The organism is Sphingobacterium sp. NGMCC 1.201703 (assembly GCF_047784615.1).
Taxonomy (GTDB): Bacteria; Bacteroidota; Bacteroidia; order Sphingobacteriales; family Sphingobacteriaceae; genus Sphingobacterium.
Window position 1 is genome coordinate 1 of the sequence record NZ_JBLOHD010000004.1, and the last position, 57,671, is coordinate 57,671.

Below are 57,671 nucleotides of genomic sequence, written 5' to 3' on the forward strand. Positions count from 1 at the left end.
TTCAATCATGATGTACGTGACGAGCACCGATCCGCGATACTCTAGAAAGGAGGTATTCCAGCCGCACCTTCCGGTACGGCTACCTTGTTACGACTTAGCCCCAATTATCGGTTTTACCCTGACACGCTCCTTGCGGTCACATGCTTTAGGTACCCCCAACTTTCATGGCTTGACGGGCGGTGTGTACAAGGCCCGGGAACGTATTCACCGCGTCATTGCTGATACGCGATTACTAGCGAATCCAACTTCATGGGGTCGAGTTGCAGACCCCAATCCGAACTGTGAATGGCTTTTAGAGATTAGCATGCCGTTGCCGGCTAGCTGCCCGCTGTACCATCCATTGTAGCACGTGTGTAGCCCCGGACGTAAGGGCCATGATGACTTGACGTCGTCCCCACCTTCCTCTCTGTTTGCACAGGCAGTCTGTTTAGAGTCCCCACCATCACATGCTGGCAACTAAACATAGGGGTTGCGCTCGTTGCGGGACTTAACCCAACACCTCACGGCACGAGCTGACGACAGCCATGCAGCACCTAGTTTCGTGTCCCGAAGGACGGATGCGTCTCTGCATCCTTCACTAACTTTCAAGCCCGGGTAAGGTTCCTCGCGTATCATCGAATTAAACCACATGCTCCTCCGCTTGTGCGGGCCCCCGTCAATTCCTTTGAGTTTCACCCTTGCGGGCGTACTCCCCAGGTGGATAACTTAACGCTTTCGCTAAGACGCTGGCTGTCTATCGCCAACATCGAGTTATCATCGTTTAGGGCGTGGACTACCAGGGTATCTAATCCTGTTCGATCCCCACGCTTTCGTGCATCAGCGTCAATACCAGCTTAGTGAGCTGCCTTCGCAATCGGAGTTCTAAGACATATCTATGCATTTCACCGCTACTTGTCTTATTCCGCCCACTTCAAATGGATTCAAGCCCATCAGTATCAAAGGCACTGCGATGGTTGAGCCACCGTATTTCACCCCTGACTTAATAGGCCGCCTACGCACCCTTTAAACCCAATAAATCCGGATAACGCTCGGATCCTCCGTATTACCGCGGCTGCTGGCACGGAGTTAGCCGATCCTTATTCTTCCAGTACATTCAGCTAAATACACGTATTTAGGTTTATTCCTGGACAAAAGCAGTTTACAACCCATAGGGCAGTCGTCCTGCACGCGGCATGGCTGGTTCAGGCTTCCGCCCATTGACCAATATTCCTTACTGCTGCCTCCCGTAGGAGTCTGGTCCGTGTCTCAGTACCAGTGTGGGGGATTCTCCTCTCAGAGCCCCTAGACATCGTCGCCTTGGTAAGCCGTTACCCTACCAACTAGCTAATGTCACGCGAGCCCATCTCTATCCTATAAATATTTAATCAACAGAACATGCGAACTGTTGATGTTATGCGGTGTTAATCTCTCTTTCGAGAGGCTATCCCCCTGATAGAGGTAGGTTGCTCACGCGTTACGCACCCGTGCGCCACTCTCACCAGTGGTAGCAAGCTACCACTGGATCCCGTCCGACTTGCATGTATTAGGCCTGCCGCTAGCGTTCATCCTGAGCCAGGATCAAACTCTCCATTGTAAAATGAAGTTTTTGATTCTAACTATTTACATAATCAGAATTCTTTTTTTATATCTCTGATCTTGGATCGAATTGAACTAATTCTTGAATTTTGTTCATGACTTTCGTCTGTCTACTCGTCACGCTACATGATTGTGTTTTCTTAAAGAACTTTTTGCGCTTCAACTTCCGTATCCGCTTTATTCCGATGGACATTGCGTCCGTCTTTATCTTTTTCTGTTTCCCTCCGTTTCCGTTGGGACTGCAAAGGTAGAAATCTTTTTTGAACTTCCAAAAAACTTTTGAAGTTTTTTTTTCTTTTTCTCTTTTCTGATTTCCGCGTTTAAAATAAGCTGAACGGGATTTTAAATCCTGCCAGGCTCTCTTAAACCTTTCTTTTTTCATGGCTGCCTGCTCTGGCGGCAACCGTCCCTCCCTTGCGGAGTGGTGCAAAGATAGGGAGTTTTTATAATCACTTCCAAGACTTTTGTTCTTATTTCTTTTGTTTTTCTGCTAACTGGCTGGAACGGTGGGGGATTGTTTTTCCCAGCAGGGGGTCTAGTGGGGCCCGGGAGGCTTCGGTGGGGGCCGACAGCGGCGAAGGGAGTACCGGTAAAGACAGGTGGTGGGTTAGTACCGGATCTGCGGCGGGATTGGAGACGGCGCTCCGGAGGAAAGGCTCCGGAAGCGGGGATGGTACCGGGAATACGGTACGGGCAGGGATACCAGGGACCGCAAAGGGGCTTTCGCCGGGTCCCCTAGCGCAATGGCGAACCGAAGGGCGGCTGGTCCGGCCTTTCTCCGTCACCTGTCCGTACCTGCTTCGCCCTCCCTTCGGCTTCCGTCTATCGTTTACCTATCGTTTCCCTATCCATTCCCTATCATTTAGATAGGTGGACGATAGGGAACGGATAGAGAATGGATAGGGAATTTCCGAACAGGGGGCGAAGCGGGGGCGAACGAGACCCGGGCACTCTCCCTTCCGAGCTGCTTCCATGCATCAGCCGGGGCTGCTTCACACCTCAGTTAGGACAGCTTCGGGATGAAGCCGTGGTGCGTCCATGCTGAGTCCGTGTTGAGTCCGTGTTTAGCATGCTAAAACAGCTGTAGCAGTACGGCTGCAGCATGCACACATCTGCACTCAGGCTGGTTTAAAGCCCGGTTCGGTCCCGGACAGTACCCGAATCACAGCCGAAAAATAATCCAAAATAGACCAAACACTCGGACTCACTGGCTGGAAATGCCGTTTTTGTAAAGTAAAAGCATTCAAAAACTTATGCAAATCTTAAATACTAAACTGGATAATATGATAATATATTGTTACAAGACAAACGTTTGATAAATATCAAAAAGAGCCGGATTATCTTTTTTTTTATGTAGATTTATCTTCTTTATAACAACTTCCAAAGTGATGAGCAGAACTACCCTGAAAGATATAGCCTTAGAACTCAATATTTCTGTTTCCACAGTTTCCAAAGCCTTATCAGACAGCTACGAAATCAGTGAAGCAACGAAAAAATTGGTTCAGGAGTACGCGAAAAAGCATAACTTCCATCCCAATAAATTGGCACGGAGTTTAAAGATCGGGAAATCAAATACCATTGGAGTCATTGTTTCCAATATCTCCAATACCTTCGTGTCACAAATTCTCGACGGAATTCAGATCGCTTCCCAGCAAACCATCTACGATGTTATCTTTATGCAAAGTAGAGAGGATGAACGTGTAGAAAAGAATTGTATAGATGTATTAAGAATGCGAGGAATAGATGGGCTAATGATTGCCCCCGTATCTTCCGGATCAAATATTGAGGAGCTTAAAGACCTCATAAAAGCTAAAATACCTGTTGTTATTTTTGACCGCATCAACCACAAATTGGATACATTCAAAGTTGGCGTCAATAATTTTCAAGGAGCATACAATGCAACCCAACACCTTATTCAACAGGGGAAGCAGAATATACTACATATCACAGGAAAAAACCTAGGTGTTGCTGAAGAACGTTTAAGTGGCTTTAAAGCAGCCCTCGCTGATGCAGGCATACCTTTTAATGAAAAGCATTATATTGAATGTAACTTTAACAGCACAGTTGACTTAGACAACAGCATCAAAGAAATTATCATCAAAGAATATATTGACAACAAAAACATTGATGCAGTTTTCGGCGCAACTGATGTCATCACAACAAGGACATTGGGCATATTGGCGGAACTTCAGATTAAAGTCCCGGCAGAGGTTGCCGTCATTGGATTTTCCAATACACAAATCGCAGCTTCATTAAACCCTGCACTGTCAACTGTCGTACAACCTGCAACTGAAATCGGCGAAATAGCAACAAAAAAGCTGATTGATACCATCCATCAGACAAGACCGATTCACGAATTTGAAACCATAGAACTACCAACGCAGCTTGTCGTAAGAAAATCTTCATTATAAGCCCCTCCCCTTTGGGGCGAGGGGAAAAAAAATACAGTCAGATAATATCGCTTGCGCTATTATCTCCTGACTGTATTTTTATATGATAATCTTATCACCGGCCAGAGTAACCACAGTGATTATTACCAAAGGTTACTCGCCAACAATTCCATATTCCAAACCTCGTAATTCAGCTAAACCTCTTAATCTGCCAATAGCAGAGTAACCGGGGTTTGTCACTTTGTTAAGATCATCCAGCATCTGATGTCCGTGATCAGGTCTGAAAGGGATAGCAATAGAGCGCAATTGGTTCTCTGCGACTAAAATTCGCATAATTTTATACATGTTCACATCGCCATCCAAATGGTCCGCCTCATAGAAACTACCTAAGACATCTTTCTTTACATTCCGCAAATGAACAAAGTTCACGCGGCCTTTAACTTGTTCCAATATCTCAGGCAAATCGTTCGTCTGACTAGCTCCTAAAGAGCCTGTGCAAAAACAAATACCATTGAATTGCTGAGGAACTTCATTCAATATATAGTTGAGATCTTCACCATTGCTCGCAATACGCGGCAATCCCAAAATCGGGTATGGTGGATCGTCCGGATGGATCGTCATCTTGATACCATTTGTCTCACATACCGCAGCAATTCCATTTAAAAAGTAGACTAGATTTTTACGTAAGCCCTCTCTTCCGATATGTTTATACGTATCAATACTGGCTTTTAAAGCATCTAGTTCCACATTTTTTTCTCCCGGAATTCCCATAAGGACAACATTTGCCAAACTATCTTTCTGTTGTTCGGAAATCTCAGCAAAACGTTCCGTTGCTCTTTTGACAATACTTTCTGAGTAGTCTTTTTCCGCAGATTCCCGTTTTAGAATGAAGATATCAAAAAGCGCCAGATCAATCCAGTCAAAATAGAGCGCCTTTGAGCCATCTGCCATCAATAGGTCTAGCTGCGTTCTAGTCCAATCAAGTACGGGCATAAAATTGTAACAGACTGTTTTAATACCGCATTCAGCAAGATTAGCGAGTGTCTGGTTATACTTAGCAATGTATTCATCAACCCGGGGTCCTTTGGTCTTAATTTCTTCATGAACCGTCACGCTCTCCACCACCGACCAAACCAGACCCGCATCTTCGATAATACGTTTTCGTTCCTGAATATCAGCGAGAGGCCACACCTCGCCATGAGGAATATGATGCAATGCTGTGACGATGCCTGTTGCCCCCGCCTGTTTAACATCCTGCAAGGATACTGGATCGTTGGGTCCATACCAACGCCATGTTTGTTCTAATTTATTCATCTCAAAGTTTCGTTATACACCACTCCATGCATTAAAACCACCGTCCACAAAGACCGTCTCACCAGTAACAAAGGCAGAGGCATCACTCAATAGATAGATTAAAGTTCCCTTCAGTTCCCGTGGATCCCCTAGTCGGTTATAAGGTGTTCCGCTCAGTATACGCTTGGTACGTTCGCTATAACTACCGTCAGGATTGATCAATAGATTTTTATTTTGCTTCGTCAGGAAGACACCCGGAGCAATAGCATTGACGCGAACCTGATCACCGTAACGTTGGGCAAGTTCGGTTGCCATCCATTTTGTATAACCATCAATACCGTGCTTGGCTACAGTATATCCTAATACGCGTGTAAAAGGCTGCCTTGCAGTCAAAGAAGAAATATTTACGATGACTCCTTTTCCGCTTTCCGCTATTACGCGGCCAATAATATGTGTTGGGATAATTGTACCATAGAGGTTTAACTCGATCGCTTTAATGGTATCCTGAATATTACTTGCAAATAGATCTTGGTCAGCACCTATGGTCGCGCCCGGAATATTTCCGCCCACAGCATTCACCAGACCATCTATTCGGCCCCACTTACCAAGGATTTCATCCTTTGCTCTGCTGACATCCTGTTCGTCCATGATATCTACTTCGACAAACATAGCCTCCCCGCCTAGGGATTCCACCTGCTGCACGCGTTCCGCTCCGATCTGCTCATTGCGTCCAAGGATAGCAACTTTTGCACTTGCTTCAGCTAGCGCTTCCACAAACGCTTCCCCCAGGATCCCTGTGCCACCTGTGATTACGACAACCTTATCTTTTAATGAAAATGGATTATTACTCATGTATTTCTATTTCAAATTGGTATTTATTCCCAATTTTATTGATAATAACCTTAATTACAAAAAAAAGTAATTGATTTAATTACGATAACGTTTTAGTTATTACAATTTATTTTTCAACTTCTTCCGTTGGATCATCATCAAACAGAATCCTTACTGAGGGAGTATAGGTATCATCATGCTGTCCTGACTTATTCGCCCAAAAGAAAGCGCATAAAAACACCAAAGCTAATAAGACACTACAACCGATTAGAATATACATGATTTCCATAACAACTATAGTTTATGACGTTTTGCATACCATCTTGTCATTAAGCTGGTAAATGAGATAATTGTAACTGTACTTATCGGCATCAGGATTGCGGCAAATAAAGGCGACATAATCCCCTGAATGGCAAAACTCAACCCGATTATATTATAGAGCAATGATATGCCAAAGCTCATATGGATTACCTTTACAGCATCTTTGCTGAAAGCAAAGAAATCCGATAATTTTGAAAATGATTCACCGTCTAAAATAGCATCACATCCAGGTGAAAAGTTATTGATATCATCACTGACAGCAATCCCCAGATCTGCTTTACGCAATGCTCCGGCGTCATTCAATCCGTCCCCGATCATACAGACATATTTACCCTCCTGCTGAAATTTCTGAATACGCCCCAATTTTTCCATTGGAGATTGGTTAAACATCAAGCATGCTTTCGAAGGAAAGATCAATTTTAATGCATCCAGGCGTCGGTCATTATCTCCGGATATCAGATGCAGGTCGTAGTTAGGTTTGAAATCTTCGATCAAAGCCGACAGTCCCGCTCTCCATGCCTGTTCCATCGTAAAATATCCTTTCAGCTCATCGTCGATACGTATGAATACGACAGACCCGTCAGTCTTGATATTTCCTATATTCAAAAAACTGGCGCTACCGACTTTGACGACCAGCCCTTCAATGACTGCTTCCATCCCTTTTCCCGGAAACTCTTTAAAATTTCGTACGGGGATATCTGAGCATACATCCAGCCATTTTACAATCTCTCGGCTCAAAGGATGACTAGAATTTCGACATACCGCATTGACCAGCTTTCTTTCATTTATGGTAAGTGTCCCCTCGAAATAAATGGAATTTGCTTTGGGCGAAGAAATAGTCCCTGTTTTGTCGAAAACGAGGGTATCTATTGTCGCCATCTGCTCGATTGCAGCAGTATTTTTCACATAGAATTTGTTTCGATCAAAAATACTTAATGCCGCAGAAAGGGTAAATGGAGAGCTCAACGCCAATGCGCAAGGACATGCGATAATCAGCACTGCCGTAAAAGCTCCCCAAGCCCTATTGGCACTTCCATCCACAACCCAATATAGGGCTGCTAAAAAAGCAATTGCCAATAAAACAACAGTAAAATATTTACTTATAAAGTTCACAAAAGTCTGAAAGTTCTTATCGTAATCTTTATAGTTTTCATTGTTCCATAATTTGGTCAGATAGGATTGTGATATTGGCTTTACCACCTCCAGTTCAATTGCCTCTCCTGTCTGACGGCCGCCAGCATAAATAATCTCGCCCAGGGTTTTACTGACCGGACTTGATTCGCCGGTCACAAAACTAAAGTCGATTGCCGCATCGCCTTTTAATAATATGGCGTCTGCCGGGATAATCTCATTGTTGCGCACAAGGATACGGTCTCCGATATGAATATCGGCCAGCTGCACAGGTTTGTCCCCCACTTCTGTAAGCACAGTAACAGCAACGGGGAAATAACTCCGATAATCCCGTTCGAAAGAAATATGGTAATAGGTCCGCTGCTGCACCCATTTTCCGATCAGGATAAAAAATACCAGACTACATAAAGTATCTGTAAAACCAGCGCCAGTCTGCGTTATTACTTCGAATGCCGAACGAAGAAATAGGACCAATATACCTAAGGCTAAAGGTACATCTAGGTTCAACCTTTTTTGTTTCAAACTGACGTAAGCAGACTTGAAGTAATCTGAAGCACAGTACAACAACACTGGAAGCCCGAAAGCTAAATTGATATAACCAAAAAAACTCGCATAGGCCTTTTCAAATGCACCCATCCCAAAGTAGTCCGGAAAACTAAATAACATCGAATTTCCGAAACAGAATCCTGCTACCGCAATCTTGGCAACCAAGGGGTTCAAGTTATTCTTATTCCCCTCCTTAACGACGTCCTGCAGTGTAATTTTGGGATCATAACCAATATTAACTAATAGATGCACCAAATCTTTGAGCGGAAGTAAAGTATGATTAAAAGTGATACTAGCCTGTTTTTTCATAAAGTCCACGCGGGACTGAAGCACGTTTGGGTTTAATTTATAGAGATTTTCCAACAGCCAAATACATGAGCTACAATGGATCGCAGGAATATAGAAAGTGATGACAGTCATCTTATCATCCTTAAAATCAACTAATTTTGCTGCAATCTGAGGTTCATCCAAATAAGAAAGATCCGCTTGCTTTTCTTTATTGGACTTTCCGGGATGCTGATTATAACGGTAGTATTGTTGCATTCCTCCATTCTGCAAAACCTGGTAAACCGTTTGGCATCCGAGGCAGCAAAAATCATGTTCATCGAGATGATAGCCCGTTACTTCGATTTTGTCTCCACAATGGAAACATTTCTCAATTTGTCGTACCTCTTCCTTTATTACCGCCATATTCCCAATTTAAATTGCTTCACTAAATAATTGTTTTTCTGTACGCAACTTGAGAAAACGTTGATCAAAAGCCATGCAGATATTTCGTAGAAAAGAGCGTCCAATAGCGGTACACCGAACCAGATCCCCCTCTATGCTGACCATGCCATCTTGGACCAAGGAAACCAGTTCTCCCTTAATTTCTTCATTTAGACACGCAGTTGGATCCAACCGCACTTCGCCTTTACACATCATATCCAGGATATAACGTCTTATGGCCAGATCTTCCGTATTGAGTATATGTCCTTTCACAACAGGCAATACTCCGGATGCGATCAGCTTATGATATTCTTCCACTGTTTTCACATTTTGTGCAAAACCGCCCCATGCATCGCTGATTGAAGATACGCCGATACCAATTAGCAGCGGAGTAAACCTGTCAGCATAGCCCATAAAATTTCGATGTAACCGTCGCTCCCGGAAAGCTAAATAAAGTTCATCTTCTTTTTTCGCAAAATGGTCCATCCCAATATCTGCATAACCTTGAGCCAGGATCAGCTTTTTCCCGAGATTATAAAGTGCTAGTTTGGCGGTACCTTTCGGCAGATCCGCCTCCGTATAATGCCGCTGTCCGGGTTTTAACCAAGGGACATGGGCATAGCTATAAAAAGATATCCGATCTGGCTTGAGCAGCATGGATTTTTCAATGGTATCTTGTACGGAGTCTTGGGTCTGCTTGGGCAATCCATAGATCAGATCGAAATTAATGGATTCAAAACCTATCTCTCGGGCATTCAGCATCACCGCTTCCACTTCTTCAAACGTCTGCTGTCTATTGATCATAAACTGCACCAAAGGATCAAAATCCTGTATCCCTAAGCTGAGACGACGAAATCCTAGATCGAAAAGAACCTGTAGGTGTTCGGTTGTGGTATTTGCAGGATGTGCCTCAAATGAAAAAGAATGATCTGCTGCCACATCGACATGCTCAAGAATCCCCTCTATCAATAATTTCAGGTTCTCGGGCTGAAAAAATGTCGGTGTACCACCGCCGAGGTGTATTTCAGCTACCGTGGGCCTTTCGCCTTTGAAAACAGCCCGATACATCCCCCACTCTTTCAGTAAAGCCTCGATATAGGGTCGTTCCACCTGATGATTTTTTGTGATCCGCGTATTACAGCCACAGTAGGTACAGAGACTTTCACAAAAAGGGAGGTGTATGTACAGGCTCAGCCCTTTATCTTTTGACTGAATAAAAGTATTGTACACCTGATCGACCCAAGCATCCGTGGAAAATGTTTTTTCGTCCCAAAATGGAACCGTTGGATAACTGGTGTAACGTGGTGCGGCAACATTATATTTTTGCACCAATTTCTCCATTGTGCTATCTTGTATACTCATTGAACATTATTTTTTGCACAGTCATTTAAACAACAGCATGCACTACCGACACATTTTCCCATACCCCAGAGATTGAGGTTTCGAACAGTCTGTTCTGCCAATCCTTTTGGGCTTTGATCCTCGAAAGGTGCATTTGCGATCTGAATGCTCAGATCTCCTGCCTTAACCAGATCGATATGGGATGTTTCTTTACTTCTTGTCATGATCTTATTGATCCCCAATTCCTTCAAATTAAGTAGCATTTTATCATCCAGAATATCTCCTCCGGAGATGACAACAGCATCCTTTCCGCGCGCATAATTTTGCGTTTCGGCATTTAATCCGTTTGAAATCAAAGTCAGATCATGCTGCTTGGCATTGGCCAATGCCCAAAACTCCTTTTCAAATGACCTCACATTATATACAACTACTTTCATTTTTGAATCCTACAATCAACCCTATATAGGTATAAGTTTATCCTAAAAACAAAAGTAAATCATAGCGTTGCCCAAAAACATGACACAAAACCATATTTGAAAATGATATCCATCACAATGATAAAAATGGGGCCTGCCCGATTACCCGGACAGGCCCCATTATGTATGAATACAAAGCATTACAAGCGTAAAGCCTAAAGACTATTCAGTTTATCCCCGTTACTGTTTCACATCTCGTAGATTTTTGATGGAGTTGATGTAAATCTTTCCCTTTTCCTTCGAGATCAGCTTTTCTTCTTTAAAGTCGGAAAGCATACGTGAAACCGTTTCATTTGCTGTCCCGGCTATGGAAGCAATTCCATCTCTGGTAATGTCGATTGAGCAGGTATTGACCTCATTGATATTAATTCCACTTTTTTCGGCGACACTGAGCAATGCATTGGCCACACGTTTGCGTACGGAATGGTACGCAAATCCCAACAATTGCTCTTCTTTTTCGCGGAGGTCCACAGAAAGCAATTTAATAAATTTACTCGCTATGGCAGGCTTTTTCCATAGGAGTTCCAAAAAGGCATCTTTAGGAACTAAAACGACTTCACTGGCTTCCACCGCTTCGGCATAATCTTCATAGTTTTCATTCAACAACACAGAAGCATAGCCAAAATAATTTCCTTCTATAAAAATCCCTGTTGATAATTCTCGTCCATCTTTATAGGATTTGTAACTGCGGATCTGTCCTGATTTGACATAATAGACATAAGTAGGTGAATCGTCCTTCTCAAAGATTGACTGTTTCTTTTTCACCGTTTTCACACGTGAATTAGCCAGCAATTCCTGTAATAATAAAACCTGCTCTTCTTCACTGAGGTTTAGCTCATGATCTTCGGTCGTATCAGCAGATAACTGCTCATGCTTTTTCAGGCGAACCTCAATCGCATTCATCAGTTCCACGTCATCAAAGGGTTTGGTCAGGTAATCATCGGCCCCCATCTCCATTGCTTTACGCATATCTGCACGTTCGGCTTTGGCGGTTAGAAAAATAAAAGGAATTTTTGAAGTGCTTTCTATTTTGCTCAGCATAAACAGTACTCCATAACCATCCAATTCAGGCATCATGATATCACATAAGATCAAATCAGGAATATGTCTGGTGGCCAAATCAACACCCATCCGCCCATTCTCCGCCACGATTACATCATACCGTCCGGTCAACTCCAAAATTTCTGTTGTCCCCTCTCTAATGTCAATATTATCTTCAATGATTAGAATTGTCTTTTTATTTTTCATTCCTAACATAATTATTCATTCCTGTTTATCTTCAATGGCTTCCCTAATGCCTTGCATTTATTTCATAAGTTCATTCGTAAAGATTTTCTCTACGGGCAAGCCGAAGCTTACACCTATTCAAAACTAACCTTGAATGATGTTCCTTTATGCACCTCAGATACAAACTCCATTTTTCCCTGCATAAGTTCAATATATCTTTTCACAATATTCAGCCCCAGTCCGGTACCTGGGATATTTCCGGTATTATGTGCTCTGAAAAAAGGCTCGAACAAATGCACCTGGTCCTCTTCAGGAATACCAATACCGTTATCCTTGACAGAAATTGAACAGCCATTCTCATCGATGCAGGTCGTAAATTCAATTAAAGTATCTTCCCCTGAATATTTTATGGCATTGGAAATCAAATTCACCAACGCATTTTTCAACAGATTCTGATCCAGAGAAAAATGTCCAATCTCACCTGTATGCTGATAGACAATATGCTGATTTTTCTTGCATATCAATTGCATTTCCTCCGTAATTTCCTCTGCCAGTTCAACCAGGTTGATATACTGTTTATTCATGACCACGATACCTGCTTCTAATTTTTCTAGCGAGAGAAAATCATTCAAAATACTGGTCAGGAGTTGTACAGCTCCCTTAATCTTATTGGTATGTTTAATGATGCTCGCTTTGTCATCGGGACGGTCCGCATATTTTTCAATCAACGAAGCCGACAGTTGAACAGAACTCAACGGAGTGCGGAACTCATGTGACGCCATGGAGACAAAACGGGATTTAAGCTGGTTAAGTTCAATCTCTTTCTCCAAAGATTTAGAAACTTCTGCCTTTGCTTTTTCCAGCTCCGAAACCATCGATATCAGATCACGTGTCCGCTCACTGACTTTATGTTCCAGTTCGGCAGCATGCTGTTTGAGCATATCTTCGGCAGCCTTTTCACGCGAAAGATCGTGGATAAAACCGGTAAAAATATTTTTGTCTTTCAGCCATACTTCACTGACCGCCAACCGAAACGGAAATGTTTTCCCGTTCTTCTTCAGTCCCATCACCTCCCGGCCGATCCCAATAATTTTCTTATGGCCAGTCGTTTGATAATTATGGATATAATTATCGTGATTACCCCGATCAGGTTCAGGCATTAACATCGAAACATTATGCCCGATAACTTCTTCAGCGTTATACCCGAACAATTCTAAGGCAGCAGGGTTAATGCTTTCCACATTTCCCCTGTTGTCAATGGTAATAATCCCATCAATTGCGTGGTCTATTATGGCTGCTAAAAGTCTTCCGCCTTCCATGATCATCGCTATTTCACCAATTTTTTGTATTTAATACGATGTGGAGTTACATCACCCAGGCGTTTTTTACGGTTCTCCTCATATTCCGTATAGTTGCCCTCAAAGAAATACACCTGTGAATCACCTTCAAAAGCTAGAATATGCGTACAGATACGGTCCAAAAACCATCTATCGTGAGAAATCACCACAGCGCAGCCCCCGAAATTCTCCAGACCTTCTTCGAGTGCACGTAAAGTATTTACGTCAATATCATTGGTCGGCTCATCGAGTAGCAGTACATTCGAGCCCTCTTTCAACGTGATTGCCAGATGGACGCGATTACGCTCTCCACCAGAAAGTACACCGACTTTCTTTTGCTGATCGGCTCCGTTAAAGTTGAATTTGGAGACATAAGCCCTGGAGTTTACGGAGCGATTGCCTAAGATCATATTATCATTACCACCGGTGATATTTTCCCAAACGGATTTTTCAGGATCAAGGTCATGATGCATCTGATCAACATAACCTAACTTGACGGTCTCCCCTACTTTAAACGAACCGGTATCCGGTGTTTCCTGTCCTGTGATCAGGCGGAATAAAGTCGTTTTACCAGCACCATTTGGCCCGATGATTCCCACAATACCCGCAGGTGGCAACATGAAACTTAAATTCTCAAATAAGATACGGTCACCATAAGCTTTGGAAATATTGGTAGCCTCAATCACTGAGTTACCAAGACGTGGTCCCGGCGGAATAAACAGTTCCAATTTTTCTTCCCGCTCTTTGGTTTCCTCAGAAGCTAATTTTTCATAGTTATGAAGACGGGCTTTGGATTTGGCATGACGGGCTTTGGGAGCCATACGCACCCATTCCAACTCGCGCTCCAATGTTTTTTGACGTTTGGTTTCTTGTTTCTCTTCCTGTGCCAAACGTTTTGCTTTTTGATCCAACCAGGAAGAATAATTCCCTTTCCAAGGAATACCCTCGCCACGATCCAGTTCTAAAATCCATCCAGCTACATTATCCAGGAAGTAACGGTCGTGGGTAACGGCGATAACAGTTCCTTTATATTGTTTCAGGTGTTGCTCCAACCAGTCGATAGACTCCGCGTCCAAGTGGTTGGTTGGCTCATCAAGCAATAATACATCTGGTTCCTGTAATAATAAGCGACATAATGCTACCCGTCGTCGCTCACCACCTGACAAATTGGCAATTTTGGCATCCGGTTCTGGACAGCGTAAAGCATCCATTGCTCTTTCCAGTTTGGAATCAATTTCCCAGGCATTTGTTGCATCAATTTTATCTTGTAGTTCGCCTTGTCTTGCCAACAATTTATCCATTTCATCCGGATTTTCGTAGACCTCAGGCAAGCCGAATTTCTCATTGATTTCCTCGTATTCTTTTAATATTGCTGTAATTTCAGCAACACCTTCCTGCACAACTTCAAGAACGGTCTTTTCGAGATCCAATTGGGGTTCCTGTGCCAAATATCCCACAGAATAACCCGGAGAAAATACAACTTCGCCCTGATAAGATTTGTCCAAACCCGCGATAATTTTCAATAATGAAGATTTTCCGGATCCGTTCAGACCGATTACTCCGATCTTGGCACCGTAGAAAAAAGATAAATAAATATTTTTTAGAACTTGTTTTTGAGGCGGATAGATTTTGTTAACTCCCGCCATCGAAAAAATAATCTTCTCGTCTGACATAAAATTTTAAAAAATTGGAAAACTCTTGTTATATTAACATACAAATGTAAACTTTTATACTGACATTTTGGACGTATAATGGTCATGGCTTAATTGTTGATGACATTATTTAAAATAATTTTAAGGTTTGAAATGTAGAATTTACTACATTTATATATCCTTAATATAAAACAGAAAGGTATTCAATGGAAGCAAAATTTTCACCGCGCGTAAAGGATGTCATATCGTACAGTAGAGAGGAAGCTTTGAGATTGCGTCACGATTATATAGGCACAGAGCATTTGTTGCTCGGCTTGATTCGTGAGGGCGATGGAATGGCGATCAAAATCCTTAAAAACATAGGCATTGACACAACTGCCCTACGTCAATCTGTGGAAGACGCAGTGAAGGGGGCATCTGTATCACGTGCACCTATTGGCAACATGCCATTAACTAAACAAGCTGAAAAAGTTCTGAAAATCACTTATTTGGAAGCTAAGATTTTCAAATCAGATATTATTGGGACCGAGCACCTATTATTGGCTATCTTACGGGATGAAGATAATATCGCTTCGCAGATTTTACAGCAATATAATGTGACCTATGACATCTTCAAATCTGAAGTTGAGCAAAATAGAACCACCATCAAGGATGAAGCTCCGGGCTCACCAACAGGTGATGATGATTTTGCCGAAGATGATCAATATATCCAACCTAAAAAAGTGTCGGATATCAAATCCAAAACGCCTGTATTGGACAACTTTGGCCGAGATCTAACCAAAGCTGCTGAGGAAGGTCGATTGGATCCTATTGTAGGTCGTGAGAAAGAAATCGAACGTGTATCACAGATTTTATCACGTCGTAAAAAGAATAACCCGTTATTGATCGGTGAGCCTGGAGTAGGTAAATCGGCTATAGCTGAGGGATTGGCCTTACGTATTGTGCAACGCAAGGTATCACGTGTCTTGTTCAACAAACGTGTGGTAACCTTGGATCTAGCGTCTTTGGTTGCGGGCACAAAATATCGTGGTCAGTTTGAGGAGCGCATGAAAGCAGTCATGAATGAACTGGAAAAATCACCGGATGTGATCTTGTTTATCGACGAAATCCATACCATTGTTGGTGCTGGTGGTGCTTCAGGTTCTTTGGATGCTTCCAATATGTTCAAACCAGCCTTGGCAAGAGGAGAAATACAATGCATCGGTGCAACGACACTGGACGAATATCGTCAATATATTGAGAAAGATGGCGCTTTAGACCGTCGTTTCCAACGTGTGACTATCGAACCGGCTACACATGATGAAACCGTAGAGATCTTGAATCGTATCAAGGAGAAATATGAGGATCACCACAATGTGACCTATACGCCAGAAGCGATCGAAGCCTGTGTATCATTGACAACACGTTATATCACGGATCGTTTCTTACCGGATAAAGCTATTGATGCATTGGACGAAGCGGGCTCACGTGTACACTTGAACAATATCCATGTTCCGCAATCCATTATTGACATCGAGAATAAAATCGAGGAAGTCAAATTGGAGAAAAATAAAGTTGTTCGTAGTCAAAAATACGAGGAGGCTGCAAAACTACGAGATACAGAGAAAAAGCTTATTGATGAGTTAGAGAAAGAGAAGATTGCATGGGAAGAAGAAACCAAATCTAAGCGATACACTGTTTCCGAAGAGAATGTAGCGGAAGTTGTGGCCATGATGACTGGTATCCCAGTGCAACGCGTCAGCCAATCCGATAGCCAAAAGCTGTTGAATATGGGTGAGTTGATGAAGGGACGGATCATCGGTCAGGACGATGCTGTTGGCAAACTGGTTAAAGCCATCCAACGGACACGTGCCGGATTGAAAGATCCTAAAAAACCCATCGGCTCCTTTATCTTCTTAGGGCCTACAGGTGTTGGTAAAACAGAATTGGCAAAAGAGTTAGCTCGATTTATGTTTGACACCGAAGACGCGTTGATCCAAATTGACATGAGTGAGTACATGGAGAAATTTGCTGTGTCACGTCTAGTTGGAGCGCCTCCGGGATATGTAGGTTATGAAGAAGGTGGACAATTGACTGAGAAAGTACGCCGGAAACCTTATGCGGTAGTACTTTTGGATGAGATTGAGAAGGCACATCCGGATGTATTCAACTTGTTACTACAAGTCTTAGATGAAGGTCAGTTGACCGATAGCCTAGGACGTAAGGTAGACTTCCGTAATACGATTGTCATCATGACTTCTAACATCGGAGCACGCCAGTTGAAAGAGTTTGGTCAGGGTGTAGGTTTCACCACAGCAGCAAAATCGCAGCAATCAGATGCCCATTCACGTGGAGTAATTGAAACTGCGTTAAAAAGAGCTTTTGCTCCTGAGTTTTTGAACCGTATTGACGATGTTATTGTTTTCAATTCGTTGACAAAAGAAAATATCTTCAAGATCATTGATATTGAATTGAAATCATTGTTCAAACGAATCGCAGATTTAGGTTATACAATTAACCTGACCGAAGAGGCAAAAGATTTCATTGCTGATAAAGGCTATGATAGTAATTTTGGTGCACGTCCATTAAAACGGGCAATTCAAAAATATTTGGAAGATCCAATTGCAGAAGAAATCCTCAAAGGCAATGTACAGACAGGTTCAGTTTTAACGGTGAGCATCAATCCGGAAACCAAAGATATTGAGGTTTCTAGCTCAGATCCGAAGTCTTCAAAAGATACAGCGGAGAAATAATCACCTGCTGTCGGAAAATAATTTCAAGAAAATGCACCATTATGGTGCATTTTTTGTTATAAAGAAGGTTGATGTTAAACTTTCGCAGAATTTTATCGTCCTATAATAAAAAATGTCACAAACAACACATACGATATGAAAAGACTTTTATTCGCAGCTTTACTTGGAACCGCAACTTTGGTTTCATTCTCTTCTTGTACAAAGGAGTATATTACACAAGAGGCTATTAATCCCGGCCAGTCGTTTATTTATACGGTTAAACCAAATGAATGGGGATCCGATGACAATAAAAGGATAATACATAAGGTAAATCTACCGGAACTTACCAAATATTATGTTGACCAAGGAAATGTTTCTGTTCACATGAGTTTAAACAAAGAAGCTTCGTACAAAATTTTACCGGCTTCCTTTGCGTTCAATGATGGCAGAGAAACTAATCCAGTTAGCTTCCATGTTGATTATAAAGTTGGAGAAGTCTCAATAATTGGTGAAGATCCAACGAATGATTTTACCGTTAATCCGCCAACTCAGGACATCATTGTAAAAATTATAATTTCGGAAACTGATTACGTAGAGTAAATAAAAAAGCCTCAGAAAATATATTCTGAGGCTTTATTTTTCTCGCTTCTTTTCCTAGTACGGACCTATCACATCCTACTACTCGCCCTTTAACAACAGCTCCGCATGCTCTACCGCAGCATCTGTCGGATTTGCTCCGCTCAGCATCTGTGCGATCTCTTTTACCCTACCTGCTTGGTCTAACCGAACAATATTTGATATGGTGCGATTAGCTTGGTCTTCTTTATATACCTTAAAGTGTGCAGCACCTTTTGAGGCTATCTGCGGTAAATGGGAAATAGCGATCACCTGCATATTTTCGGCAAGATTTTCCATGACTTCACCTACACGTAAAGCCACCTCACCCGAAATTCCGGTATCGATCTCATCAAAAACTATCGTCGGCAAAGCCGAAGTTTTAGCAACCAACGACTTTATCGCCAGCATCACACGGGACAGCTCGCCTCCGGAGGCTACCCGATGGATGGACTGCAAGTCCTGCCCTTTATTAGCTGAAAATAGAAACTGGATTGTGTCTATTCCAGATTCACGCATCTCACCATCTTTTAATGGCTCCAATACGATCTGAAGTACCGCATTTGGCATACCAACATTCGACAGTGTATTTTGCACATCTTTAGCAATCCTATCCAGCACTAATTTGCGGGCCTCCGAAAGTTCCTTCGCATTCCGCAGTGCAAGCGCTAACTTCGCTACAACCTCAGCTTCCAACCGTTCCAATTGTTCATCGGAAGAATTAATGGCCAATAGTTTTGCCTCCAGGTCATCTCTGAGTCGAATAAGCTCCTCAACAGAATCAACATGATGCTTTTTCTGTAGTGAATAAAGTAAGCTCAATCGTTCATTCACCTCCAATAAGGTTCCTTCATCCAATTGCGTATCTTCTTCGAGTGAGGCCAATTCTGCGGCAACATCTTTCAATTCAATCAATGTGCTTTTCAATCGCGCAGAAAGATCAGACGCTTCTGGTAGAAACGAAGAGATCCCTTCCACCTGTGTCATTGTATCTTTTAATTGGGTCAATATTGCGGTATCCTCGTTTTCCAACAAATGCGAGGCCGCATTTAGAGCCCGTTTGATATCCTCTGCATTTTCCAGCTGACGTTGCTGCTGCTCGAGTGCCGCCTGTTCTTCGGCAACCAGTTTTGCTCCATCCAGTTCATCAAACTGAAACTGAAAATAATCCAATTCCATTGCAGCCTTCTTTACCGCCTCTTTTAGTTCTTCTAGCTCCCGCTTAGCCTTTTTATAGGCCGTATAACTTTCCTTATAGCTTTGTTTCAATGCAAATGACCCCGCTACACTGTCAACAACCAAAAACTGAAACTCCTCCGTATTGACCTGCAAAGTCGCATGTTGTGAATGTACATCGATCAACTGTTCGCCCAATTGCTTTAATATCGCCAATGTAACCGGCGAATCATTGACAAAAGCACGGGATTTACCGTCTGGTGTTATTTCCCTTCGGATAATAGTATGATCCGCATAATCGAGGTCATTTTGCTCAAAGAAGCCATTTAATTGATAAGCACCAATGTTAAATTCCCCCTCAATCACACATTTTTTTGATGGGTCAAAAAAATGCTTTCCCTCTGCCCTGTTGCCCAAAATCAGGGAAAGTGCCCCCATGATAATGGATTTACCCGCTCCAGTCTCCCCAGTAATCATATTCAACCCTTTATCAAATTGGATTTCCAACACATTGATCAGGGCATAATTCTTAATATGTAAGGTATCTAGCATATTCTTGAAGGTCTATTTTACAGTTGAGAGGAAAAAACCGTTCCTCAATCGGATTGTGTCGTATTTTTTATAATCCTTTCTTTAGTAGGTAATTTACCTAAAACTCTACCGATTTCAATACATTTTGTTCCAAAAAATAATATCGGTTTTGAATATTATCTTTTTCAAGCTATTCAACAACGCTAAATACTAAAAATAATATCAAAATTCCAAATAAAAAACTAATTTTTGTAGCCAAAACATTCAAGCTTTTATAAATAGTTTATAGGGCTATCATTTGTAAGACTATTCAAATCCGTTCCTTTGATACGATCTATGAATATTCAGCCGGAGCAGATCAAGTTGTGGGCAGTATACAGACGAGCTGCATCTTTTGACAATACCATGTTTACAGGTGACAAAATAATGTCTTCGGGTTATGATGTGAGCATGAATAAATCACTATTTTTACAGCATGCAAGATTACAGTGCTACTCTCAAAAAATACATGCCTGAAGAAGCCGCTCCGATTATATCCAATTGGATAAATCATACCGCATGCTTATTTAAGATTTCCCGTTCCAGAAGCAGCAAACTGGGGGATTATCGTGCGCCATTTAGAGGCAGTCCGCACCGCATCTCGGTGAATCACGATCTGAATCCTTATTCTTTCTTGATCACGACTATACATGAATTTGCGCATCTCCAGACCTGGAACAAACATCAACACCGTGTCAAACCACATGGGACTGAATGGAAAAAACATTTTAAGGAGTTAATGGATCCTTTTTTAAAACTCAATATTTTCCCAAACGATATCAATAGCGCAATCCATAGTTACATGGAAAATCCAGCGGCATCGAGCTGTACGGATCTTCATTTGTTCCGTACATTGAAAGCCTATGACGAGACCAAAAGTAAGGCACTTACAGTAGAAGCATTGGAAGATGGACATTTTTTTAAATTAAAGAATGGGCGGTCATTTCAGCGGATTGAAAAAATAAGGAAACGCTATAAATGTATGGAGTTATCCAGCAAACGCATGTACTTATTCAATCCAATTGCAGAGGTATTTCCGCTAGAACAATGATTTTTAACAAATACATTCATTATATTTTTATCTTTGCTAACTTAGGAAACAATTAAAGAGAGCTTTTATGTTACACTTACACTCGACAATAGCAATTGTCTTATTGCTGGCCCTGGTGATATCTATTGTGATCACCTTAATGAACTATTTAGGCAACAAACCTTACAACCGTAAAATTGCCTTATTAGGTTTTATCGTATCGCATATCCAATTATTGGTAGGATTGATCTTATACTTTTATTTGAAGTATCCATCGATGATCTCTGGCGCCGTGATGAAAGATCCAACATTGCGTTTAAAAATCATTGAGCACCCGTTAACAATGATCATCGCTATTATATTGATTACCATCGGTTACTCAAAAGCTAAAAAGATGGAAAATTCAAGAAAAGCAAATCAAACTGTTGTGGTTTTCTATATCATCGGTTTGATTTTAATGCTTGCTCGTATTCCATGGGGCACTTGGTCATTATTCGCATAATCTAAACAGCATTTATAGCGAAAAGGCATCAATTTTTCAATTGATGCCTTTTTTAGTTTCTTTACTAGACAATGCTTTAATACCAATACGATCTCCTCGCCTTTTTCCTATATTCAGGCCTTTTTAGCAAAGCATTTCACTCTATAGAACATCTTACCCAACTGAATATACTTTGTACCTTGCAACTGCTTATTAAAACAAAACATCAGCGCATAAAAAAGCCCCAGTAAAAACTGAGGCTTTTAATATCTTAAATGACCCTAAATTAGTCACGGTTTTTTCCAAATCCCAAAATTCCGAAAACAGTTTTAAATGCGATAAGTGTACCTATGATCAATGAGATATTTGCTATCGCGGAGAACAAGAATGTTTGTTGTCCCATTGCAGTACATACATCCGGTACAAAACGGATAAATGTGCCGATTAAACCTAAAGCGATAGCTACTACCAATGTTTTGTAGTAATGAGTTTGATTCGCATTATTATCAGTTGTCTTTGGAGCTCTTGGTTGTACAGTTTCTGCCATTTCTATTTCGATTTTATTCGATACAAATGTACAAAATATTCTATGTTTGAAAAATAAAATTGAAAAAACCAATAATGATTGAAATTCCACAGGTAAAAGACTGCTGCTCTTCGTTTTTTTGATGATACTTGTACAGGCTTTCTATAGTTAAATGCCCTCATTATAAACTTGGTCACTATCATTAACTATACTGCTAATAATGGCTTAAAATTTATTTGAAAGTAGTATACTCCTGTCTACTATTCCTTTCAGCAATAACAGGTACTTATAATGTATGTTTTTCGATGGACATTGAATAAACTCAATTTATCTATTCTACGCTGTCCTTACTCACAAAACTATCCAATTCTTTGTTCAGCTCATCCAACAGCTGTTGCTCCGTAGGTAGATAAAGCTCGTACTGACTGGCAACAATCTGTTTTTGTCCCTCGGGGAGGGTAAATTTTACTACCGCATCATTTTTATTCGCACAGAGCAAGATGCCAATCGTGGGATGCTCATGCGGGAGCTTTTCAATACGATCGTAGTAATTAACATACATTTGCAACTGACCAATGTCCTGATGGGTTAATTTGTGGGTCTTGATTTCAATAATCACAAAACTTTGCAATAAACGGTTGTAAAAGACTAAATCCACAAAGAACTCATCGCCTTCGATATGTATACGTTTTTGGCGGGCAACAAAAGAAAAGCCATTCCCCAGCTCCAGTAAAAACTCCTGAAGATGGGTAATAATTGCACCCTCAAGATCTTTTTCATAGTAGGCACTTTCTCGCTTCAGCCCCAAAAACTCCAGTACCATTGGATCTTTGATAATCTCTTTTGCATCGGAGGGCATCTTTTCCTTTTTTGCCACAGCCAATACACTTTCCTTATCGTTGCTAAGCAGCAGACGTTCATATAAATTACTAAAAACCTGTCTTTCCAGCTGCCGTGATGTCCAGTTATTTTTGATGGTTTCAGCCATATAGAATTCTCGTTGTTCGTCCAAGTCAAGCCGCATCAACAACCTATATTGTGTCCAGCTCAATTGCGAACGCAGTGCATTCGCAATTGGAAAAACACGATAAAACTGTCTAAACAACTCAATCTGCCTTCGCGAGAATCCGCTACCAAATTCAGGTTCTAACGCTTTGGCTAGATACTTTGTAAGATATTTTCCATAATCAGCCCTATCCTTTCCTTGCTGTTCTTCTTCAAAGATACGCTTACCGATATGCCAGTACATCAAAGTGCGCTGATGGTCGACAGCACGAATGGCATTGTCTTTGGACTGGGAAATAATCGCTTTTATATCGGATACTAAAGTTTGGTCTGTTGTCATAGTTCCTTATTTAAATTGGTACTGACTTTAGAATAGTACAAAGATAACTAAACATAAAAATAATTACTAAATATTTTAGTAATTATTTTTATATAGATCAATTTATAGCATCCGATTTTAAGTCCGCCCCCCTTCACAACTATCCTTCATAAAGACCAAACTTATTTATTTAGATACTCAAGCGCTTTTTCCATTACCTCATCCCTACCTTCTCGAATTCCTTTGATACTTGGTTTGACAATCTCATCAATTTTAATGCCTACACGTTGGGTTTCACGCTGATCGGGATAATATACCCCCAGCCCTGAAAGCATTGTCCGCTGATTGCCCGGTAGATCAATGTAACTGACATTTCCATCAGCACCTGCTGTCTGTGACCCGAAAACCCTAACATTGGCAGCTGCCTGATAAGCCATCACATGATATTCCGCAGAACTCTGTGTATCTTCATTAACGAGAATAGCCACTTTACCCTGATAACATTCATTGGTATTCTCCCCAACTTGTAATGGACTGCTCATTACAAAAGTGCCGGGATGTTGAAGACTGGTACTGGAAAAACGGACGAAATCAGTAGGCTTGGTTAACAACAAGGGACTAAGCTTGAATACTAAAAAATCACCGGGGTAGTTGCGATCATCAATCAAGACGCCTTTTACCTTACTCCAGTTTGCCATATTTTCAGTGATCATTTTACCCCGCAGCAAACTGTGATTGATATACAGGATATTATTATCCAGCATTTTAAAGGCAACGGTATCTTTTGGCACAGGTTTAATTTGCATAGAAGGCACCGCAGCAATATCTACTGTAAGCGGTTGGCCATCGCGCATTAGTTCACAGCGTACAATCTTGCGATTGCTTGTCACAAGCCGTCTCGCCAGATCACGGTTGGCAACAGCTTCATTCGGTGTACTCATGTAAGCCCAAAGCGAATCTCTAATTTCTTCGATCTTTTTATGTTCTTTACTTAGGATAACATCCCCAATCCTAAGTTTAGCTCCGGTGTTTCCGCTATCAAAAACTTTAGTTACCACGGCTTGTCCTTCAATCATTCGGATCTCTACAGGCATTCGGTACTTGCCATAAAAATTTATCAGCCCCTTGGGCATGCTCCAGAGTCCGGTATGCGCATCTTTAACGCGGGATACCATCTTGAGAAGAGAAAGACCATAAGAAATGTCATCTCGACTAAGGATCATTTCTGGCACAGCGGTCTCTAAAACCACATCCCATTTCGGATCCGTCAAATGTTTATAAGGGGAAAAATATTCGATCATATTCCAAAAGCGAAAGAGCGCCAATAAGCGGAATCCCGCATCTGCAGAAAATACATTTTCATATTTTTTTTCATTCTTGAAAACAACATTGCCGACATCTTCAGCAAAACCAAAATAATGATGTTGATCAAAATTACTGTAGCGAACGCTTTTTAATTTATTTTTGATATCATCGTTAAAAGGGAGACCGTCAATCCAACTATAATCAACTTCGTGGACAACGTTTTCAAGCTGCGGCTTGGCATAATTGACCGTGGTACCTAGACTATCTAACAGCGCGGCATAATGTGCCTCAACAGATTTATTATCCTTTGCCATAATAATAGCGTGAATGGACTTAAATGCCTGCTGATCCCAATCATATTTTCCTTGGGCCACAGCCGGATGTCTATATTTCAGAAAACCCCATATTCTTCCCAAATCCACTAAGCGTTGATCAAGCTCTGGAGTACTATTAAAATCAGAGATTCCCGAACTTGCAGGTTCACTGATTCCTTTTGCGAATGGCACAAATAGTCCGGCTTCCCTGGTAATATCTTTACCATCTACAGTAATGAGCACATCATCAACCCACATCTTGCCTACTCCAGAAAGAAAAAATGCAATGGATATCCCTTCGGTCTGGCTTGGCATCAATTTGGTCTTCACCTTAATATTTTCCCAGTTTTTTGTCCCGCTAATTTGGCGATTGGCCATATTGTCGAAAAAGACTTTGGGATCTATCCGCAACATCATCGACACATAAGATCCCGCGATAACATTCTCGCGCTTGATCATCGCAGACACTTCAATGGAATCACCCTTTAAATTTGAAGGCAACCACATCATAATCCCTCCGAAAGCGCTGTTCCCTTTTGTACTTTCAATCCGGAGTGCGCCTTTTGCACTATAATACGTATCGTGATCTATACTACTCTTAAAAGCTGTCGTGTCACCGATCTTGTACCAGGGATTAGTAATCGGTTGATCAAATGAAAAGTTAAAATTTTGTTGACTGAACAGAGGAGTACTTATCGTTGTTAGCAAAACAACAAGGAAAATAAATAGGCGATTAGATTTCATAATTGAAAATTTCCATTAAATTAACCATTTAATGAATTATTAACAAAACTTTTCACAATAACTTTTTTCTGCTTTTCCCGGCATACTTTTAAATTTCACCCTCATTATAAAAAAGGACAGGAAACTCACGACAATTTACTTTTAATCTATCATAAAGTTTGGCTAACTTCACTGACAAGAAGATGAATATCTTCTACTTCTGTTCAATAGCGGCTACGATTTACTGAACTCCTTGCTAAAAATCCAACTGATTTTATCCTCGCTTATAAGGAGATAAAGATGATTTGCAAAATCAATTGGATGGATGAAAATTATAAAAAATGTCAATGACTGCTTTTAAATTAAAATATCCTATCATATTGATCCATGGTACAGCAGCTGGAGATAACAGTTTGTTTTGGGGACGAATTCCTAAGACGCTCAAAGAAAACAATATCCCTTTTTATTATGGCAAGACAGACGGTTGGGGCACTATTGCAAATAATGCTCAGATGCTGAAAAGAAATTTGTCAGATCTTGCAGAAAAAATAGGTGTTAATAAATTTAATCTAATCGCGCATTCCAAAGGCGGAATAGATGCCCGCCATTTTATCTCAAAACTAGAGGGGCATCAAATGGTAGCATCCTTAAGTACCCTATCTACACCGCACTTAGGCACGCCAATAGCAGATTATCTAATGGAAAAATATCTATGGGAAGATTCCGTCACCAAAAAACTGATCCAACGTATTTCTTTCTTATTTGGTGGTCAATCACCCGCCCCTTTCGAGTTAATCCGAGATCTCAGTGTAAAGAAAATGCATGCTTTCAACCAGCTCACTCCTAATATGCACAATGTATTTTATCAGAGCTTTGCTTCAACAATGAATAAGCCACAGGACGATTTATTGTATGCATGGAGTTTTAAATATCTGACACGACTGGTAGGTGAAAATGACGGAATGGTTCCACTAGAAAGTACTATCTGGGGAGCCAACTTTAAACATGTACGCGCTTCGCAAGGTATTTCGCATGCTGGTATTACTGATATCACCCGTAAAAATATGGGAGATGTACATATACCACAAATCTATTTAGACATTATTAGTGGATTAGGGGCATTGGGATTATAGCTATCGAAAAAATAACCATAACTTAGCATGTAAAGCCATATTAAAATATTGACCAACAAAAATATGAAAAGATATCTCTTGCTGTTTCTGTTCTTAATCGCAAAAAAATAATAGGCCAAACGAAGGCTGACTGTATCACCAAAATTCAATATAACGATTAACAAATGTATACACTATACGTTCTAATTTTCTTAATATGGTTTTGCATCCCAGGCTTATTCATCTATTTAATATATTGGATCCTAAAAAAGTCTGGTCGTAAAAAGTTGGGGACTATTGTCTCGATTGTTTTAGCCTTGCCTTTTTTTATATTCACACTATACTTATTAGTTGATGATCTATTATTCTCTAAATCTGATGCAAGAAAACTACTCAGCGAACATCAGATCACGCTAAATGATGATTTTAAAATTATTTCCAACCAAAGTGGCGGCTTAAGAGATTACACACATCAATTTGCACTATCTATTTCAGAAAAAGACAAACAATCTTTTATCGATCAACGAATCTGGAGTAAAAAAATGGATGAAAGAATAGAAGTTCATACCTCTGCGGTAGACAGATACGAAGGTGACACGCTACGCAATAATTATCACGACAATGATTCCTATATTTATTCCATGTATCGTCCTAATGGCAAAGGCATCGTTCCGACATTTATAACGATTCGTGTGTCAAAGAGTAAAAATACATTGACATACGAAGAGATCTTAGACTAGTTACAACACAGAGCCGTTCAAATCTCCCGTCGCTTTGTTTTTAAATATTTGACCACTACATTTTGTTGCTTCATACTTCACTGCAGGCAAAATATGAAGCAACAAACAGGTTAGCCATTCAACATCTTGACGGCTAGTATATGTTTACATAACCCTCTTTTCCCCTGATGATTGGTAAACCAATTGCAGGTACACCGAAACTTATCTTCTTGAATGATCACAGTATGCTGTACACCTGACCCGTCAACTCTGGCTTCAATATAATCCGCCGTATTCTTGATAAATTGCACACCTGCCGTCGCAACTAGTTTTTTCGCATTTTTTAACCGTGGATTCAAGGCCAGAATACGTTCCATCTTAAACGGTAACCTTCTATAGTAATGCTGATGATTATGTAGATCATAACCTAACAGCCCGATAGATGATAATGAAGCCGATAGGGTGTCCATCGTATCAAAGTCCACATCATGCTCTATGGAAAGCATTGTTGGATCAAATAACTCGTTGGATTTGAGTAGTCCGTTAACAGCATGGATCCATTCATCAGGCACGGCCTTAACCATATTTTCTAGTACATTACCCTCGCCCGAAAATCCGCGATAACTATCTGGTGACAAGGCAAGCGTCAGTCTCATTTTACCAAAGTCGGCTACAAACGCTGCGCTTTCACCTCCCTTTTCCTGATAAACAAGTAATCTATCTGCATATGTCAGCAATCCCTCCAATAAACGCAATCGCTGTATACCGCCAATACGTACCGCATCTCCTGTACTTATAGGCGAAAACACAAATCGGTTAGCCCTTTTTGTTAGATAGAACTCCCCTTTCACATTCCCTTTTGGAATGCCCTGAAACAATTGGATAAGTTGAATTTTATTTAACTCAAACTGTAGTTCCATGCCGGCTAGATAGAGTTGGACGGAAGTCAAACCTTTAATCCAACGTGGCGGCAAAGTCACTTTCTTTTCAGTCACCTTGGTTTTATCAGTACTAATGGCAACTTCATTGCTACCTACCCCCAACACCATCTTTTCGGTCTTCTTGACAGCATTTAATGCATTGAGCATAGGTTCATTGAAATCCACATTGGTTGTTCCACTCGCGATAAACTCGCCATCAATAGCTTCCTCCAATAGATCCAGACGTGCATAAACACCGTTACAGGAAGAAAAGCCCTCGAAACGAATCTGATTGCTACCGGCTGAAACAATCGGATCCCGTAGACTCGGAGGTACAGGTCCGAAGCTCGATCGCACAACTTTCGACAGGGTCAACAAACATTTCGAAGTCAGTAAAGGATCGGTAAGGCTCCCCCAAAAGAAACAGGGCACATTGGCGACTTCTGCCAGTTCCGACTGATGCGCCAATACTAATTGCTGTATGCCCGATTGCTGGGTCAGTTGTGAATTTCTTGCGTAGCTAATCGCTAAATCTTGCTCGGCCATATTGTTATTTTCTTATTTTTTTCAAAATAGGTTGTAAACTCTTATATATTTCCAGTTTCCCTAAAACCTGTTGCAGACCTTCTGGAAAATTGTACTGCTCCTTGTTCATTAAATCGTAATAATATTCGATGATCTTTTTAAAATTAGTCGGCATCTTTTCGACAATGTTGTAATGAACTAAAGCCACATCCAGTAACTGCAATAAGGCATTGTTATGCTTCGAAGATATATCCCGGCATTGCTCCAGAACTTCGACACATCGACCAATTGGCCCATAACCATTGCTCAGAAGCATTCCTAAGTGTTTGCCTAATGCCGTAGTGTCCAGTCTATTTTCGTTAATCGCAGCCAAAATAACCTCGACAGCCATCGCGCGCACCTCTTTCTCTTTGTTGAAAAGCGAAGTTGCCAAGTATAGATTGGACTGATCATCAAAATGAAAAAAATCGTTCAACATTTCTTGTAAGTAAGCAGCAGAAGATTTTCCGCCAATATCACTTTTGCTATTCAGCCCCATCGTCAAAAACATGGATAGACTTTCCGTATTCTGCGGCATCAAACTGTACATGTAGGGTACATCAGCCCTATACAAATAGTAAGACAATAAGCTATCATTTCCTCGGTTGAAAATATCTTTGTGATACAAAAAAGTCTCAACTCCCTGTTGGAAAGCAGGGAAATGATAGCTCAGCTTATCACCGTTATATACCTGCTCCGACTTTCTGGTCGTGTAATTATAACCGTTATAATAAGTAGGCTCTATTTTCAATGCCGGACGGAATGGCTGGGCAGCAAAAGGAATATTCGCTAAAGGCTCCTTGGAAAATTCTTCAAAATAGGCATCCCGATGATGTGTACGTGCCGCGGTAGCCCATACACCAATCCAGTTCATGTGATCCGAATCTTTGGAAGACAATAAATTTTTAAGCCAGGATTGCTGCTGAACCTTCATCGGCTCCAAACCTAGGGCATAACCGATCACATCTTGGACCTGCTGTTCCTTTATTTGTTCTATCAGTGTTTCAATTCTCTCTAGATCTTCACGGACTGTACGGCTCAGTGCTATGGACAAATCCAATAAATTGATCTTCACTCCTGCTTCCTGATAGGCCAAAATACGCTGAACGAGAACGGTCGGTGCAATCCAGAATGGTTTATGTGTCGGCAGGCTCAACAGCGGCAGACGGATACCATCAATCCGATAACGCTGCAATAGCTCCAATTGGTTTCCCATCAGACTGACCCATTTCGAATAATTGTGATGCCGATCCTTATCTTTATACACTACCGAGGGTTTAAAGTACATATTAATAAAGGCCCCTGAAAAATGATTGTACCAGGAGGATTCACGATAGGCTCCTGTCAGCTGTTTGATATATGGCTCCAGTTGTATCTTATAGTCTGCGGGAAAAACAGCTGCCTGTTGCACCCAGGCATTCATCAGTATCTCCACCTGAACGGGATCCGAACCACCAATGACTTCCCCCACCTTGAAAAATATTTCATTCCAGGTCTGTGGGTATTCATAAGCTTCGTTAAGGCACCGAACTACTGTTGGCTGATAGCTATAGCGTTCCGGGGATTGACCGTTCAGCTCTGCTAGGATTTCAGCTTCAGAATAGCCTTCTTCTTGCAAAAGATGCTTCAGGTCAACAGCCACTGTTCCCATCATTTGGGTCTTGTACATCTGAAGCTTTCCAGATAACTCTTCTGATGGTTTGGTCTGATTTTTTAAGATAAACTTGCTTGCTCTTTCTTGTAACTGTAGGTCTGAAATCATAAATAGATCTGCTGCCAGGGAAACAAATCGCTCCTTCCATTCCGGTTTTTGCTTCAACAACTTATCAAATTGAATCAAAAGGGTCTTCAGGCTTGCCTTAACATCGCTCCGCATAAAAATTGCTTCAGCCCAATCCAAAAATTCCTGTAACTGAAAATCATGATGTGAGAAGAAAGGTTTTAGATACTCGATCACAAAATTGATCACAGCACTATGTTCAGCATGCAACAGAGGAAAGAACTTTTGCTGATGTTCAATCACTGTATTATCGGAAAGCTTCATCCGTTCGATAAGTTTTCTGAAATAGCTCTTTAGATTATTATTCCAGTTTTTGGTCTGAGACTCGAGCGCTCCGGTAATGATGAGTTCGGGATCAATTTTCCGATTGGTCAATAAGGTATCGAACACTTTATCCCATAACAGTTCATTGTCCGCATTATTATAATCATAATTCCAATAGGTGCTGTGAATCCCTGTTTCATAAGCAAATACCAGTGGAATATCCCGTTGGATCGTCAATTCGTCCGTTGTCAATTGTTCAAAAAACCTTTTCGATTCATAATTATTAAAACCGGAAATTGAACTTGCATAAAGTTCCGGTTCAAAATCAACATATCCCATTTGCTCCAAAAGACGGAGATTATCGTAATTGATCCGCTGCCAATCATTTTTACGAACCAACTGCAATAAATATCCGCCCAGCCAGTTCGGCTTGGCATAGGTTAGGATCTGCATGACATCCTTGCTCCTTGCCTGGTTCAAAAGTTCATGAAAAATATCCCAGTTACCGGCATCGGAGCCAGAAAAAGTGGCCAGAGCAAGTAATTTCACCGTACGTTGTTGTTCCTTGGTACCTCTTGTCCCCCAGTTGTACTGAGCCTTATTTTTAAATTCAGGATCTTTGGAAAGATCACTGTAATCGACCCAATAGCGCTTGGCAGCACGAATTTCCTTTTTTAAAATTTCAAGGTTACCATTGGAATATTCTTCTAGAAAAGAGATGATATCTTCCGTCCTTGCCTCTTTGATAAGCAACTTCAGCGCTGCTACCGCCTCTTCTTTACGCTGGCCGGCAGCCGTGGGCTGTCTAACCGCTGATCCCTTTTCCTTGCCATCGGCAGCTACGGTACCATCTTCTGAATAGCCTTTTTTAGTCTTCTCCGCAATTAGTTTTTCAGCATCCTTTAGACAGGCTTCTTCGGAGCCGAAGGCCTTACTTTTACTCTGTCCTGCCGTCCCATTTCGGCCATAGGTCACCGTATGTGTCGCACCAGTTGTCTCTATTTCCCAAAATTTGTCTGATGTACCGTCTATATACTTTAAATGCTTAAACATTTTTCCTTAAGGTATTATAAATTCTTTTCTGTGATGCTTAAATATAGGAAATTTAAACAGAACGGTACCGCTTATTTTTCACTTAAGAGATAATAATCCTACTTTACAGGCTGGAAAATACATTTTATCAAAGAACCTGAGATTTTATCTACGAGTATTAAGCATTTAAAAGCATTTACTTTAATTCCTTATCAAAAAAGCGTATATTAAACATAAAATCACAGTCATATGATACGTATATATATCCTATTTAGTTTTGCCTTGTTGCTTTCCAGCATTACCGTAAAAGCTGAATTTTCAACTGATAAAAACCGTTTCAAACAAGGATCAGATACACTTTCGAATAACATAAAAAATTACATTACCAAGCTGGCAATCTTAGAAGGTTTAGATAAAAGCTCTATTCAGATTAAAGTAGATCCCTGGGGAGAAGTTACCATTTCTGATAAATGGCGTAAAAGCGTAAAATATAGCAAAAGCTATGGCGGCGGTGATTATGCAACAAAAGATAAATATGGTGCAACAACAATAATAAAAGAGGACTTTTCGGGAAATATTATAGTAAAAGACGAGAACGGAAATGAGACCATAGTCCGGAAAAACAACAATGGTGATTTCGACATTCCAAATCTGGACAGAAATCCTTCCACAATCGCGAAAAACATCTATGGTAACTTAGAGATGTACGACAATAAAGGCAATGTAACGACTATATCAAAAAATATTTTCGGTGATTTAGAAATACGTGACAACAATGGAAACAGCAGTACAATATCAAAAAATGTTCTAGGCGATCTGGAAATCTCTGATAATAAAGGGAACCGTACCTCTGTATCAAAGGATGTGCTGGGTAACCTTAATATAGAAAGTAGTAATGGTAAACGTACATCTGTAACAACAGATATCTTAGGGAACAAAACAATTGATGATAATAGAGGAAATCGTATTACTGTAAGAAAAGATATATTTGGAAACTACGAAGCAAGTGACAACCATGGTAACAATGCGTCAATTAAAAAGGATATTTTTGGGAAAATAATCGTTGACGACCCGAAAGGAATTTTGGAGACCATAAAACTTCAGTTAGTCGAAGAGTTAATGAAGAAATAATTTTTTGCTTACAGTTTTCTGATTTTATACAGAAAGCTGTAAGCAATGGGAGCTTCGTCACTCATGTAGGAGGAGATAATGAAGCTTGTACTTTCGATGATAAATCCCCAAAAACAACTGGACATATGAGATTCATCACAAATGACGTTAATGGACAAAATAGATTTTATACCACTGATTGAGCTTCCTACCATAAAGGACCTTCAAAGCAACATAGTACCTGTGGGAACTGCATTTACGAATACAAAAGAATGGGACCTATATCAAGAAAATGAATTAAGGAAAAACTATATTGATATCCCGCCTCCAATCACAACAGGAATTTATCAATATCGACTTTTTGACATTAAGATCGAGGATTTAAGAACAATAATCAAACTACATATTGGAGACATGCCCATAAAAGACGCTTGCTCACTATTTGGCGGGTACGCAATTTGTATTAATGGACAAGTCGAATTGTATCCTCAATGCTGTGGTCTCTTAGAAGAAATCCAACAATGGAAAAAATTGCTAAATGAAAATTTCGAAGATTTTTTCCTATTGGAGTGCCATCCTTCCCCCCTAATCACCAAAAATCAACAAAGAATTACCATTTTCTGCTACGATAAATATGAGCCTTTCTTTCCATATTTTGCAAAAAATAAAATCGAACTTGATTATCAAACAACAAAAAATGCCTTCATCACCCTGCTAAGTCAACTGCATGCTTTCTCCGAAAAATTGGACACCTTAGCGGTAGAATTTAAGTTAAATCATATTGCGAATATCTTGATTTGGGGAAGGAATGAAAAGGAATAATCTCTCGAAGAAACTTAATATCAATAGACTAAAAGATAAGTTTGAAAATCTGAGCTTCGCTGAACAAAAAAAATTACCCATAAGGTCTAAGATCAGAAAATCGATTAGAATCAATTCCCGAAAAATTTAAGATTTCCAAAAGAAGATTAAAATTCCTAAAATTGCATGCTCATTTTGACAGAATCTGTTTCGATAGATTTAACATTAACTTATCTCTTCGCTAGATCCGGACATAAGAAAATTAGTCAAAACTGTTGCTACAGTAGAGTGAAAAATTAAAACATAAAGAATAAGATGAAAAAGGTACTATTTTTTCTATTACTGATACCTTTCTGGGCAAGTGCTCAGCAGCAAAATATCCAGGACTTTGTCGTAAAAGAGAATCTTTCCAAAAACGGAAAGCTCGCGGTTGTCGCTTTAGATTCACTGGGCAATACCAATGAGACCATCAATGGAAACTACATGTTTACCATCAACGGTTTCTCTCAGGCGCTCCAATTTCACGATGGTGTAGCTGTTCCAGATCAAAAAATCGAATCGTCTACCTTTGTATTTTTTAATCACAAAAACCAAGAAAAATCCAAAGGACGCCTGTTTTATATCTATAAGACTGATAGCGGACTTTCCCCCTTTGCTATCAGCGGATTGATGTTTTTAATCATTCCTGCCATTGTATTGGGTATCGCCTATATGTTTAAAAAAGTGATTATGACTGCCATTGCACTGGCAATCGTTTTCTTTATATTCAATCACTCACAGGGATTAGATTTAAGTAAGGTTTTTGAATCAATTTTCTCCAGTCTAAAGAATCTTATAGGCTAGCAGCCAATATCGGTATATCAAAATCGTAATTTCCCTTGTTAAGCGAATTATAATCAATGATCGCTCCCTAAAATGGCATACCGATTCCAAAATTGTACTGTATAAAATTATAACGGTCCGGTCTATGGGTTTGATAATATTGTTCTTTAAATTCTTTTGAATCAAAGAAATTCTTGATAACCCATTGATTGCTTCCCGAAAACTGGGGATCTTTGACCTTTAATCCCGCATCTAAACGGATGACAAAGTAATCTGAATCAAAGCGAAGTCCAAAACCGGTACCTATTGCTACCTGTCCAAGAAATTTATTGAATTTAAATTCACCACCGGGATTTAGTTCCTCATCTTTTTTCAGGCGCCATACATTTCCCATATCAAGAAAAGTTGCTCCGTTCATTTTGGCTCCCAAAAAATTATTTAAGATACGAAACCTATATTCAGCATTTGCTTCCAATTTAATCTCGCCCAATTGATCGAGATTACGCAAATTGAGCCGTAGATCTTCACTTAGATTCTGTCTATTATATGCTCCCGGGCCGAGTGTACGTGCTTGCCAAGCCCGAATCCCATTCATTCCACCACTGTAAAAACTTTTTTCAAAGATCAGCAACTTTGAATTGTTTCCATACGGAATAGCAATTCCCGGATTAAAGCGGAAAACAAACTGTCTGTTTCCGCCCAGGTTACGGTACAAACGATAATCAAATTCAGTTTTCGCATATTGTAGGAACGGTACACCAAAGATCTTTTTCTCGCCATCGGCATTCGTCGGTAGCTTAGCCATGCTACTGATCAGATCCAGCACATTACCACTGAGATCCACCGTACCCCTGAAATACTGAAAATCTTCTTTACTGGTCAACTTTTTTCCGTTCAGGATAAAAGTATACTGTGTTCCCAAACCGAAATATTGGCGGTCATTACTGCGCACATACAATTGATACCCCCCCTGTTCAAGGTTTTTCCTAAAATTTGTGTCCAATCGCCCATCGCGGTACTCCAATACGATTGGTGTAAAACTATGATATTTGTTTTCCGTTTCATACCAGGAGTAATTCAATGACGTAATAAAATAACGGTTAGAATATGTCCGATCCTGATCAAACAACTGAAGCGTCATCGAATAGGTCGTTTTGGGTAAACCAAATTTTCCGCCTGGATTAATATGAAAAGGTACCATGAGTCGTGGGATAACCAAATTCACACCCGCCTGAAAATCATTGTTGAAAATCTTGCTGGACAGCCCCCCTGCCAGACGCGGGTCAAACAGTACACCATATCTTAACTTGACCTCCAGCTGCTCGGAACCGCCAAAAATATTGCGCTGCGAAAATGTATTCCCTATGTTAAAACCGCTCATCCCCGAACTAAACGTATACTCCCCTTCGATCTGGTTGCCCATACGTGGACGTGGTACGAAATCATAGTGAACATCAAGCTTATTAGAGTCTTTTTTTACGAACTGTATTTTCACCGACCGAAAACCATTCATTTCATATAAACGATCATAAGACTTGTTCTCTTCAGCCAAGGAATAGTAATTTCCAGACCGCAAATACATATATCGCTCCAACGGTTTCCACCGAAAGCTATTGGTCTCGTCAACAAAAAGAAGTCGCTTGGTTGAATCGCTTATACGACGGGGCGGTTTCTTCGACATGACCCCATAATTCCTAATAGTCATATATACACTATCAATTTGATACTTTTTATGTATCGTTGAATCGCTGGGATTTTCAACATTTATTTTTAGGTCAATTAAATTACCGTTCAACGTAGAGTCTATACCGACACGCATGTATTGCCGTAAATAATCGTAGTAACCATTGTTGCGCAAGACAACATAAAGCTTTTCACGTTCATCCAACAATTTAGCAGCATCGTATTGGGTATTGGGCTTGACTTTTGTTTTGGGCAGAATATCCCGATCAAAGAACCACTTCGCATCAGCATGCTCATACGTCCGCTCGATGTTCCTAATATGATAGGCGCTTCCTTCATTAACCTTAAAATTGATATGGGCTCTTTTTTTGTTCACGGTGATTTCGGGACTGACTTTGGCGTTAAAATATCCCTTGGTAAATAAAAAGCGGCGGATCTGGTTGGCGGAGAGGTCCACCATCGCCGAGTCCAACAAATGGGGTGGCTCACCAACATTCCGTATTTTCTTGGTCTTGTAGCGTCCTTTTTTTGTATTGAAAGTATTATAAATAAAGAGATTTACCCTTGAATTTGGTTTTATCTGATTGGAAATATAGGTTTCAGAAGATTCTTTCAATGCTGGTGAAACGCCGGAAATCTGTATTTTTGTAACCAGAGCCTGGTCATCATCGATATATTTTGAAGATCGGCAAGATGCAAAAAATAGCATCAAAAGCATTATACTTGCAAATCCGATAAAACGAGGATACTTAATCATCAATAAAAATGTTGTCAAAAGCGCAAATCAGTCTAATAACGTCTCTACAAAATAAAAAGTATAGAAAACAACATGGCTTATTTATCGTTGAGGGTATAAAATCCGTCAAGGAATTTATGGCATCAAGCTACCAGGTCGAGTCCATTTTCTATACAGACGACGCAAACACAAAAGTGGGTAAAATCTCGCATAATATAAAATCCCACGAGCTAACCGAGGCTGAATTTCAAAAGATTAGTACCTTAAAATCTCCTCAGGGTATCCTTGCCCTGGTCAAACTGCCCAAACAGCAACAGATCGACATACATGAGCTCAGAAATTGCTACAATATCGTATTGGATGATGTACAGGATCCAGGTAATCTGGGAACTATCATCCGTACGGCTGAATGGTTTGGGATCAAACATATCATTTGCTCCATTGGTACAGTAGATGCTTATAATCCAAAAGTAGTACAGGCTACCATGGGTTCACTGGCCCGAATACAGGTTCATTACGTAAACCTGCATGAATTCATCTCATCAACCGACCTACCGGTCTATGGTGCACTGCTCAATGGGCAATCCATTTACCAGACCGAATGGCGTTCAGAAGGATTGATTATCATGGGAAATGAAGGCAACGGCATCAGTGCAGAACTAATAGCCCTAATAGATCAAGCGGTTACCATACCCCGTATCGGCCAAGCGGAATCGCTGAATGTTGCCGTCGCAACAACGATATTTTGCAGTGAGATCGCCCGAGTACAACTGGTTTAGCGAATTTGTTTCCAAAAGCGCCCTACAACCGTTGATGAAGTCCGATCCGGTTTCCTTCGGAGTCTTCAATCTCAGCGACTGCAAAGCCCAGATCTTTGTGAAAGGTCGCGGGGTATATGACCAATTGGAGGTTTCTTAAAGTTCGGCCAATAAAAGAGTTTTCTATCGCTGGCGAAGACCAAATATACAAAGTTTGTATCAAGCGGATCTCTGGATGATTATTTTTATGCTACCAGAAAGGATTTTAAAAATTTCGATCAAAAGAAAAAGTTTAATCGTTTCAAAAGCTGTACATTTGACCTACTCTTCAAAAAGTACCGCTATCTTCCACGGTATCGCATACTTGAAGAATTATTCATGCACGACAATTGTTTTAAAATGCCATCTGAACAGAAATCCATCTATACGCTTCAATTTATTTTACTCTGCCTGAGCTCACTCCTATTCTCCTCGAGTTTCAATATGATTATTCCAGAGCTCCCTAATTACCTGAGTAGTTTGGGTGGGGCTGAATACAAGGGGCTGATCATTGCATTATTTACATTGACTGCCGGAATTTCGAGACCTTTCAGCGGTAAGCTGACCGACCGTTGGGGCCGCGTACCGGTCATGGCTATTGGATCTATTGTCTGTTTTATCTGCGGTTTTCTCTATCCGATCTTAACTTCTGTCGCTGGCTTTCTATTTCTGCGCTTGATCCACGGTTTCTCCACTGGTTTTAAACCTACATCCACCTCCGCGTATGTGGCGGATCTTGTTCCCCAAAAAAGATGGGGCGAAGCCTTGGGGATGCATGGTCTTGCATTCAGTGTAGGCACTGCAGTAGGCCCAGCGATAGGCAGTGCGATTTTTGATGCTTTTGGAATTAATGTGATGTTCTACTCCTCTTCCTTTATGGCATTATTATCGATTTTGATTGTCATCAACATGAAGGAGACCTTGGTCAAAAAGGAAAAATTCAACCTTTCCATGCTCAAAATAGATCGAAAGGATATTATTGAATGGCGCGCACTTCCAGCGGGAATAGTTACGTTTCTGTCCTATACAGCCTATGGTGTGATTCTGACCCTTATACCAGATTGGAGCGAACACCTCGGTCTTAAAAATAAGGGACTCTTCTTCCTGGCATTTACGATTGCATCCGTTATGATACGTTTTGTATCCGGAAAGGTCTCCGACCGCTATGGGAGGCCAAAAGTTATTGTTACCGGTTTAGTAATTATTGCCATTGCACTAGTAGTTATTGGTCTTGAGGATAGCTTTATAGGCCTGATGGCCGGAGCAAGTATCTATGGTATCGGTACAGGTATATTATCTCCTGCCGTAAATGCCTGGACCATTGACCTGAGTATCCCCGAACATCGGGGTAAAGCCGTTGCGACCATGTATATTTCGCTCGAAGCAGGAATTGGGCTCGGGGCGCTACTCGCCGGACTCTATTATGCAGATGTTATTCTCCGCATTCCGCAAATTATGTATGCAAATGCCGTTGTATTGGGGATCGCCTTACTCTATATGCTGAATTGGCAAAGAAAATCTTAGTGTTAGCTTGAAATAAAGATATTGCTGGTAGCAAGCTATCAGCATATAAACTTTTTCCTCAGATTTTTATAACTTCAAGAAAAAGTTTACATTACAAATCATCAAATCTATTATAATTAGTAGGCCAAAAAGGTCTCGATAACATTACTTGCAGGACTATTTATTAGCAGATAGCAAATGATAAACAACTATTTAAAGCTCCAATATAAATTGTTGACTCGCCATTTTAAAGCAACTGGCCTCCCGATAGTGATTGCACCGTTTTTATTAATAGGGATCTGCTATCTTACCTATTACCTCATGCTACAATACCCGGTTTTTGGAAGCTATACCGTACTATTGAGCAATTTCCAGTTACTCTTTCTGCTGACCGAAAAAAACAGAAACGATTTTCTAAAAAATACCTTTCGTAAAAGAGATTTTCACAAAATCAGATTATTGGAAAATGGCATCCTGGTAGTACCTTCTTTTATTATTTTACTCCTTCTAAAGCTATGGATATATGCAGGTGCACTGATTACCCTGGCTATTGTGTTCGCTTTTTTGATCTTTAAGGCCTTTGGTCAATCCATCCCCACGCCATTTACAAAAAAACCTTTTGAATTTATTATCGGTTTCCGCAGAAGTTATCTGCTGATTCTTGTGCTGTACATTTTGGCAGCAATAGGCTTCTATGTCCTGAATCCCAACCTGGTTCTGTTTTGTGTAGCTGGTATCGCATTAACCTGTGTGTTCTATTATCAGGTGCCGGAACCGCAATTTTATCTTTGGAACAACCGGCAAAGGCCTATTGGATTTCTCTTGGGTAAATTTAGACGTGGATTACTGCAATGTTTTTTATTTGTTTTCCCGCTTCTGCTGATATATGCCGTTGTTTTTTCATCCGGATGGCTTAATGCATTAATTGTTTTGGGTGGTATACTATTTCTACTCCCTTTTGCGATTACGTTAAAATATGTCGCTTATCCTCGGGAGATCAATTTCCCCGAGGGATTTGCACTGTTATTATGTTTTAGCTTCTATCCCTTGATATTGGCCTTATTTCCTTTCTATTATTTTAAAGCCCTCAAAAATCTAAATAACTATTTATGATCGAGCTTATTCATATCAGCAAATCTTTCGGCCAATATCAGGTCTTGCATGAGTTAACCTTTACTTTTGAGGATGGAAAAGTCTATGGTATCGTTGGTGAAAACGGTGCCGGAAAAACAACCTTATTTCGTTGTATTGCAGGTCTGGAAACAACTTCAGGGCAGATCAATGCGAACTTAGAGCCACTTAAGAACCATCTAGGTTATCTGACATCAGATCCTTATTTCTTGTCAAAACTGACAGGTGAAGAGTATATCTATCTCCTTACTGATGCCCGGGGGAAAAGTATCCATAATATCGATGAAAGAAATATCTTCGAGCTACCATTAAAAGAGTATGCGAGTTCCTATTCTACAGGGATGAAAAAGAAACTGGCGTTGACAGCAACCTTACTCCAGGACAACAGCTTCTATATTCTGGATGAACCTTTTAATGGAATAGATCTCCAAAGCAGCATTATCCTAACCGAAATTATACTGCGCCTAAAAGCCATGAACAAAACCGTTCTGATCTCCTCGCATATATTTTCTACCTTAAAGGATACTTGCGATGAAATCCTGGTAATCGAAGCAGGCCGGATCAGTAAAACGGTCAAAAAAGAACATTTTGGCGATTTTGAAGAAGAAATGAAGGAAAAAATATTGAAAAAAGACATCGATAAACTGTGGCTTTAAAGCCCAGTAAAACCTAAAACAAATAAGATGGAAAAATACCTACCAACACTAGAAACCGAACGTCTAATCATCCGTCCGATAAGCCTAGACGATAAGGACTATTTTTTTGCAATGGATTCGCAGGCTGAGGTGCATACCTTCCTCAATAAAGAACCAGTTCAAACCATCGAAGAAATGGAAAAAGCGATCGCTCTCATCCAGCAGCAATATGAAAAGTACGGTATCGGCCGATTGGGAGTTATTGAAAAATCAAGTAATCAGTGGATCGGGTGGACGGGATTTAAATATATTGATGAACTGGAAAACGGTCGTATCGGATTCCTGGATCTCGGCTATCGTTTCAGGGTAGAATCCTGGGGCAAAGGATATGCTACCGAAGCTGCCTTGGCATGTATGCAGTATTATCGCGAGCACCTGACTCATTTTGAGCTCCATGCCATCACCCATATTGAAAACAAAGGATCAAGACATGTGTTGGAAAAAGTGGGTTTTAAGGTCACCGAAGAGTTTGATTTCGAGCGTTGGAATATCCGCTGTTATTGGTATGACCTGATCGAGCAGCCCAAACAAAGCTAATTATGTTAGTTTTAAAAGCTAATTTTTTTAACTTTTTATAGTTTCACTGGGATAAAACAAAATGGTTTTGTATTTTTACACGTTCGAATAAAATAAAATTTCGAACATTTCTGTATTGTACAATTTAATCTATTGCTGAGTAAATGAGTGACGAAACAAACTTCCCAACGGAAGATAACCAAGGAGAATTAGGAGCAGAAAAAACAGAGGGTGGAAGTCAGACAATACCTTTATCGGGACTTTACGAGAACTGGTTTTTGGATTATGCGTCCTACGTAATCTTGGATAGAGCTGTACCCCATATAAATGACGGTTTGAAACCCGTACAACGTCGTATTCTCCATTCCCTAAAGGAAATGGATGATGGACGCTATAATAAAGCTGCCAATGTAATTGGTAACACCATGAAATATCACCCGCATGGAGATGCTTCCATCGGTGATGCAATGGTACAATTAGGACAAAAGGATCTGCTGATCGATTGCCAGGGAAACTGGGGTTTCCCCATTACCGGTGATTCGGCTGCAGCCCCACGTTATATCGAGGGTCGACTTTCGAAATTTGCCAATGAGGTTGTCTTCAATCCCGAAACGACGGAATGGCAACTGAGCTACGACGGACGTAACCGCGAGCCGGTCACATTACCGGTTAAATTTCCATTGCTTCTGGCACAGGGAGCCGAAGGTATTGCTGTAGGTTTGGCGACCAAAATTATGCCGCACAACTTTATTGAACTTATCGATGGCTCAATTCAGGCACTGAATGGTGAACGTCCGAATATTCTTCCCGATTTTCCTACAGGCGGTATGGCCGATGTATCTAATTACAATGAAGGTCAACGTGGTGGAAAAATCCGCGTACGCGCTAAAATCGAGGAGCGGGATAAAAAAACTTTGGCTATCACCGAGATTCCTTTTGGTACAACCACTGGTGGACTTATCGAAAGTGTCGTAACGGCAAATGAAAAAGGCAAAATCAAAATCAAGAAAATCGAAGATAACACTGCTGGAAATGTTGAAATCATCGTACACTTAGCGCCCGGAATATCGCCTGACGTAACGATCGATGCACTATATGCATTCACAGCCTGTGAGGTTTCGATTTCGCCAAATACCTGTGTCATCAAAGATGAAAAACCTCATTTTATGAGTGTCAATGACATCTTGATTGAAAACACCAAAAACACCAAAAATCTATTGAAGCGGGAACTGGAGATCCGTTTAAATGATCTTCAGGAAAAAATCTTCTTCAATAGTTTATTAAAAATATTCATCCAGGAAGGGATGTACAAACATGCCGATTATGAAAATGCCGGTGACTTTGACACGGTCGTACAGGTTTTAAATCGCTTGTTTGAACCATTCTTTGAACAGTTTTATCGCGAGATTCTTCCGGAAGATTATAAAAAATTGATCGATAAACCGATGAGCAGCATTACGCGTTTCGATGTTAAAAAATCGGACGAAACGATGAAGACCCTCGAAAATGAGATCAAAGAGGTTAAGCGGAACCTACGTCAATTGACGGAATATGCCATTGCATGGTATGAAAAACTACGCGAAAAATATAGTAAAGATCGCGAGCGTAAGACCGAGTTACGCATCTTTGATAAGGTGGAAGCTACACAGGTCGCGCTAGCCAATACCAAACTATATGTCAACCGAGAAGAAGGATTCATCGGTTCAGGAATGAAGAAAGATGAGTTCGTCTGCGATTGCTCGGATATCGACGATATTATCGTCTTCCGCGAAGACGGCAAATATGTCGTCAGTAAGATTCAGGATAAGGTATTTGTCGGAAAAGGAATTATTCATGTAGCGGTCTTTAAAAAAGGTGACGAACGAACCATATACAATGTCATCTATAAAGAAGGTGAAACCGGCACAAGTTATATTAAACGTTTCTCTGTAGTGGGCGTGACCCGTGATAAGGAATACGATGTATCAAAAGGATCAAAAGGATCAAAAGTTTTATACTTCACAGCTAATCCAAATGGCGAGGCCGAAGTGGTCAATATACAGCTTAAACCACACACGAAATTACGCAAATTGAATTTCGACATGGATTTCGCCGAGATTGCTATTAAAGGTCGCGCATCTCAGGGAAATATCGTTTCCAAATACCCCGTCAAGAAAATTACGTTCAAAAGCTCTGGTATTTCAACCCTTGCTGGACGAAAAATCTGGTACGACAGCATCATGAAACGTCTCAACGCCGATGAACGTGGTCAGTACCTAGGAGAATTTGATGGTGATGATAAAATATTGGTGGTACTTTCTGATGGTAGTTACGAGCTATCGAACTTCGATCTGAGCAACCACTTTGATGAAAAAATGATCCGTATTGAGAAATTCTATCCGGAACACATTTATACCGTTGTGCATCAAGATGGCAAAAGCGGAACCTATTTCGTCAAACGCTTTAAATTTGACGACCAACCTATCGGTAAACGTATTTCGTTTATCAATGAGGAACCCGGTTCAAAGTTAATACTTATAAGCAATGCTGCAGAGCCAACGGTCAAATTAGATATTTTAAAAGGCAAATCCCAAACAGAGGAAACACTGGAGCAACCATTGACTGAGATCATCGATGTCAAAGGGATAAAGGCACAGGGCAACCGCCTGTCTTTTCATACCGTAAAATCTGTCACTTTGATCACTGCGGATGAGGATCTAAGTGAAAAAGGAAAGGAAAAAGCCGAAGTTGCTTCTGTGGATGGAGAGGCCAAATCGGATGAAACAAAGTCTGAGACATCAACGCCCCAAGCCTCCACGGATGCATCCGACAATAAAAAAGAAGATGATATCAAGTTAGAGATTACCAATCCTGACGACATCCAAATTGATGACAATGGACAAATGGAAATGTTTTAATAAGCTTTCTCCATAAGTAATCCCTATAAGAAAGGCTCGAATATGATATTCGAGCCTTTTTATATTATTGTAGATCGCAGGTCGTTCTCAAAGGTAATCAAGACCTTGTTTCAATCCTCCGGCCCTCTGTTAAATACACAGCATCAATTCGCTGCGCGCAGGCACCAAGTTCCTGCAATAAAGCTTTTAAGCTTTAAATTCTTTCAAGAATTTTTGAAGTTTCGGTGCAATGACCACCGAACAGAACGGATTCTCAGGATGATCATTGAAATAATTATGATGATAGTCTTCAGCCAGCCAAAACGTTGACGCCGGTTCTACGGCTGTGACAATCGGATCCTCGTAGACAGCTTCATTTTCCAATTCATCAATAAAGTTTTTCGCCAAAATCTCCTGTTCTTCATTGTGAAAAAATACCACAGAACGATATTGTGTGCCCACATCGTTCCCTTGACGGTTCAATGTTGTCGGATTATGTGTCTTGAAGAAAATTTTCAACAGGTCCTCATAATTGACCAGTTCATCATCGTATTCCAACTCCACCACTTCCACGTGATCGGTTGTACCTGTACAGACCTGCTCATAGGTAGGATGATCTACATGACCACCCATATATCCAGGTAATACGGATGTCACTCCCTCGGTATTCTGGAAAATTACTTCCGTGCACCAGAAACATCCACCTCCAAATGTTGCTTTCATATTTTTATTGTATTAAGTATTGCGTATTGAGTAGTTAGTATTTAGACTTTACTAAGCCGGCGGCATAGTGTTATTCTATTTTTTCACTTAAACAACGCCTATACAAAGATAATCAATATTAAATTTAATACTCAAAACTCAACGTGTATTCTAAATTAAGTACTGCCTATTGAATAGCAAGTATTTAGACTTTACTTCTCTACCCTCGTGACATAATAGCTACCGTCTTTCTTTTCCAAAGACGACATTTATTACTTATATGCAAATTTGCATCCGGAAAAACGACAAAGCGCAAAGGATTAGGAACCTCCAATCTCATATCTAATTACTAATAATAATGTTTTCCTTTGATCAAAAGATCCTGCTGCTTACTGTCACAGACAGCATACGAAAATCCCTCCTGCAAAGCAAAAGCTCCATACTCACCTTTTTTATTGATCGCCAAAAATCCAACTTGTATCTCTTTGGCAATTGCGGGCTTTTTCTTCACGATACGCATCACCGCTTCCTTGCAGGCATCTTCGGGCGAATACCCCTGACGCATTAATTCGACCACCAAAAAGCTACCAACATTTCGAATAACTTCTTCACCTACACCGGTCGAGGTAGCCCCGCCAACTTCATTATCCACATAGAGGCCAGCTCCAATAATCGGACTATCCCCTACCCGGCCGTGCATCTTAAATGCCATTCCACTGGTAGTACAGGCCCCAGAGATATTTCCCTCCGCGTCCAAGGCCAACATACCTATGGTATCGTGATTGTATTGATTGCCGGGGAGACGCTCCGCAGCAAAAGTTTTATTTTCGATATTCACGACAGGCTTGTATTTCTTCTCCTTTAACCATTCTTTCCAGGCTTTCTCCCCTTCCGGCGTCAATAAGTTTTCCTCCTGAAAGCCGTTTTCTAACGCAAATTGTAATGCACCTTCACCAACAAGCATGACATGCGGTGTTTTCTCCATCACCAAACGCGCGACAGAAATGGGATGTCCGATTTTTTCCATGCCCGCGACAGCACCACAATTGCCATCAGCATCCATAATACAGGCATCTAAGGTCACGTGTCCATCGCGATCCGGATAACCACCTTTACCTACAGTCATATTTTTCAGGTCCGCTTCAGGTACGCGCACCCCCTTCTCAACGGCATCAAGGGCTTTCCCCCCTTTCGATAGAATCTCCCATGCCGCTTTATTGGCCGCAATCCCAAAATCCCATGTAGATATCACGATAGGATATTTCTTCACCTTGACACTAGATGCAATCGCCAACCCTTTTGTATCGAATGCACTCAAAGTACCTATAGCGGTAGCCGCCATAAAACCTTGCTTAATAAAATTACGTCTAGAACTCATATGTAAATTATTTATCTTTTTATATCCCCTTGATCGCATGCTAGCATCCAAGCATGGATATATTATTTTCTGATTTCCATCAACAGAAATGATGTATTCATCGCGATGAAATTCTAAAGACAGACCATAGCCCTATTGGAGCCTCGTAACACACAAACAGGATAAATCACATGCCTACGATACAAGCATATTATCCCCTCTCATCTTACCCCTCCGCGTGCTTGATCCACTTAACGTCCCACCATCCAAAAATACGCAACAGCCCACTTGATCTACTTTTTGGCGTAGGTAACGACAGAAAAATAGTCTAGCCTTCGTCTTAAAACTTCACTACTTAAGTAGAAATGTCTCATAAATCCAATCATTCACTATCAATGAACAATTATACAAAATGGTTTTAGCAAATGGACAAATTAATTAAAATTAAGCCTAAAGATTCGTTTTTTAGCAACATAATATTCAAATCACTTAAAAATCGACAATAAAAATTACATTATATTGTGAATTAATCCTATCTTTAGAAACAAACTAATCAGCATGAAAAACACACTAAAATTTGCGATTTTAGCCTGTGCAAGTCTTATTGGCTCAAGTCATGGCCATGCACAGCAAGTAGATTCCACCACATATTTCAAAATCAAAGAATTGCAAGAAAACGTAAAACGTGAATTTGCACCAGATCGCAGAACAAAAATTGTAGCTATCCAAAAAGCGGATATCCCACAAAATCAATATATCCTCGAGACCACCGAAAAAGATGCGAAGTTCGTGCTGGAACAAAAAGCAAAAGAAATAGCCGCCGATATCCAAATCCAACTATTGCCTGATGCGAGTGTCGAAGGCAAAACTACCGGAGTCATAAAACTATCGGTTGCCAACATGCGCACCTTCCCTGATAATGCTGCTGAGCTCACAAGCCAGGTGTTATTGGGTACACAGGTCGATCTGCTACAGAAAAAAAGTGGCGAATATCGCGTGCGGACACCTGATGGCTACATTGCTTGGATACCAAGCTCATCAATAGCCGTAATGGACAAAACCGAAATAGACAGCTGGAGGCAAGCAGACAAACTGATCTACACAGCTGAATTTGGGAAATCTTATGCCGAAAGTGATGAGAAGAGCCAGCGGGTATCTGATCTGGTTTATGGCGATATTTTAAAATTAACAGGACAGAAAGGCAATTTTTATGCGGTTGCTTATCCCGATGGCCGAAAAGCTTATATCAAAAAAACTGAAAGCCTAACGCTAAAAAGCTGGTTGGACTCACGCCGTCCCACCGCGGAAAATATTATCGCAAGTGCAAAAACGATGTTGGGACTACCTTACTTATGGGGTGGAACATCCGTTAAAGGAGTCGATTGCAGTGGCTTTACCAAGACAAGTTTCTTTATGAATGGTTTTGTCATCCCTAGAGATGCCTCCCAGCAGGTACTGGCAGGCGAAAAGATCGATATCCTTGACGGTGAGGGCCATTTTGACCCGGACAAAGCACTTAAAAACCTTAAACCAGCGGACCTGTTATTTTTTGCCGCTGGAAAAAACAGTAACCCTAACGCGCGGGTAACCCATGTAGCCCTTTATATTGGTAATGGTACCTTTATTCACGCTGCAGGATTAGTCCGGATAAACAGTATGCTAAAAGATTCGCCAGATTACGACGACTTCCAAACGCGTACTGTAGTAGCAGCCCGCCGTTACCTTGGAGCCAAAGATAGTGCAATTCAAAAAATCGCTGAAAACAATTATTATATCAACAAATAAATCGAGATGAGCAACCAATCTGAATGGATCAGCAAAGACTTTGGGGCTTTTAAGTTACGGTTCCGTCCATATACGTTAACATTGCGACATGTTTTCACTGTTGCTTCCTACAGCCGAAGTACAACACCCGTCGTATTGACGGAATTGGAGTACGACGGCATTATAGGTTATGGAGAAGCCAGCATGCCGCCATACCTTGGTGAATCACAGGAAAGTGTGATTACTTTCTTAAATCAACTTGATTTGTCGGCATTCAACTCCCCTTTCCAAACCGAGGAGATTTTGCATTATGTAGATCAGGTAGCCGCTAAAAATACCGCAGCCAAAGCAGCTATCGATATTGCACTGCATGATGTGCTCGGTAAAATGATGGGCCAGCCTTTCTATAAAATATGGGGACTAAACCCTGAGCTTATCCCCCCAACTTCCTACACTATCGGTATCGATACGGAAGATATGATCCGGAAAAAGGTCGCGGAAGCGGATCAGTTTAAGATTCTAAAAGTAAAATTGGGGCTGGATACCGATAAAATGATCATCGAGACTATTCGTCAAGTAACAGACCGCCCCTTATGTGCAGATGTCAATCAGGGCTGGAAAACACGGGAAGAAGCTTTGGAAATGGCACATTGGTTAGCAGAACGAAATGTTGTGTTCCTCGAGCAGCCCATGCCCAAAGAACAGCTCGACGATAATGCCTGGCTGACCGAACGTAGTCCCATACCGACTATTGCCGATGAGGGCTGCCAACGATTGATTGATGTACCGGCTTTAAAAGGCGTCTACAGTGGCATTAACATCAAACTGATGAAATGTACCGGCATGCGTGAAGCCAAACGAATGGCCGAACTTGCACGTTCACTCGAAATGAAAGTAATGATCGGTTGTATGACCGAAACCTCATGCGCCATCAGTGCAGCGGCACAATTGGCAGCTTTGACCGATTGGGCAGATTTAGATGGGGCGCTGCTGATCGATAACGATATCTATGACGGGATGATGGTAGTCAACGGCAACTGCATCTTACCGAACCGTCCTGGAATTGGAATTTCAAGAAAATAACATTACATTCAATGCAATGTTTTTGTCTTAAAGAAAAACATTGCATTGAATTTCGATCGGAATTGCGAGCAACAACCGATTTACCAAAATATTAACAAACTAAATTAATCAATTCACACCTTTTATGAAATATCCATGTTTGAAACAGCGCACTCTCCGATGCAATTCAGCAAGATATTCCATATGGCCTTTAAAAGACAAATAATTTCCATATGAAACCACATGTACTCACAACGTTGTGTCTCATAGCCTGTAGCTCGATGCAGTCTCTATATGCACAACAGATTCAGATTGCTGGAAAAATCACCGACAGTAATGGAAATCCCATCAGTGGAGTTACCATCAATGTTAAAGGATCCACTCAGGGAACATCAACCAACGAACAAGGTTTATTTACACTCAGTGCAAATTCCAATGCCACACTGCTCCTATCTGCGGTCGGATACAATTCCCAGGAAGTCCAGGTCAATGGCCGGAAAACAATCAGTGTTACGCTTGTTGGTAATGAACAGGCCTTGGATGAGGTGATCGTCGTTGCCTATGGTACAGCAAAAAAAAGCACCTATACAGGCTCAGCTGCACAGGTAAAATCTGATGCGATAGATAAACAACCGGTCACATCTTTTGAAAAAGCATTAACTGGACGGGTCGCTGGTTTGCAACTATCAAATGGTTCGGGTCAGGCGGGAGCTACCTCAGCCATACGTATCCGAGGAATTGGGTCAATGAACGCGTCCAACGACCCGCTATATGTGATCGACGGTGTCCCCGTCGTCTCTGGAAGTGTTGGGCAAATGGGAGATTACATCGTCAATACAAACAATGTAATGAGTACATTGAACCCAAGTGATATCGAATCCATCTCCGTACTGAAAGATGCCGCTGCATCCTCCTTATATGGATCTCGGGCCGCCAATGGGGTCATCATCATTACAACAAAAAAAGGTAAAAATGGAGCTCCAAAGATCAATGTCAAATCCTCCATCGGCATAAGCCCATCCTGGGCCACAAAAAATAATGAACCTGCTTCTGTACAAGATCAGATCAATATGCTCTATAGTATCCTCTATGATTCTCGTATCGCATCAGGTCAGACAGCAGAACAAGCAAACAAGAATACGCTCAACCGCTTGAATTCATTGGAATGGAATCCCAACTCTGCAAATTATGGCAAGCCAAACCCTGCCTATGGATTTGGTATCCATGGCTACCAATTTAGTACCGATGGCACATCTCAATGGGAGAATGTCCATATTTCCGGAAAAACTGACGGAATGGAAAACCGGGACGGAAAATATTACGATTGGAATAAAGCATTATTTAGAACAGGTATATTCAATACCAACGATATATCCGTCAGCGGGGCAACAGAGAAGACAAACTACTATGCATCGTTGAACTATACGCAAGATAAAAGCAGAATTATTGAAAATAATTTTGACCGCATTAATGGAAGGGTCAATCTGACACAGAAAATCGGAAAATACCTAGAATTCGGATCCAATATCAACTACGCAAAGAACAAATTAGTCGGCATGAACGATACGCGAAATACAGGAACAAATTACCTGTATCAAACGCGCAATCTATTATGGCAGATGTATTGGCCAACCGATTATAAAACAGGTAAAGAATATACCGCCCGCTATGGAAGTCTTGCTTATAACCCGTTGTATTACAACAAACAATGGGAGAACTCATCAAAAACAAGTAAAATTTCCGCCATAGAATCACTGACTTTAAAGCTCTTACCAGAATTAACCCTGAAGACGATTTTCTCTTACGATAATACAGAGGTTAAAGACCATATTTATTATAGTGCCAAACATTATAACGGTATGGCAGACAATGGTCGTGTCACCGAAGTTTCCACCTCCATTCAGAAATTGGTCTCATCAACAACGGCCAATTATAATAAAAGCTTCGGGCTACACAATTTGAATTTATTAGCGGGGTTAGAAGCTGAAAAAAACACCACAGACTTTATTCGTGCCACAGGTAAAGATCTTCCGTCCTCATCACTGCACACAGTCACTACTGCAGGTATTTTGGATGCCGCTGCACATTCAGAGGGCTTCAACATGATGTCCATTTTATCCAGAGCTGAATATAATTTTGATGAACGGTATTTTGCCTCAGCTTCCTTCAGAAGAGATGGAGCATCACGATTAGGGCCTGGTCCGCGTTGGGGTAATTTTTGGTCGATCGCAGCTTCATGGAACTTGGCAAAAGAATCTTTTATCAAGGAGACTGAACAAATCAATAGTCTGAGGCTAAGAGGTTCTTATGGAACGAACGGAACTTTACCGACAAGTAACTATGCCTGGAGAAATCTGACCAGTTATTCCAATAAATATATGACACAACCCGGAGGTGGATTAAATAACCTGGGTAATCCCGACGTCGCCTGGGAACTAAATTACCAGACCAATATCGCATTGGAGTTCGGGCTATTTAACAACAAACTTTTTGGCACACTCGAATATTTCAATAGGGATTCAAAAAGTCTACTACAGGATGTTCCGATATCCACAATCACCGGTTTTAAGTCCATCCTGAGAAATGTGGGTGAGATGAACAACAAAGGCTTAGAAATTGAATTAGGCTCAGATATTGTTAAAAATGAAAATTGGAAATGGACTTTAAGTGCCAATGCTACGTTTATTTCATCGAAAGTAACAAAACTATACGGTGGTCAGGATATTGTTTGGTTTGACCCTACCGGTGGAGATAATAGGTCGAGGTATGTATACCGTGAAGGTGAATCTTCCTTGTCTTTCTTTGGGCTGGAATGGGCTGGCACAGACCAAACCAACGGAAAAAATGTATGGTATACCAATGATGGTACGGCTGGTGAATTCATGTTTAATGGAAAAGCGGCAACTTATAATTATAAAAATGCTAAGCAGACAATTATTGGAAATGCCAATCCTAAATTATATGGTGGCATAAATTCGGATATCGACTATAAAAACTTTGCATTGGGATTAAACTTTGCCTACAAGATAGGCGGCAAACTGTACGATGCTACATCAAAAGATGTTGCAGATGATGGGTATTATTGGGAACGGATTCATTCCGAATACTTCGTTGAAGATTCTTGGTCACCATCCAACACGGGTGGAACTTATCCCATGATAACTGGTCGGGATCTAGAAGATGTTAATCAGATCAGTAGTAGACAATTATTTGACGCCTCTTATATCAGACTAAAAAACATATCCTTAAGCTATAGACTACCAAATACCTTATTGAGCCGAGCCGGAATTTCAAATGCCAGACTATATTTTAATGGCAGTAATTTGCTCACGCTTTCCAAGTATAAATACATGGATCCTGAGGTGAATCAATTTGGCACCCGTGGCTGGGAAACACCACTGGCAAAAACATACACTTTCGGTGTTGAATTTAGTTTTTAATGGACAAAAAACAGTAATATGAAAAAGCTTTTTATCGCCTCGTGCATCTCTATATCTTTAGCAATTAGCTCCTGTAGTAATTTTCTGGACGTCACTCCTACAAACATGGGAGATTCCAATACTTCCATACAAACTGCAGCCGACGCGAAAGTTATTATGAATGGATTAATGAGCAAAATGGCAAATGTTGATTATTATGGTAGAAATTTCCCACTTTATGCGGATGCAAAAGGTGGTGACTTTACGATCGCCTCGCAAGGACGTGGTTACGACTACTTATACGTATTTAATCATTCTGCATCATCCAATCCCTATGCGAACATTTGGATCCAAGGATTCCACTCACTGGTACAAATTAATAATCTCCTAGCAGGTATAGATAAACTGGTCAAAGCCGGTTCAACGGAAGATTTTGCTTCCTATAAAGGACAAGCATTAACAGCTAGGGCATTAATTAATTTTGACCTGGTGAGATTATATGGCAAGCCATATAATATGGAGAAGTCATCCTTAGGTATTCCCAATGTCACGAAAGTACTTGAATACAACGCGCAGGAAAAACGCGTCTCCGTCGAAGAAAATTACAAGCAGATCCTGCAAGATCTTAAGGACTCAGAGAGCTTACTGTCTAAGTCAAAAGCAAACGGATATATCAACTATTTTGCCAATAAGGCATTGCAGGCGCGCGTCTATCTCTATATGAACGATTATGATAATGCATTAAAAGCTGCCCAGGAAATAATTGACTCCAAAGTGTATACCTTATACAGCAACGCAGATTGGGTAAAATCCTGGACTAGCATGTTTGGTACAGAATCAATTCTTGAACTTGGTGTTTATCCTAATGAAGCCGATGCAGGTGTCAATTCTCTTGGGGCGATGTTTCGCAGAAAAGGACATGGAAGTGCGGCTATTTTGGGAAATTTTATCGCCGCAGACCCATTCCTAACGAAACTTAAAACTGACGACACGGATGTTAGATGGGGAGTAATGGGATCCGATGAGGTCGGCAGCACGCATCTGGGTGCTTTATATAAGTATAGCGGAAGCACCACTCTTGCCGGAGACAAAAATTCAACGTCAAATAGCACTGCTGTAAATATCAAAGTCATCCGCCTATCAGAAATTTACCTCATCGCTGCTGAATCCGCATTATTGAAATCTTCTCCAGACAAAAACCTTGCAGCAAGCTATTTGAATGCTATTCGTCAAAGATCTCCCAAATTGGATGCGGCAACCTCTAATACAGTTACTTTCGATATGATAGCTGATGAAAGAAGCAAAGAGCTCTTGGGTGAAGGTCACCGATTCTTCGATATGATGCGCTGGAATAAGTCGATCACATTTGACGATGATCTTGGTAATATAAGTACCACCAATAGACCAAAGACTATAGACCGAACGTTTTTCAAAACGATTCTTCCAATTTCCCTGGATGAAATGAATGCGAATCCAGCTATCGCAAATCAACAAAACCCGAGTTACTAAATCATTAGATATTAAAGCGGGGCTGTCCTACCGGGGCAGCCCCGCTTTATCATTTAATTTGACTCCTATCCCCTACAATCTCTTTCCAAATATTGAGATCTATAAGATTTATTTTTTTAGATAGTTTCCTTTTAAAATATTATAAAAATGGATTTATTCTTATAAAATACTATTTTTGAATTTGCCATCCATTTCTACCTTTAAATCAATCAAGTAACCATTGACCAAAGCGTATCGTATTTCACTGTCAGATCCGATAAAAAAATCTGCATCATCCCCTATCAGCGGGCTCATTCTACTTTCAAAATGGGTATCCGTCAGGATCTGTATCGGAAAGGAATGCATCATCCCGGCGTCAACCTTATCTGAAACCCTTATTGCTGCAAAACCCTGTTTCAACAGTTTAACTACATTTGACGGACTTAATTTCGCCAGTGAAAATATCCGCTCCGAATACAATTTTGCGGGAATAAATTGGAGTCCTTCGACATCAAGATCGGTGTATCCATAAAAGTCCTGCAGGTCGCCAATGTCTTCAATCAAGCCTTCAACATAATAGTCATCAACTACAGTTTTTTCATTTTGTCGAATACCTACATCCACGAGCATCTTTTTACCATTTCTTTCGATAGATAGGTTCCGGATCAAAACATCATGAAGCTTTTCATCATTAAAAGGAATCGCGTTGTAATCAGCAATATCATGTACCGAATAAGATCCCGAGGCAATTTCCTGAAAAGCCTTCAACAACGCAATGAAATTATATTTTCGGACCTCCAGTTTCTCCGTATCGCCTGCAAAAGCTCCTGACTCAATGAGAATGGTACTCGCTCCCCATTTTTGAAAATTGTCTCCAAAACCACGTGGAGTATGCTCGTCATCATACTTGGCGACAGCATTTGGAATGAATTCCTGTAAGATTTTATTTATTCCGACGATTACCCGCATGGCATCCGCCCTAACCTCATTCACGCTTCTGGCATAATCATATGCGGGGGCCAATAAGGAAATTGTAACCGGGGTTGCCGTACCGGGAATATTGTAATAATTATTTTGATTGTGGAGATTGAACGCAAAATTGGGTTCCAGTAACATTGCCTGCTCTTTCAACAGGGCACCTTCCACCGTTGCAACAGCACGCGCATCGCGATTCATATCGACATCCATCGCCGTTCTCCGCTGATAACGTTCTGCACCATCGGGATTCAACATCGGAATAAAATATAAAGTCAGTTTCTCCGCTATCACCTTTCGAAAAGCATCAAAACCATCCGCCTCCCCGTTAAAGAAATTAAACAGGTCAAATAGCGCCATTGTCGCTGTAGGCTCGTCACCATGCATCTGCGACCACAGTAGTACCTTGATCGCCCCCTGCCCATATTTCAATTTAAAAATTGAACGATCCTCGACTGACCGTCCAATTTCTTCAATGGTAAATCGCTTACTGATCTCTTTACCCTGCAAAAGAGGCAAGATATCAGCATGTTTAAATCGTCTATACCTTAAAGCCTTTTCTTCATACAAAGAAAAGGCTCTGATGAAATCTTCTTTGACCAAATTCATGTTAATCTTTTAAGGCTGCCCCAAGTAAAGTAATCGTCCCTTGTGATGCATCCATTCTCACCTTTGCACCTACCGGAAGGATAAATTGCTCTGCGATATGTCCAATGACAGCACCGCTATAAGCGGGCACGTTTAAGGGCCTGATATAGTCATTGAATAGTTGATCCAATGTGACCGAACCATAGCCGCCCGATGGTTTACAATTGGTACATTTGCCAAAAATAAAACCTTTGATCACAGCTAATATTCCTGCATTTTTCAACTGACAAAACATCCTGTCAACACGCTCCATATCTTCGTCCACCTCCTCAATAAAAAGGATCTTATCCTTAAAATCGGGTAGATAGGCCGAACCACATAATCCGGTCAATACCGTCATATTTCCACCAAGCAGCACGCCATCGACAGTACCGGGAAAAATTGTGGCAATCCGGTCTTTGGTCTGTACGATATTATCCCCCTTTGATTTGGGATTTTCAAATACCGCGGGCGTATTCGCTATAAATTGCGCATTAAAAGCCTCTGCCAGCTTCTTCGTCCATGTGCTTATACCGACCGCGCCATGGAAAGTAACAAGTCCGGTCTTCGCATACAAAGCCAGAATTAAGGCTGTTATATCCGAATAACCCAACAAAATTTTGGGATTTTGAGCAATCATCTTATAATCAAGTCTGTCCAGGAGGCGGGAAGTTCCTGAGCCTCCCCTGACACAGACAATTGCTTTGACAATCTTATCAGCAAACATATCATGTAGATCCGCAATACGTTCCTGATCTGTTCCCGCCAAATTACCGTAACGGCTACGGATATGTTTTCCCTCTTTCACTTTAAAACCCAATGTTTCAAAGATCTCACGTGCAATAATGATCGACTCTTCGTCATCCAATACACCCGCTGGAGTTATCAAGCCGATCGTATCCCCAAGCTGTAGCTTCCTTGCCAACAAAGAAGCTGGCCCTGCTAGCTCCGCGGCCATTTCTGTCGAGTGCCCTGCCGCCAATGCCGGAATAGCCAGTGCGCCCAAAGCAATTGATTTTATAAAAGCCCTTTTCTCCATACTACGCGAACTTATCTATTGAACAACAGACGCTCTCCAGCACCTTTCTCAATAATTTGACCTTTGGAAAATGCGACTTTACCAGATACAATGGTATGTTCAATAGTTGAACTAAAGGTGTGACCTTCAAATGGAGACCATCCGCATTTAGAAAGAATATTTGATTTTGAAACGGTATAGGGTTTATTCAGATCCACGAGTACAAGATCTGCCCAATATCCTTCGCGAATATAGCCCCGATCCTCCACCTGAAACAATGTAGCTGTATTATGTGCAGACTTCTGAACCAGTTGCTCCAAGGTCATTTTACCATCTTTAACCATATCCAATAAGGCCTGTAAAGCATGTTGGACCAGCGGGCCTCCGCTAGGAGCTGAAGCATAAGGCTGTGTTTTTTCCTCGATGGTATGCGGGGCATGATCTGTGGCAATTACATCAATATGTCCATCCAATACTGCCTTCAGAATATGATCACGGTCATTGGCCGTTTTAACAGCTGGATTCCACTTGATAAAATTTCCTTTTGTTGCATAATCCTGATCAGAAAACCAGAGGTGATGGATACAGGCTTCCG

The 57,671-nt window shown here is 40.9% G+C and carries 42 protein-coding genes and 1 rRNA gene (1 of these 43 running past the window's edge); 21 read left to right on the forward strand and 22 right to left on the reverse strand.

What is annotated here, in order from left to right:
• Positions 1 to 45: 45 nt before the first annotated feature.
• A 16S ribosomal RNA gene (locus ACK8HY_RS08570) occupies positions 46 to 1,573 on the reverse strand.
• A 416-nt stretch (positions 1,574 to 1,989) separates the two neighbouring features.
• Between ACK8HY_RS08570 and ACK8HY_RS08575 the strand changes: the two genes are divergently transcribed.
• Both ACK8HY_RS08575 and ACK8HY_RS08580 read left to right on the forward strand, forming a co-directional pair.
• Entirely contained in the window at positions 1,990 to 2,445 is a 456-nt protein-coding gene (locus ACK8HY_RS08575) for a hypothetical protein (protein ID WP_416133374.1), read from the forward strand.
• A 518-nt stretch (positions 2,446 to 2,963) separates the two neighbouring features.
• Positions 2,964 to 3,986 carry a LacI family DNA-binding transcriptional regulator gene (locus ACK8HY_RS08580; protein ID WP_077438317.1) on the forward strand — a complete coding sequence of 341 codons (1,023 nt, stop codon included), beginning with the start codon at positions 2,964 to 2,966 and terminating at the stop codon, positions 3,984 to 3,986.
• 132 nt (positions 3,987 to 4,118) lie between these two features.
• Here the strand turns inward: ACK8HY_RS08580 and uxuA are convergent, their stop codons facing one another.
• The 9 genes from uxuA to ettA form a co-directional block, all read right to left on the reverse strand.
• Complete coding sequence (gene uxuA / locus ACK8HY_RS08585) at positions 4,119 to 5,279, reverse strand: mannonate dehydratase (RefSeq protein WP_077438318.1); 1,161 nt, start codon at positions 5,277 to 5,279, stop codon at positions 4,119 to 4,121.
• A 12-nt stretch (positions 5,280 to 5,291) separates the two neighbouring features.
• On the reverse strand, positions 5,292 to 6,110 hold the full coding sequence (locus ACK8HY_RS08590) for an SDR family oxidoreductase (RefSeq protein ID WP_077438319.1): 819 nt from the start codon (positions 6,108 to 6,110) through the stop codon (positions 5,292 to 5,294).
• A 106-nt stretch (positions 6,111 to 6,216) separates the two neighbouring features.
• Positions 6,217 to 6,378: a cbb3-type cytochrome oxidase assembly protein CcoS gene (gene ccoS, locus ACK8HY_RS08595; protein WP_077438320.1), complete on the reverse strand. Its 162-nt coding sequence runs from the start codon at positions 6,376 to 6,378 to the stop codon at positions 6,217 to 6,219.
• Between the two features lie 5 nt (positions 6,379 to 6,383).
• The gene (locus ACK8HY_RS08600; RefSeq protein WP_077438321.1) at positions 6,384 to 8,777 is read right to left on the reverse strand and encodes a heavy metal translocating P-type ATPase; all 2,394 of its coding nucleotides are present in this window, start codon (positions 8,775 to 8,777) and stop codon (positions 6,384 to 6,386) included.
• Between the two features lie 9 nt (positions 8,778 to 8,786).
• Positions 8,787 to 10,157 carry an oxygen-independent coproporphyrinogen III oxidase gene (gene hemN, locus ACK8HY_RS08605; RefSeq protein WP_254846292.1) on the reverse strand — a complete coding sequence of 457 codons (1,371 nt, stop codon included), beginning with the start codon at positions 10,155 to 10,157 and terminating at the stop codon, positions 8,787 to 8,789.
• Entirely contained in the window at positions 10,154 to 10,573 is a 420-nt protein-coding gene (locus ACK8HY_RS08610; protein ID WP_077438322.1) for a lactate dehydrogenase, read from the reverse strand. The genes hemN and ACK8HY_RS08610 overlap by 4 nt, the downstream gene beginning before the upstream one ends.
• Positions 10,574 to 10,792: 219 nt before the next feature.
• The gene (locus tag ACK8HY_RS08615; RefSeq protein ID WP_077438518.1) at positions 10,793 to 11,860 is read right to left on the reverse strand and encodes a response regulator; all 1,068 of its coding nucleotides are present in this window, start codon (positions 11,858 to 11,860) and stop codon (positions 10,793 to 10,795) included.
• Positions 11,861 to 11,973: 113 nt separating this feature from the next.
• Positions 11,974 to 13,158 carry a PAS domain-containing sensor histidine kinase gene (locus tag ACK8HY_RS08620; protein WP_077438519.1) on the reverse strand — a complete coding sequence of 395 codons (1,185 nt, stop codon included), beginning with the start codon at positions 13,156 to 13,158 and terminating at the stop codon, positions 11,974 to 11,976.
• Between the two features lie 8 nt (positions 13,159 to 13,166).
• On the reverse strand, positions 13,167 to 14,849 hold the full coding sequence (ettA, locus tag ACK8HY_RS08625; RefSeq protein ID WP_077438323.1) for an energy-dependent translational throttle protein EttA: 1,683 nt from the start codon (positions 14,847 to 14,849) through the stop codon (positions 13,167 to 13,169).
• A gap of 185 nt (positions 14,850 to 15,034) precedes the next feature.
• Between ettA and ACK8HY_RS08630 the strand changes: the two genes are divergently transcribed.
• Positions 15,035 to 17,560 carry an ATP-dependent Clp protease ATP-binding subunit gene (locus ACK8HY_RS08630; RefSeq protein WP_077438324.1) on the forward strand — a complete coding sequence of 842 codons (2,526 nt, stop codon included), beginning with the start codon at positions 15,035 to 15,037 and terminating at the stop codon, positions 17,558 to 17,560.
• Between the two features lie 135 nt (positions 17,561 to 17,695).
• Positions 17,696 to 18,139, forward strand: coding sequence for a hypothetical protein (locus ACK8HY_RS08635; RefSeq protein WP_077438325.1), 444 nt, complete (start codon positions 17,696 to 17,698; stop codon positions 18,137 to 18,139).
• A 78-nt stretch (positions 18,140 to 18,217) separates the two neighbouring features.
• Here ACK8HY_RS08635 and recN read toward each other — a convergent pair whose 3' ends face one another.
• The gene (gene recN / locus ACK8HY_RS08640; RefSeq protein ID WP_077438326.1) at positions 18,218 to 19,882 is read right to left on the reverse strand and encodes a DNA repair protein RecN; all 1,665 of its coding nucleotides are present in this window, start codon (positions 19,880 to 19,882) and stop codon (positions 18,218 to 18,220) included.
• A 454-nt stretch (positions 19,883 to 20,336) separates the two neighbouring features.
• Between recN and ACK8HY_RS08645 the strand changes: the two genes are divergently transcribed.
• Positions 20,337 to 20,951 carry a SprT-like domain-containing protein gene (locus ACK8HY_RS08645; RefSeq protein ID WP_077438327.1) on the forward strand — a complete coding sequence of 205 codons (615 nt, stop codon included), beginning with the start codon at positions 20,337 to 20,339 and terminating at the stop codon, positions 20,949 to 20,951.
• A 67-nt stretch (positions 20,952 to 21,018) separates the two neighbouring features.
• A complete protein-coding gene (locus ACK8HY_RS08650) occupies positions 21,019 to 21,432 on the forward strand; it encodes a hypothetical protein (RefSeq protein WP_077438328.1) in 414 nt (137 codons plus the stop codon).
• A gap of 265 nt (positions 21,433 to 21,697) precedes the next feature.
• Here ACK8HY_RS08650 and ACK8HY_RS08655 read toward each other — a convergent pair whose 3' ends face one another.
• The 3 genes from ACK8HY_RS08655 to ACK8HY_RS08665 all read right to left on the reverse strand — a co-directional run bounded on the left by ACK8HY_RS08655 (position 21,698) and on the right by ACK8HY_RS08665 (position 25,624).
• Positions 21,698 to 21,958: a hypothetical protein gene (locus tag ACK8HY_RS08655; RefSeq protein WP_077438329.1), complete on the reverse strand. Its 261-nt coding sequence runs from the start codon at positions 21,956 to 21,958 to the stop codon at positions 21,698 to 21,700.
• A gap of 310 nt (positions 21,959 to 22,268) precedes the next feature.
• Positions 22,269 to 23,282, reverse strand: a complete 1,014-nt coding sequence (locus ACK8HY_RS08660; RefSeq protein ID WP_077438330.1) for a PDDEXK nuclease domain-containing protein — start codon at positions 23,280 to 23,282, stop codon at positions 22,269 to 22,271.
• 161 nt (positions 23,283 to 23,443) lie between these two features.
• Positions 23,444 to 25,624 (reverse strand): S41 family peptidase, encoded by a 2,181-nt coding sequence (locus ACK8HY_RS08665; RefSeq protein ID WP_416133375.1) that lies wholly within the window; start codon positions 25,622 to 25,624, stop codon positions 23,444 to 23,446.
• Positions 25,625 to 25,944: 320 nt separating this feature from the next.
• Here ACK8HY_RS08665 and ACK8HY_RS08670 point away from each other — a divergent pair, with 320 nt between their 5' ends.
• Complete coding sequence (locus ACK8HY_RS08670; RefSeq protein ID WP_077438332.1) at positions 25,945 to 26,736, forward strand: lipase family alpha/beta hydrolase; 792 nt, start codon at positions 25,945 to 25,947, stop codon at positions 26,734 to 26,736.
• 266 nt (positions 26,737 to 27,002) lie between these two features.
• Positions 27,003 to 27,455: a hypothetical protein gene (locus ACK8HY_RS08675; protein ID WP_077438333.1), complete on the forward strand. Its 453-nt coding sequence runs from the start codon at positions 27,003 to 27,005 to the stop codon at positions 27,453 to 27,455.
• Positions 27,456 to 27,565: 110 nt separating this feature from the next.
• On the opposite strand, the gene ACK8HY_RS08680 is transcribed toward ACK8HY_RS08675, so the two are convergent.
• Together ACK8HY_RS08680 and ACK8HY_RS08685 are read right to left on the reverse strand one after the other, a co-directional pair.
• Positions 27,566 to 28,900: an SWIM zinc finger family protein gene (locus ACK8HY_RS08680; RefSeq protein ID WP_077438334.1), complete on the reverse strand. Its 1,335-nt coding sequence runs from the start codon at positions 28,898 to 28,900 to the stop codon at positions 27,566 to 27,568.
• A 4-nt stretch (positions 28,901 to 28,904) separates the two neighbouring features.
• Complete coding sequence (locus ACK8HY_RS08685) at positions 28,905 to 32,015, reverse strand: DUF6493 family protein (protein WP_077438335.1); 3,111 nt, start codon at positions 32,013 to 32,015, stop codon at positions 28,905 to 28,907.
• A gap of 228 nt (positions 32,016 to 32,243) precedes the next feature.
• Between ACK8HY_RS08685 and ACK8HY_RS08690 the strand changes: the two genes are divergently transcribed.
• The 3 genes from ACK8HY_RS08690 (at position 32,244) to ACK8HY_RS08700 (ending at position 34,748) form a co-directional block, all read left to right on the forward strand.
• Positions 32,244 to 33,125, forward strand: a complete 882-nt coding sequence (locus ACK8HY_RS08690) for a hypothetical protein (RefSeq protein ID WP_077438336.1) — start codon at positions 32,244 to 32,246, stop codon at positions 33,123 to 33,125.
• 150 nt (positions 33,126 to 33,275) lie between these two features.
• Positions 33,276 to 33,926 (forward strand): hypothetical protein, encoded by a 651-nt coding sequence (locus ACK8HY_RS08695; RefSeq protein ID WP_077438337.1) that lies wholly within the window; start codon positions 33,276 to 33,278, stop codon positions 33,924 to 33,926.
• 294 nt (positions 33,927 to 34,220) lie between these two features.
• A complete protein-coding gene (locus tag ACK8HY_RS08700; RefSeq protein WP_077438338.1) occupies positions 34,221 to 34,748 on the forward strand; it encodes a hypothetical protein in 528 nt (175 codons plus the stop codon).
• 67 nt (positions 34,749 to 34,815) lie between these two features.
• Here the strand turns inward: ACK8HY_RS08700 and ACK8HY_RS08705 are convergent, their stop codons facing one another.
• The gene (locus tag ACK8HY_RS08705) at positions 34,816 to 37,167 is read right to left on the reverse strand and encodes a BamA/TamA family outer membrane protein (protein ID WP_077438339.1); all 2,352 of its coding nucleotides are present in this window, start codon (positions 37,165 to 37,167) and stop codon (positions 34,816 to 34,818) included.
• 8 nt (positions 37,168 to 37,175) lie between these two features.
• Here ACK8HY_RS08705 and ACK8HY_RS08710 point away from each other — a divergent pair, with 8 nt between their 5' ends.
• From ACK8HY_RS08710 to ACK8HY_RS08735, 6 genes are all read left to right on the forward strand, one after another.
• Positions 37,176 to 37,925: a TrmH family RNA methyltransferase gene (locus ACK8HY_RS08710; RefSeq protein WP_077438340.1), complete on the forward strand. Its 750-nt coding sequence runs from the start codon at positions 37,176 to 37,178 to the stop codon at positions 37,923 to 37,925.
• A 378-nt stretch (positions 37,926 to 38,303) separates the two neighbouring features.
• Positions 38,304 to 39,467 carry an MFS transporter gene (locus tag ACK8HY_RS08715; protein ID WP_077438341.1) on the forward strand — a complete coding sequence of 388 codons (1,164 nt, stop codon included), beginning with the start codon at positions 38,304 to 38,306 and terminating at the stop codon, positions 39,465 to 39,467.
• Positions 39,468 to 39,644: 177 nt separating this feature from the next.
• Positions 39,645 to 40,559, forward strand: coding sequence for a hypothetical protein (locus ACK8HY_RS08720; protein ID WP_139351234.1), 915 nt, complete (start codon positions 39,645 to 39,647; stop codon positions 40,557 to 40,559).
• On the forward strand, positions 40,556 to 41,233 hold the full coding sequence (locus ACK8HY_RS08725; protein WP_416133376.1) for an ATP-binding cassette domain-containing protein: 678 nt from the start codon (positions 40,556 to 40,558) through the stop codon (positions 41,231 to 41,233). The genes ACK8HY_RS08720 and ACK8HY_RS08725 overlap by 4 nt, the downstream gene beginning before the upstream one ends.
• A gap of 27 nt (positions 41,234 to 41,260) precedes the next feature.
• A complete protein-coding gene (locus tag ACK8HY_RS08730) occupies positions 41,261 to 41,809 on the forward strand; it encodes a GNAT family N-acetyltransferase (RefSeq protein WP_077438344.1) in 549 nt (182 codons plus the stop codon).
• Positions 41,810 to 41,952: 143 nt separating this feature from the next.
• The gene (locus ACK8HY_RS08735) at positions 41,953 to 44,685 is read left to right on the forward strand and encodes a DNA gyrase/topoisomerase IV subunit A (protein WP_077438345.1); all 2,733 of its coding nucleotides are present in this window, start codon (positions 41,953 to 41,955) and stop codon (positions 44,683 to 44,685) included.
• A gap of 186 nt (positions 44,686 to 44,871) precedes the next feature.
• Here the strand turns inward: ACK8HY_RS08735 and msrA are convergent, their stop codons facing one another.
• Together msrA and ACK8HY_RS08745 are read right to left on the reverse strand one after the other, a co-directional pair.
• A complete protein-coding gene (gene msrA / locus ACK8HY_RS08740; protein WP_077438346.1) occupies positions 44,872 to 45,387 on the reverse strand; it encodes a peptide-methionine (S)-S-oxide reductase MsrA in 516 nt (171 codons plus the stop codon).
• Between the two features lie 328 nt (positions 45,388 to 45,715).
• Entirely contained in the window at positions 45,716 to 46,744 is a 1,029-nt protein-coding gene (locus ACK8HY_RS08745) for a N(4)-(beta-N-acetylglucosaminyl)-L-asparaginase (RefSeq protein WP_077438347.1), read from the reverse strand.
• A gap of 537 nt (positions 46,745 to 47,281) precedes the next feature.
• Between ACK8HY_RS08745 and ACK8HY_RS08750 the strand changes: the two genes are divergently transcribed.
• The 4 genes from ACK8HY_RS08750 (at position 47,282) to ACK8HY_RS08765 (ending at position 54,477) form a co-directional block, all read left to right on the forward strand.
• On the forward strand, positions 47,282 to 48,508 hold the full coding sequence (locus tag ACK8HY_RS08750; protein WP_077438348.1) for a C40 family peptidase: 1,227 nt from the start codon (positions 47,282 to 47,284) through the stop codon (positions 48,506 to 48,508).
• Between the two features lie 6 nt (positions 48,509 to 48,514).
• Positions 48,515 to 49,570: a dipeptide epimerase gene (locus ACK8HY_RS08755; protein WP_077438349.1), complete on the forward strand. Its 1,056-nt coding sequence runs from the start codon at positions 48,515 to 48,517 to the stop codon at positions 49,568 to 49,570.
• A gap of 212 nt (positions 49,571 to 49,782) precedes the next feature.
• Entirely contained in the window at positions 49,783 to 52,989 is a 3,207-nt protein-coding gene (locus ACK8HY_RS08760) for a SusC/RagA family TonB-linked outer membrane protein (protein WP_416133377.1), read from the forward strand.
• 18 nt (positions 52,990 to 53,007) lie between these two features.
• Entirely contained in the window at positions 53,008 to 54,477 is a 1,470-nt protein-coding gene (locus ACK8HY_RS08765) for a RagB/SusD family nutrient uptake outer membrane protein (RefSeq protein WP_077438351.1), read from the forward strand.
• Positions 54,478 to 54,636: 159 nt separating this feature from the next.
• On the opposite strand, the gene ACK8HY_RS08770 is transcribed toward ACK8HY_RS08765, so the two are convergent.
• The 3 genes in view from ACK8HY_RS08770 to ACK8HY_RS08780 are tightly spaced (at most 11 nt apart) and all read right to left on the reverse strand, a layout consistent with a single transcriptional unit that may run on beyond the window.
• On the reverse strand, positions 54,637 to 56,040 hold the full coding sequence (locus tag ACK8HY_RS08770; RefSeq protein WP_077438352.1) for a M14 family zinc carboxypeptidase: 1,404 nt from the start codon (positions 56,038 to 56,040) through the stop codon (positions 54,637 to 54,639).
• A gap of 1 nt (position 56,041) precedes the next feature.
• The gene (locus tag ACK8HY_RS08775) at positions 56,042 to 57,097 is read right to left on the reverse strand and encodes a S66 peptidase family protein (RefSeq protein WP_077438353.1); all 1,056 of its coding nucleotides are present in this window, start codon (positions 57,095 to 57,097) and stop codon (positions 56,042 to 56,044) included.
• An 11-nt stretch (positions 57,098 to 57,108) separates the two neighbouring features.
• Positions 57,109 to 57,671: the end of a dihydroorotase gene (locus ACK8HY_RS08780; protein ID WP_416133378.1), read on the reverse strand. It continues 775 nt past the right edge of the window; the window shows 563 of its 1,338 coding nt (coding positions 776-1,338); its start codon lies beyond the right edge, outside the window — the gene reads right to left on this strand; its stop codon occupies positions 57,109 to 57,111.

What these genes read in the sequence shown, in the direction of transcription:
- ACK8HY_RS08610 (WP_077438322.1), bottom strand. Translation starts at nt 10,573, where the DNA reads ATGAAAGTAGTTGTATATAATGTGAGGTCATTTGAAAAGGAGTTTTGG.
- ACK8HY_RS08695 (WP_077438337.1), top strand. Translation starts at nt 33,276, where the DNA reads ATGGACAAAATAGATTTTATACCACTGATTGAGCTTCCTACCATAAAG.
- ACK8HY_RS08580 (WP_077438317.1), top strand. Translation starts at nt 2,964, where the DNA reads ATGAGCAGAACTACCCTGAAAGATATAGCCTTAGAACTCAATATTTCT.
- msrA (WP_077438346.1), bottom strand. Translation starts at nt 45,387, where the DNA reads ATGAAAGCAACATTTGGAGGTGGATGTTTCTGGTGCACGGAAGTAATT.
- uxuA (WP_077438318.1), bottom strand. Translation starts at nt 5,279, where the DNA reads ATGAATAAATTAGAACAAACATGGCGTTGGTATGGACCCAACGATCCA.
- ACK8HY_RS08770 (WP_077438352.1), bottom strand. Translation starts at nt 56,040, where the DNA reads ATGAATTTGGTCAAAGAAGATTTCATCAGAGCCTTTTCTTTGTATGAA.
- ACK8HY_RS08635 (WP_077438325.1), top strand. Translation starts at nt 17,696, where the DNA reads ATGAAAAGACTTTTATTCGCAGCTTTACTTGGAACCGCAACTTTGGTT.
- ACK8HY_RS08655 (WP_077438329.1), bottom strand. Translation starts at nt 21,958, where the DNA reads ATGGCAGAAACTGTACAACCAAGAGCTCCAAAGACAACTGATAATAAT.
- ACK8HY_RS08590 (WP_077438319.1), bottom strand. Translation starts at nt 6,110, where the DNA reads ATGAGTAATAATCCATTTTCATTAAAAGATAAGGTTGTCGTAATCACA.
- ACK8HY_RS08760 (WP_416133377.1), top strand. Translation starts at nt 49,783, where the DNA reads ATGAAACCACATGTACTCACAACGTTGTGTCTCATAGCCTGTAGCTCG.
- ACK8HY_RS08650 (WP_077438328.1), top strand. Translation starts at nt 21,019, where the DNA reads ATGTTACACTTACACTCGACAATAGCAATTGTCTTATTGCTGGCCCTG.
- ACK8HY_RS08725 (WP_416133376.1), top strand. Translation starts at nt 40,556, where the DNA reads ATGATCGAGCTTATTCATATCAGCAAATCTTTCGGCCAATATCAGGTC.
- ACK8HY_RS08710 (WP_077438340.1), top strand. Translation starts at nt 37,176, where the DNA reads ATGTTGTCAAAAGCGCAAATCAGTCTAATAACGTCTCTACAAAATAAA.
- ACK8HY_RS08775 (WP_077438353.1), bottom strand. Translation starts at nt 57,097, where the DNA reads ATGGAGAAAAGGGCTTTTATAAAATCAATTGCTTTGGGCGCACTGGCT.
- ACK8HY_RS08685 (WP_077438335.1), bottom strand. Translation starts at nt 32,015, where the DNA reads ATGTTTAAGCATTTAAAGTATATAGACGGTACATCAGACAAATTTTGG.
- ACK8HY_RS08665 (WP_416133375.1), bottom strand. Translation starts at nt 25,624, where the DNA reads ATGAAATCTAATCGCCTATTTATTTTCCTTGTTGTTTTGCTAACAACG.
- ACK8HY_RS08730 (WP_077438344.1), top strand. Translation starts at nt 41,261, where the DNA reads ATGGAAAAATACCTACCAACACTAGAAACCGAACGTCTAATCATCCGT.
- ACK8HY_RS08755 (WP_077438349.1), top strand. Translation starts at nt 48,515, where the DNA reads ATGAGCAACCAATCTGAATGGATCAGCAAAGACTTTGGGGCTTTTAAG.
- ACK8HY_RS08615 (WP_077438518.1), bottom strand. Translation starts at nt 11,860, where the DNA reads ATGAAAAATAAAAAGACAATTCTAATCATTGAAGATAATATTGACATT.
- ACK8HY_RS08715 (WP_077438341.1), top strand. Translation starts at nt 38,304, where the DNA reads ATGCCATCTGAACAGAAATCCATCTATACGCTTCAATTTATTTTACTC.
- ACK8HY_RS08620 (WP_077438519.1), bottom strand. Translation starts at nt 13,158, where the DNA reads ATGGAAGGCGGAAGACTTTTAGCAGCCATAATAGACCACGCAATTGAT.
- ACK8HY_RS08645 (WP_077438327.1), top strand. Translation starts at nt 20,337, where the DNA reads ATGCAAGATTACAGTGCTACTCTCAAAAAATACATGCCTGAAGAAGCC.
- hemN (WP_254846292.1), bottom strand. Translation starts at nt 10,157, where the DNA reads ATGAGTATACAAGATAGCACAATGGAGAAATTGGTGCAAAAATATAAT.
- ettA (WP_077438323.1), bottom strand. Translation starts at nt 14,849, where the DNA reads ATGTCAGACGAGAAGATTATTTTTTCGATGGCGGGAGTTAACAAAATC.
- recN (WP_077438326.1), bottom strand. Translation starts at nt 19,882, where the DNA reads ATGCTAGATACCTTACATATTAAGAATTATGCCCTGATCAATGTGTTG.
- ACK8HY_RS08750 (WP_077438348.1), top strand. Translation starts at nt 47,282, where the DNA reads ATGAAAAACACACTAAAATTTGCGATTTTAGCCTGTGCAAGTCTTATT.
- ACK8HY_RS08765 (WP_077438351.1), top strand. Translation starts at nt 53,008, where the DNA reads ATGAAAAAGCTTTTTATCGCCTCGTGCATCTCTATATCTTTAGCAATT.
- ACK8HY_RS08600 (WP_077438321.1), bottom strand. Translation starts at nt 8,777, where the DNA reads ATGGCGGTAATAAAGGAAGAGGTACGACAAATTGAGAAATGTTTCCAT.
- ccoS (WP_077438320.1), bottom strand. Translation starts at nt 6,378, where the DNA reads ATGGAAATCATGTATATTCTAATCGGTTGTAGTGTCTTATTAGCTTTG.
- ACK8HY_RS08680 (WP_077438334.1), bottom strand. Translation starts at nt 28,900, where the DNA reads ATGGCCGAGCAAGATTTAGCGATTAGCTACGCAAGAAATTCACAACTG.
- ACK8HY_RS08690 (WP_077438336.1), top strand. Translation starts at nt 32,244, where the DNA reads ATGATACGTATATATATCCTATTTAGTTTTGCCTTGTTGCTTTCCAGC.
- ACK8HY_RS08735 (WP_077438345.1), top strand. Translation starts at nt 41,953, where the DNA reads ATGAGTGACGAAACAAACTTCCCAACGGAAGATAACCAAGGAGAATTA.
- ACK8HY_RS08720 (WP_139351234.1), top strand. Translation starts at nt 39,645, where the DNA reads ATGATAAACAACTATTTAAAGCTCCAATATAAATTGTTGACTCGCCAT.
- ACK8HY_RS08700 (WP_077438338.1), top strand. Translation starts at nt 34,221, where the DNA reads ATGAAAAAGGTACTATTTTTTCTATTACTGATACCTTTCTGGGCAAGT.
- ACK8HY_RS08660 (WP_077438330.1), bottom strand. Translation starts at nt 23,282, where the DNA reads ATGACAACAGACCAAACTTTAGTATCCGATATAAAAGCGATTATTTCC.
- ACK8HY_RS08705 (WP_077438339.1), bottom strand. Translation starts at nt 37,167, where the DNA reads ATGATTAAGTATCCTCGTTTTATCGGATTTGCAAGTATAATGCTTTTG.
- ACK8HY_RS08670 (WP_077438332.1), top strand. Translation starts at nt 25,945, where the DNA reads ATGTCAATGACTGCTTTTAAATTAAAATATCCTATCATATTGATCCAT.
- ACK8HY_RS08745 (WP_077438347.1), bottom strand. Translation starts at nt 46,744, where the DNA reads ATGAGTTCTAGACGTAATTTTATTAAGCAAGGTTTTATGGCGGCTACC.
- ACK8HY_RS08630 (WP_077438324.1), top strand. Translation starts at nt 15,035, where the DNA reads ATGGAAGCAAAATTTTCACCGCGCGTAAAGGATGTCATATCGTACAGT.